General features: G+C 70.7%; 33 protein-coding genes and 3 pseudogenes. 31 read left to right on the forward strand and 5 right to left on the reverse strand.

The genetic code is table 11. The annotated features are described in order from the left end of the window. The first annotated feature begins 301 nt into the window (after positions 1-301). The 3 genes from TU31_RS04850 (at position 302) to TU31_RS04860 (ending at position 6327) form a co-directional block, all read left to right on the forward strand. The gene (locus TU31_RS04850) at positions 302-505 is read left to right on the forward strand and encodes a hypothetical protein (RefSeq protein WP_006602857.1); all 204 of its coding nucleotides are present in this window, start codon (positions 302-304) and stop codon (positions 503-505) included. A 302-nt stretch (positions 506-807) separates the two neighbouring features. Continuing rightward, a complete protein-coding gene (locus TU31_RS04855) occupies positions 808-4605 on the forward strand; it encodes an AAA family ATPase (RefSeq protein ID WP_042149997.1) in 3798 nt (1265 codons plus the stop codon). A gap of 303 nt (positions 4606-4908) precedes the next feature. After that, complete coding sequence (locus TU31_RS04860) at positions 4909-6327, forward strand: sugar porter family MFS transporter (protein ID WP_042149327.1); 1419 nt, start codon at positions 4909-4911, stop codon at positions 6325-6327. Between the two features lie 153 nt (positions 6328-6480). Here the strand turns inward: TU31_RS04860 and TU31_RS04865 are convergent, their stop codons facing one another. Together TU31_RS04865 and TU31_RS04870 are read right to left on the reverse strand one after the other, a co-directional pair. After that, a complete protein-coding gene (locus TU31_RS04865; protein WP_042149329.1) occupies positions 6481-7476 on the reverse strand; it encodes an LLM class flavin-dependent oxidoreductase in 996 nt (331 codons plus the stop codon). Positions 7477-7572: 96 nt separating this feature from the next. After that, on the reverse strand, positions 7573-9054 hold the full coding sequence (locus TU31_RS04870; protein ID WP_042149332.1) for a purine-cytosine permease family protein: 1482 nt from the start codon (positions 9052-9054) through the stop codon (positions 7573-7575). A 439-nt stretch (positions 9055-9493) separates the two neighbouring features. Between TU31_RS04870 and ftsY the strand changes: the two genes are divergently transcribed. Further along, the gene (gene ftsY / locus TU31_RS04875) at positions 9494-10723 is read left to right on the forward strand and encodes a signal recognition particle-docking protein FtsY (protein WP_042149335.1); all 1230 of its coding nucleotides are present in this window, start codon (positions 9494-9496) and stop codon (positions 10721-10723) included. 212 nt (positions 10724-10935) lie between these two features. Here ftsY and TU31_RS04880 read toward each other — a convergent pair whose 3' ends face one another. Beyond that, on the reverse strand, positions 10936-11604 hold the full coding sequence (locus TU31_RS04880) for a bifunctional DNA primase/polymerase (RefSeq protein ID WP_042149337.1): 669 nt from the start codon (positions 11602-11604) through the stop codon (positions 10936-10938). Between the two features lie 477 nt (positions 11605-12081). Here TU31_RS04880 and nsdA point away from each other — a divergent pair, with 477 nt between their 5' ends. Beyond that, positions 12082-13554 carry a transcriptional repressor NsdA gene (gene nsdA, locus TU31_RS04885; RefSeq protein ID WP_042149340.1) on the forward strand — a complete coding sequence of 491 codons (1473 nt, stop codon included), beginning with the start codon at positions 12082-12084 and terminating at the stop codon, positions 13552-13554. Between the two features lie 213 nt (positions 13555-13767). Here the strand turns inward: nsdA and TU31_RS39030 are convergent, their stop codons facing one another. Further along, complete coding sequence (locus TU31_RS39030) at positions 13768-14013, reverse strand: hypothetical protein (RefSeq protein ID WP_181018548.1); 246 nt, start codon at positions 14011-14013, stop codon at positions 13768-13770. Here TU31_RS39030 and TU31_RS04890 point away from each other — a divergent pair. From TU31_RS04890 to ffh, 4 genes are all read left to right on the forward strand, one after another. Further along, positions 13916-15244 carry an ammonium transporter gene (locus TU31_RS04890; protein ID WP_042149343.1) on the forward strand — a complete coding sequence of 443 codons (1329 nt, stop codon included), beginning with the start codon at positions 13916-13918 and terminating at the stop codon, positions 15242-15244. The genes TU31_RS39030 and TU31_RS04890 overlap by 98 nt on opposite strands. Then, positions 15241-15579 carry a P-II family nitrogen regulator gene (locus TU31_RS04895; protein WP_042149346.1) on the forward strand — a complete coding sequence of 113 codons (339 nt, stop codon included), beginning with the start codon at positions 15241-15243 and terminating at the stop codon, positions 15577-15579. The genes TU31_RS04890 and TU31_RS04895 overlap by 4 nt, the downstream gene beginning before the upstream one ends. A gap of 197 nt (positions 15580-15776) precedes the next feature. Further along, positions 15777-18335 carry a [protein-PII] uridylyltransferase gene (locus tag TU31_RS04900; protein ID WP_042149350.1) on the forward strand — a complete coding sequence of 853 codons (2559 nt, stop codon included), beginning with the start codon at positions 15777-15779 and terminating at the stop codon, positions 18333-18335. A 97-nt stretch (positions 18336-18432) separates the two neighbouring features. Next, positions 18433-19989 (forward strand): signal recognition particle protein, encoded by a 1557-nt coding sequence (ffh, locus tag TU31_RS04905; RefSeq protein ID WP_042149353.1) that lies wholly within the window; start codon positions 18433-18435, stop codon positions 19987-19989. A gap of 333 nt (positions 19990-20322) precedes the next feature. On the opposite strand, the gene TU31_RS04910 is transcribed toward ffh, so the two are convergent. Beyond that, the gene (locus TU31_RS04910; RefSeq protein WP_042149357.1) at positions 20323-21186 is read right to left on the reverse strand and encodes a methyltransferase domain-containing protein; all 864 of its coding nucleotides are present in this window, start codon (positions 21184-21186) and stop codon (positions 20323-20325) included. A 533-nt stretch (positions 21187-21719) separates the two neighbouring features. Here TU31_RS04910 and TU31_RS04915 point away from each other — a divergent pair. The 22 genes and pseudogenes from TU31_RS04915 (at position 21720) to TU31_RS05020 (ending at position 40969) form a co-directional block, all read left to right on the forward strand. After that, on the forward strand, positions 21720-22310 hold the full coding sequence (locus TU31_RS04915; protein ID WP_042149360.1) for a hypothetical protein: 591 nt from the start codon (positions 21720-21722) through the stop codon (positions 22308-22310). 156 nt (positions 22311-22466) lie between these two features. Then, positions 22467-22907 (forward strand): 30S ribosomal protein S16, encoded by a 441-nt coding sequence (gene rpsP / locus TU31_RS04920; protein WP_042149363.1) that lies wholly within the window; start codon positions 22467-22469, stop codon positions 22905-22907. A 2-nt stretch (positions 22908-22909) separates the two neighbouring features. Continuing rightward, positions 22910-23149, forward strand: a complete 240-nt coding sequence (locus TU31_RS04925) for an RNA-binding protein (RefSeq protein WP_003980229.1) — start codon at positions 22910-22912, stop codon at positions 23147-23149. A 168-nt stretch (positions 23150-23317) separates the two neighbouring features. Then, on the forward strand, positions 23318-23863 hold the full coding sequence (rimM, locus tag TU31_RS04930; protein WP_042149369.1) for a ribosome maturation factor RimM: 546 nt from the start codon (positions 23318-23320) through the stop codon (positions 23861-23863). Next, entirely contained in the window at positions 23863-24672 is an 810-nt protein-coding gene (trmD, locus tag TU31_RS04935; RefSeq protein WP_042149372.1) for a tRNA (guanosine(37)-N1)-methyltransferase TrmD, read from the forward strand. The genes rimM and trmD overlap by 1 nt, the downstream gene beginning before the upstream one ends. A gap of 132 nt (positions 24673-24804) precedes the next feature. Then, positions 24805-25152 carry a 50S ribosomal protein L19 gene (rplS, locus tag TU31_RS04940; RefSeq protein WP_018087148.1) on the forward strand — a complete coding sequence of 116 codons (348 nt, stop codon included), beginning with the start codon at positions 24805-24807 and terminating at the stop codon, positions 25150-25152. A 96-nt stretch (positions 25153-25248) separates the two neighbouring features. Further along, positions 25249-26013: a signal peptidase I gene (gene lepB, locus TU31_RS04945; RefSeq protein ID WP_042149378.1), complete on the forward strand. Its 765-nt coding sequence runs from the start codon at positions 25249-25251 to the stop codon at positions 26011-26013. Continuing rightward, positions 26006-27124, forward strand: a complete 1119-nt coding sequence (gene lepB, locus TU31_RS04950) for a signal peptidase I (RefSeq protein ID WP_107070610.1) — start codon at positions 26006-26008, stop codon at positions 27122-27124. The genes lepB (TU31_RS04945) and lepB (TU31_RS04950) overlap by 8 nt, the downstream gene beginning before the upstream one ends. Beyond that, positions 27066-28037 (forward strand): signal peptidase I, encoded by a 972-nt coding sequence (lepB, locus tag TU31_RS04955; protein WP_078885567.1) that lies wholly within the window; start codon positions 27066-27068, stop codon positions 28035-28037. The genes lepB (TU31_RS04950) and lepB (TU31_RS04955) overlap by 59 nt, the downstream gene beginning before the upstream one ends. A 54-nt stretch (positions 28038-28091) precedes the next feature. Beyond that, complete coding sequence (lepB, locus tag TU31_RS04960) at positions 28092-28820, forward strand: signal peptidase I (protein WP_042149387.1); 729 nt, start codon at positions 28092-28094, stop codon at positions 28818-28820. 142 nt (positions 28821-28962) lie between these two features. Continuing rightward, complete coding sequence (locus TU31_RS04965) at positions 28963-29439, forward strand: NUDIX hydrolase (protein WP_042149390.1); 477 nt, start codon at positions 28963-28965, stop codon at positions 29437-29439. Between the two features lie 38 nt (positions 29440-29477). After that, positions 29478-29786, forward strand: coding sequence for a DUF2469 domain-containing protein (locus TU31_RS04970; RefSeq protein ID WP_003980220.1), 309 nt, complete (start codon positions 29478-29480; stop codon positions 29784-29786). 551 nt (positions 29787-30337) lie between these two features. Next, positions 30338-30688 (forward strand): annotated as a pseudogene (locus TU31_RS39540) (YraN family protein); the annotation flags it as partial. Then, positions 30688-31662 (forward strand): annotated as a pseudogene (locus tag TU31_RS04980) (YifB family Mg chelatase-like AAA ATPase); the annotation flags it as partial. The pseudogenes TU31_RS39540 and TU31_RS04980, both read left to right, overlap by 1 nt. A gap of 125 nt (positions 31663-31787) precedes the next feature. Beyond that, positions 31788-32987, forward strand: a complete 1200-nt coding sequence (locus TU31_RS04985) for a site-specific integrase (protein WP_245698400.1) — start codon at positions 31788-31790, stop codon at positions 32985-32987. Beyond that, positions 32984-35581, forward strand: a complete 2598-nt coding sequence (locus TU31_RS36170; protein WP_042149394.1) for a tyrosine-type recombinase/integrase — start codon at positions 32984-32986, stop codon at positions 35579-35581. The genes TU31_RS04985 and TU31_RS36170 overlap by 4 nt, the downstream gene beginning before the upstream one ends. Then, positions 35578-36147 carry a DUF6262 family protein gene (locus TU31_RS04995; protein ID WP_042149397.1) on the forward strand — a complete coding sequence of 190 codons (570 nt, stop codon included), beginning with the start codon at positions 35578-35580 and terminating at the stop codon, positions 36145-36147. Before TU31_RS36170 ends, TU31_RS04995 begins: the two co-directional genes overlap by 4 nt. A 510-nt stretch (positions 36148-36657) precedes the next feature. Beyond that, the gene (locus tag TU31_RS05000; RefSeq protein ID WP_042149399.1) at positions 36658-36975 is read left to right on the forward strand and encodes a hypothetical protein; all 318 of its coding nucleotides are present in this window, start codon (positions 36658-36660) and stop codon (positions 36973-36975) included. A gap of 126 nt (positions 36976-37101) precedes the next feature. Next, positions 37102-37797, forward strand: a pseudogene (locus TU31_RS05005) (ATP-binding protein); the annotation flags it as partial. Continuing rightward, entirely contained in the window at positions 37794-39104 is a 1311-nt protein-coding gene (gene dprA, locus TU31_RS05010; protein ID WP_042149404.1) for a DNA-processing protein DprA, read from the forward strand. The pseudogene TU31_RS05005 and the gene dprA, both read left to right, overlap by 4 nt. 361 nt (positions 39105-39465) lie before the next feature. Continuing rightward, positions 39466-40302 carry an RNA polymerase sigma factor WhiG gene (gene whiG, locus TU31_RS05015; protein WP_042149406.1) on the forward strand — a complete coding sequence of 279 codons (837 nt, stop codon included), beginning with the start codon at positions 39466-39468 and terminating at the stop codon, positions 40300-40302. Positions 40303-40429: 127 nt separating this feature from the next. Further along, the gene (locus tag TU31_RS05020) at positions 40430-40969 is read left to right on the forward strand and encodes a TetR/AcrR family transcriptional regulator (RefSeq protein WP_042150008.1); all 540 of its coding nucleotides are present in this window, start codon (positions 40430-40432) and stop codon (positions 40967-40969) included. Positions 40970-41131 lie beyond the last annotated feature (162 nt).

Genomic DNA, 41131 nt, shown 5'->3' on the forward strand with positions numbered 1-41131 from the left:
GCCTGGTGGTTGCCAACTCGGCCGACCCGTGCAAGGCTGCCGCTGTACGGATGATCTCCACGCCCCGGCGGGACCTTTCTGGGGAGTCGGCGCAGTGCCTTCACGGCCGCGCACTCTCAGGTGCCCGAGGATACGGGGTGTGATCGTGTTGACCGTCAAACCGTTTGGTGAGACTCTGGAATCCCCGCGCACCTTAGCTGTTTGGCATTGAGTACACCAGAGAATGACAAGCACCGCGGGTGCGAATCCCTCACGACCCACACCGCTTCGGTCGGTCACTCATTGTGGAGGACCATCCATCATGGCAAAGGCGCTTCTCGGTTACGTCGGCGGCTCCGACCCCCGAGTCCTCTCCGAGATGCGACGGCTTCAGCAGCGCGTCCAAGACCTTGAATCCGAACTTATTCGGATGCAGGCCGAAAACGACATGCTGTCCGCTGCCGCACGTCGCGACGACTCGATGCTCGACATCGACGTACCCCAGGCGGAGCCCGCGCTCACCTGACCCCGACCCCAGGGCCGGTAGGGCTGCTCGCCAGCCGCTTGAGGCACCGCTTTCTTCAAGATCTGCAAGGGACGCTTCGGCGTCCCTTCGTCGTTTCCGGCTTTTCCGTGCTGCGGCTTTTCCTGCGAACCACCTGGTCACTTCAGCCCTGACGGCCCTCCCTTACCGCATGATGTGCCCTGCGCTTTCGGCAGCGAAACCGAAAATGAACGGCGCGGTATACCCGGGGGCCGTACGGGGCCGGGGAGCGGCCCGGAATGTTGGGATCCGCCGCCGGGGAGCGGCCGGTAGAGTCCCACGGCGTGCATCTCAAGAGTCTGACCCTGCGAGGTTTCAAGTCCTTCGCCTCCGCAACGACGCTGCGCTTCGAGCCGGGCATCACCTGCGTCGTGGGCCCCAACGGCTCCGGCAAGTCCAATGTCGTGGACGCGCTGTCCTGGGTCATGGGCGAGCAGGGCGCCAAGTCGCTCCGCGGCGGGAAGATGGAGGACGTGATCTTCGCCGGGACGACCGGGCGGCTGCCGCTCGGCCGCGCCGAGGTCTCGCTCACCATCGACAATTCCGACGGTGCACTGCCGATCGAGTACGCCGAAGTCACCCTCACCCGGATCATGTTCCGCAACGGCGGCAGCGAGTATCAGATCAACGGTGACACCTGCCGGCTGCTGGACATCCAGGAATTGCTCTCCGATTCCGGTATCGGCCGGGAGATGCATGTCATCGTCGGGCAGGGCCAGCTCGACTCCGTACTGCATGCCGACCCGATGGGGCGCCGGGCCTTCATCGAGGAAGCGGCCGGCGTTCTCAAGCACCGCAAGCGCAAGGAGAAGGCGCTGCGGAAGCTGGAGGCGATGAAGGCCAATCTCGCCCGGGTCCAGGATCTGACCGATGAGCTGCGGCGCCAGCTCAAGCCGCTGGGGCGGCAGGCCGCGGTCGCCCGGCGCGCCGCCGTCATCCAGGCGGACCTGCGTGATGCCCGGCTGCGGCTGCTCGCCGACGACCTCGTCACCCTGCGCCGGGCCCTGCGCGCCGAGATCGCGGACGAGGCGGCGCTCAAGGAACGCAAGCAGGCCGCCGAGGACCGGCTGCGCACCGCCCAGCAGCGGGAGGCGGCGCTGGAGGAGGAGGTCCGTACGCTGACGCCGCGGGTGCAGCGTGCGCAGCAGACCTGGTACGAGCTGTCGCAGCTCGCGGAGCGGGTGCGCGGCACGATCTCGCTGGCCGAGGCGCGGGTGAAGAGCGCCACGGCGGCGCCGCCGGAGGAGCGGCACGGGCGGGACCCCGAGGACATGGAGCGGGAAGCGGCCCGGATCCGCGAGCAGGAGGCGGAGTTGACCGCCGCGCTGGAGGCGGCGAGCCGGGCGCTGGAGGACACCGTCGAACACCGTGCCGGACTGGAGCGGCAGTTGGCGGACGAGGAGCGGCGGCTGCGGGACGTGGCCCGTGCCATCGCCGACCGCCGGGAGGGCTTGGCCCGGCTCAGCGGGCAGGTCACCGCCGCCCGGGGGCGGGCCGCCTCGGCGCAGGCCGAGATCGGCCGGCTCGCCGAGGCCAGGGACGCCGCCCGGCGCCGGGCGGACACCGCCCAGGAGGAGTACGAGCAGCTCAGGGCCGAGGTCGACGGGCTGGACGCGGACGAGGAGATCGCGGAGCGGCACGAGGCGGCCCGCCGCGAGCTGGCGGAGACGGAGACCGAGCTGACCGCCGCGCGCGAGGCGCTGACCGCGGCCGAGCGCGAGCGGGCCGCGACCGCCGCCCGGCACGACGCGCTGGCGCTCGGGCTGCGCCGTAAGGACGGCACCGGAGCGCTGCTCGCCGCCGCGGACCGGCTCACCGGACTGCTCGGGCCGGCGGCGGAACTGCTGACCGTCACCCCCGGCTTCGAGGTCCCGGTGGCGGCGGCGCTCGGCGCGGCCGCGGACGCCGTCGCCGTCACCGGCCCGGCCACCGCCGCCGAGGCCATCCGGCTGCTGCGCAAGCAGGACGCGGGCCGGGCGGCGATGGTGCTGGGGGGAACCGGGGGCCGGAGCGGGACGGGACGGGTGCCCGCGCCCGCACGGGCGGTGGAGGCCACGGAGGGCGGGGGAGCCGCGGAGACCGTGGGGGCTGTTGATGGTGCCGAGGAGGCGGTGCGGGGTGGGGGCACAGGTGCCTCCAGGGCTGCCGGGGCTTACGGGGCTGAGCCGGTTCGTGGGGCCGACGGCGTCACCGGAGCGGCCGAGGGGGCCGTGGTCGAGGTCTGTGAGGGTGCGCCCGAGGCGGCCGTGCACCGTGTTCCTGGGCCCCGTGCCGAGCCCGTACCGGCGGCGGAACTGGTCCGGGGGCCCGCGGAATTGACCGCCGCCGTGGCCCGTTTGCTGCGGGATGTCGTGGTGGTCGGGACGCTGGAGGACGCCGAGGACCTGGTGGCCGCCCGGCCGGAGCTGATGGCCGTGACCGCTGAGGGTGATCTGCTCGGGGCGCATTTCGCCCAGGGCGGTTCCGCCGGTGCGCCGAGTCTGCTGGAGGTGCAGGCGTCCGTCGACGACGCGGCGGCCGAGCTGGAGGAACTGGCGGCGCGCTGCGAGAAGCTGGCGGAGGCGCAGCGGGCCGCGGCGGAACGCCGTACGGCGGGTGCCGCGCTGGTCGAGGACCTGGCCGAGCGGTGGCGGGCGGCGGACCGGGAGAAGTCGAAGGTCGCCGGGGACCTCGGCCGGCTCGGCGGGCAGGCGCGGGCGGCCGCGGGTGAGGCCGAGCGCTGCGAGGCGGCGGCCGCCAAGGCCGAGGAGGCGCTGCTGCGGGCCACCGAGGAGGCCGAGGAGCTGGCCGAACGGCTCGCGGTGGCCGAGGAGGACCCGGGCGTCGGCGACGAGGAGCCGGACACCTCCGTACGGGACCGGCTGGCCGCCGACGGCGCCAATGCGCGGCAGACCGAGATGGAGGCCCGGCTCCAGGCGCGGACGCACGAGGAGCGGGTGAAGGCGCTCGCCGGGCGGGCGGACGCGCTGGACCGGGGGGCGCGGGCCGAGCGCGAGGCGCGGGCGCGGGCCGAGCGGCGGCGCGCCCGGCTGCGGCACGAGGCGGCGGTGGCCGGGGCGGTCGCCGCCGGTGCCCGGCAGCTGCTGGCGCATGTCGAGGTGTCGGCCGTACGGGCCGAGGAGGAGCGGGGCGCCGCGGACCGGGCCAAGGCCGAGCGGGAGCAGGCGCTGGTGGCCGAGCGCAACCAGGGCCGGGAGCTGAAGTCCGAGCTGGACAAGCTGACGGACTCGATGCACCGCGGTGAGGTGCTGGGCGCGGAGAAGCGGCTGCGGATCGAGCAGCTGGAGACCAAGGCGCTGGAGGAGCTGGGGGTGGAGCCGGCCGGGCTGATGTCCGAGTACGGCCCCGAGCAGCCGGTACCGCCGTCGCCGCCCGCCGAGGGCGAGGTGCTCCCGGACGATCCGGAGCATCCTCGTCACCAGCCGGTGCCCTATGTACGGGCCGAGCAGGAGAAGCGGCTCAAGGCCGCCGAGCGGGCGTACCAGCAGCTCGGGAAGGTGAACCCGCTGGCGCTGGAGGAGTTCGCGGCGCTGGAGGAGCGGCACAAGTTCCTGAGCGAACAGCTTGAAGACTTGAAGAAGACCCGGGCCGACCTGATGCAGGTGGTCAAGGAGGTCGACGAGCGGGTGGAGCAGGTCTTCACCGAGGCGTACCACGACACCGCGCGGGAGTTCGAGGGCGTCTTCGCACGGCTCTTCCCCGGCGGGGAGGGGCGGCTGGTGCTCACCGATCCGGACGACATGCTGTCGACGGGGGTGGATGTGGAGGCGCGGCCGCCCGGGAAGAAGGTCAAGCGGCTGTCGCTGCTGTCGGGCGGTGAGCGGTCGCTGACCGCGGTGGCGCTGCTGGTGTCGATCTTCAAGGCGCGGCCCAGCCCGTTCTATGTGATGGACGAGGTGGAGGCCGCGCTGGACGACACCAATCTCCAGCGGCTGATCCGGATCATGGAGGAACTCCAGGAGAGCTCCCAGCTGATTGTGATCACGCATCAGAAGCGCACGATGGAGGTCGCGGACGCGCTCTACGGGGTATCGATGCAAGGTGACGGCGTATCGAAGGTCATCAGCCAGCGGCTGCACTGACCGGGGTCGCGCGGGCGGCTCGTGCGGCGGCATGCGGGCCGGTGCCGGCAGGCGGGACGGCCGCCTGCCGCCCCGCTGCTGATCGCCCGGAGTATCCGACACCCCATCAGTTCAGAACTTGAACGAAAGACCACCAGGACGCCCGAGAAACAAATTCATCACGCCCTATTGACTTCGAAACTTGAAGGCATAGTCTCTGCAACGTTGCTTTTACCTTCAAGTGGTGGGTACCCCCAACCTATGCACCACTAGAAGGGCCAGCCCCCTACGCCCGGCAGCGCAGCCGGGCCACTGGAGTTCACGTTGACCAGCACCGCGCAGCCGACGGTCCCGGAAGGCCGCAAGGCCCATCCCGACCATCTCGGCCATGTCATCTTCATCACCGCGGCTGCCGCGATGGGCGGCTTTCTCTTCGGCTATGACAGTTCCGTCATCAATGGTGCCGTCGAGGCGATCCGCAGTCGTTACGACGTCGGATCCGCGGTCCTCGCCCAGGTGATCGCCGTCGCCCTGATCGGCTGTGCGATCGGCGCCGCCACCGCCGGCCGGATCGCGGACCGCATAGGCCGTATCCGGGTGATGCAGATCGCCTCGGTGCTGTTCACCATCAGCGCCGTCGGCTCCGCTCTGCCGTTCTCGCTCTGGGACCTCGCCTTCTGGCGGATCATCGGCGGTTTCGCCATCGGTATGGCCTCGGTCATCGGCCCGGCCTACATCGCCGAGGTCTCGCCGTCCGCCTACCGCGGCCGTCTCGGCTCGTTCCAGCAGGCCGCGATCGTCATCGGTATCGCCGTCTCCCAGCTCGTCAACTGGGGCATCCTCAACCTCGCCGACGGCAACCAGCGCGGCACGCTCGCCGGCCTGGAGGCCTGGCAGTGGATGCTCGGCGTGATGGTCGTCCCGGCCGTCCTCTACGGTCTGCTCTCCTTCGCGATCCCCGAGTCGCCGCGCTACCTGATCTCCGTCGGCAAGGTCTCCCGCGCCAAGGAGGTGCTCGCCGAGGTCGAGGGCCACACCGTGAACCTCGAGACCCGCGTCGTCGAGATCCAGGACGCGATGCGCCGCGAGCACAAGTCCTCGTTCAAGGACCTGCTCGGCAGGAAGATGGGCTTCCTGCCGATCGTCTGGGTCGGTATCGGTCTCTCGGTCTTCCAGCAGCTGGTCGGCATCAACGTCGCGTTCTACTACTCCTCGGCGCTGTGGCAGTCCGTCGGCATCGACCCGAGCGCCTCGTTCTTCTACAGCTTCACGACGTCGATCATCAACATCATCGGCACCGTGATCGCGATGGTCTTCGTCGACAAGATCGGCCGCCGTCCGCTGGCGCTGATCGGCTCGGCCGGTATGGCCGTCTCGCTCGCCCTGGAGGCATGGGCCTTCTCCGCCAAGACCGCGGCCGGCACCCTGCCGCACGTCGAAGGCACCGTGGCGCTGATCGCCGCCCATGTCTTCGTGCTCTTCTTCGCCCTCTCCTGGGGCGTCGTGGTCTGGGTCTTCCTCGGCGAGATGTTCCCGAACAAGATCCGTGCCGCCGCGCTGGGCGTCGCCGCCTCCGCGCAGTGGATCGCCAACTGGGCCATCACGGCCAGCTTCCCGAGCCTGTCCGACTGGAACCTCTCGGGTACGTACATCATCTACGCGGTCTTCGCCCTGCTCTCGATCCCCTTCGTGCTCAAGTTCGTGAAGGAGACGAAGGGCAAGGCGTTGGAGGAGATGGGCTAACCCCCCGCCAGTCCGTCTCCTCAGCACTGGGTACTGCCCCGGGTCATCAGGGACCCCGGGCAGTACCCCTTTTTGTGCCGGGGTTTTCTGTCATCGGCGGCGGGCTGCACCCGGTTCGTCTTCCACCCGGAAGGCTGAACCCGCCGCCGGCGGTCAGTCCTTGAGGCGGGGCAGCACCCGCTCGGCGAACAGATGCAGCGAGCGCCAGCCCTCGTCGACGGGCATCCCGCCGCACAGCGGATGGAGGATCAACGAGCCCCCGGCTCCGGTCCGCCGGGCGAGCCGCAGGCAGTCGTCGGGGGTGACGACGCGGTAGACGCCCTCCTCGCGCAGCGCCCCGACGTCCCGTGCGGACGAGCGCACCGCGGAGCGGCTCCCGGCGGACTGCCAGGACGCGTACATCCGGGCCTCGTGCAGCAGATGGCCGCCGTACTCGGCCCAGGTGCGGTCCGGGTCCTCGGAGAGGTGGAGGAGCGTGGTCCGCTCGGGTGGCTGCATCACCCATCCGTCGGTGCCGTAGGCGGCGCGCTGCCGGTGGTAGTAGGCCTCCAGCTCGGGGAGGTGGGCACTGGGGAAGAAGGGGAGTCCCAGGCGGGCCGCGCGCCGGGCCGCGGCCCGTGAGCTGCCGCCGATCAGCAGCGGCGGATGCGGCCGGGTGTACGGGCGCGGGGTGACTTGGACCGTGCGCCCCTGATAGGTGAACGGTTCCCCGGTCCAGGCGGACAGCAGGGCCTGAAGCACCTCGTCCTGGAGCGTGCCCCGGCCCGGCCAGTCCTTGCCGTGCGCCGCGTACTCCTCGGGGCGGTAGCCGAGGCCGGCGACGGTGATCAGCCGGCCGCCGCTGAGCAGATCGAGCGAGGCGAGGTCCTCGGCCAGCCGCAGCGGATCGTGCAGCGGGGTGATCAGCGCGGAGACGGTGACGCCGATCCGGCGGCTGGCGCCGAAGACGGCGCCCGCGAAGGTGAGCGGGGAGGGCATCCAGCCGTTGGTGGTGGCGTGGTGCTCCTCGGTCTGGACCATGGTGAAGCCGCGGTCGTCGGCGAACGCGGCCATCTCGACGGCGGCCCGGTAGCGCGCGGACAGGGTGTCGGGCGTGGGTGCGGGGTCGACGAGGTTGATCCGCAGGACCGTGACAGGCAGAGCGGGCATCGCAAACGTCCCCTTCGCCGGGGTGGTTGGCGAAGGGGACGTTAGCTGACGCTGCGTCAGATCACTAGAGGCGGAGTCCGGTCCACGGGGCCCGGGTCAGCCCACCTCGACCGACTGCCGGGCCTCGGCCGCCTCGTCCGGGCCGGCCGCCGGGGTGGACTCCTTCGGCGCCGGCAGTACCGCGAAGACCAGCGCGGCGATCGCGATGGTGGCCGCCCAGCCCAGGCCGTTCTCGCCGATCCAGGTGGTGGCCAGCGGGCCGGTGAACCACTGGACCTTGGTGAAGCACAGGCCCGCCACGAGCGCCACGCCCCAGGCGGTCATGGCCTGCCAGCAGAAGCCGCCGACGTACCAGTAGCGGCTGGTGCGGCCGGTGTCCATCAGGCTGTCGGCGTCATAGCGCACCGCCAGCTTGCGCCGCCGGGCCATGTCGATGCCGTAGACGCCGATCCAGGCGGAGAAGGAGACCGCGAGCAGCGTCAGGAAGGCGATGAACTGGCCGATGAAGTCCTTGGCCACCAGCATCATGAACAGACCGCCGACCAGGCTGATGACGGCGTTGATGCTGACCGCGAGGGCACGGGGCAGCTTGACGCCCATGGTCTGGGCGGTGAAGCCCGCGGAGTACATCGACAGGCTGTTGATCAGCACCATCCCGACCAGCGCGGTGATCAGGTACGGCACCGCGAGCCAGGACGGCAGGATGCTGCCGAGGAACGACATCGGGTCGGTGTTCTGGCCGGCCAGCTTCGGGCTGGAGACGGCCATCACGCCGCCCATCAGCACCATCGGCAGCAGCACCAGGGCCGCGCCGGAGACGGTGGCGCCGACGATCTTCTTGCCGGACGCGGAGTGCGGCAGGTACCGCGCGAAGTCGGGGCCGGTCGGCACCCAGCTGATCCCGCCGGCCGCGATGGTGCCGATGCCCGCGATCACCATGGCGGTGGTGCCGGCCTTCTTGGCGAAGACGGCGTCCCAGTCCATCGTGGCGACCAGGTAGACCAGCACCATGATGCTGAACAGGCCGAACAGATACGTCGAGTACTTGTTGCAGACGTTGAGCGCCTTACGGCCCAGACCGCTCACCAGGTACGTGACGGCCACGAAGGCGAGCAGGGTGACGACGACCAGGACGTTGTTGCTCTCGATGCCGAGCAGCAGATGCAGCACGGTCAGCACCGCATAGGCGCCGGTGACCGCGTTGATCGTCTCCCAGCCGAAGCGGGCGACCCACAGGATCGCGCCGGGGAAGTAGTTGCCGCGGACGCCGAAGGCGGCCCGGGAGAGCATCGCGCCGGGGGCGCCGCCCCACTTACCCGAGACCGACAGCACGCCCACCATGCCGAACGCGACGGCCGCGGCGATCGCGGCGACCAGCAGGACCTGCCAGAAGTTCAGCCCGTTGTTGACCACGAGCGAGGCGCCCATGGTGAGCAACAACACGCTGATGTTGGCGGCCACCCAGGTCGGGAAGAGCTCGCGGACGCGGCCCTGGCGTTCGTTGTCGGGGACGGGCTCGATGCCTCGGGTTTCGACGGCGCCTTCGGTTGCGGGAGCGGAAGCGGACGTGGTGCCCATTGGTGCAGGTATCTCCGTGCGGGGATCTGGACGCACCCCCACGGGGGAGGAGGTGCAGGCAGCAGCTGTGATGCCTGGCCAGAATTGATTGCCAGGACTCTACGCGCGTTGCGCGGCCGTCGACCATCGTACTTTGATCCAACTTGTGCCGGTACGCGCTGTTGGACCCCACGACGAGGACGAGTGTCGCCGAACCTCGTCGAAGGGTCCAGTCGGGCCCCTCCGGACCTCGTCCGGAGGGGCGGGTCAGGGCGCTCGCCCGCCTCCCCGGGGTCCACCCGGCCGTACGGCCCGGCCTCGTGCTGCCGTCCCGGAGCGGCACCCGGAGCGCGCCCCGGCCGGGCGCCGCGGGGCCGGGGTACCGCTTTCCGGACACCGCCCCTCCAGGTTCGGCGCGTGCAGTCCCCACGGGCGGAGCGTGGCTGATACTGGAGGGGTTATGGACATCGTCATCCTTGCTGTAGTCATCGCCGTGGTCGTGCTCGGCGCGATCAGCGGGCTCGTCATCAGCGGCCGCAAGAAGAAGCAGCTGCCGCCGTCCCCGCCGGCCGCCCCGAAGCCCTCCGTTACCGCGCCCCCTGCCGAACCGCATGTCGGCGAGGAGGCCGAGACCCCCCGCGACGAAGAGCGTCGCACCATCGAAGAAGTCACGCTGCCCACCGCCGAGGCCCCCGCGGCCGAGGCACCGGCCGCCGAGCCCGAGGCGCCCGCGGCGCCCGCCATCGAGGTCCCCGAGCCCACCGCCGGCCGGCTGGTCCGGCTGCGCGCCCGGCTCTCCCGCTCCCAGAACACCCTGGGCAAGGGCCTGCTGACCCTGCTCTCCCGTGAACACCTCGACGAGGAGACCTGGGAGGAGATCGAGGACACCCTGCTGACCGCCGACGTCGGCGTCGCACCCACCCAGGAGCTGGTCGAACGGCTGCGGGAGCGGGTCAAGGTCCTCGGCACCCGCACCCCCGAGGACCTGCGCGCGCTGCTGCGCGAGGAGCTGCTCACCCTCATCGGCACGGACGCCGACCGCACCGTGCACACCGCCAACGGCATCGGCAACGGCGGCGACGAGATCCCCGGCGTCGTGCTGGTGGTCGGCGTCAACGGCACCGGCAAGACCACCACCACCGGCAAGCTCGCCCGGGTCCTGGTCGCCGACGGCAAGTCCGTGGTCCTCGGCGCCGCCGACACCTTCCGCGCCGCGGCCGCCGACCAGCTCCAGACCTGGGGCGAGCGGGTCGGGGCCCGTACGGTCCGCGGACCCGAGGGCGGCGACCCCGCCTCCATCGCCTTCGACGCGGTGAAGGAAGGCATCGCCGAGGCCGCCGATGTCGTCCTGATCGACACCGCGGGCCGGCTGCACACCAAGACCGGTCTGATGGACGAGCTCGGCAAGGTCAAGCGGGTCGTCGAGAAGCACGGCCCGGTCGGCGAGGTGCTGCTCGTCCTGGACGCCACCACCGGCCAGAACGGCCTGGTCCAGGCCCGGGTCTTCGCCGAGGTCGTGGACATCACCGGCGTGGTGCTCACCAAGCTCGACGGCACCGCCAAGGGCGGCATCATCGTCGCCGTCCAGCGCGAACTGGGTGTCCCGGTCAAGCTCGTCGGCCTGGGCGAGGGAGCCGACGACCTGGCGCCCTTCGAGCCGGAGGCTTTCGTCGACGCCCTGATCGACTGACGCCGCCAGGGCACCCGCCCGGACCGTCACCGGCCCCCGGACCCGCAGACCGCGGGTACCGGGGGCCGACGCTTGTCCGCAGGGCGCCCGCCCCGCCGCGTGACGGCCGGCCCCGCACCGCCTGGCGCGGCGCCCGGCCCCCGCCGGTCCGGACGGCTCCGGCGGACGACGGCCGTGCCGGGCGGCCGGCGAGCTCGGACCGGCCGGGGACCTCAGACCGCCGAGCGGTTGCAGGCGTACGCCAGGGTGCCCACCATCAGCCGCGCCTGCGGCGGCCGGCCGGCGGTGTCCAGGGTCGGCGGGCGCAGCCAGCGCACCGGACCGTGGCCACCGAGGTCGGAGGGGGGCGCGGTGAGATGGTCGCCGGGTCCCAGGGAGCGCAGGTCCAGCGAGGCGTCGTCCCAGCCCATCCGGTACAGCAGATCGGGGAGCTGCCCGGCCGCCCCGGGAGCGACGAAGAACAGCGCCCGGCCCGTCGGGGCCACCGCGACCGGGCCCAGCGGCAGACCCATCCGCTCCAGCCGCGCCAGCGCGTTGCGGCCCGCCGCCTCCGGCACGTCGAGGAGATCGAACGACCGGCCCACCGGGAGGAGGATGGCGGCGCCCGGTGTCTCGGCCCACGCCGCGGCGGCCTTCTCCCAGCCGGCACCGGCCGTCAGCTCCTCGCCGAAGGCCAGCGGATGAGCACCGGGGGAGGGGCAGTCGGCGGCCCCGCACGAGCAGTCCGTACGGCCGCTGCCCGCGCGGACCGCCCGGGCGCCGGGGACGACGTCCCAGCCCCACAGCCCGGTGTACTCCGCCACCGCCGAGATCTCGGTCGAGCGGGCGCGGCGCCGGGAGCTGGAACGCATCTCTCGGATGCCGCCGATCGTGAAGCCCATGCCCCCTCCAACGGGTGGTGCGTGCCAGTGGTTACGAGTCGGCGGGTTGACGGTCCGGCGCCGCCGGGGTCCCGTCGGCGCCCGTGGTGCGGTGGTGTGCCGGGTGGTGTGGTGCGCCGTGTGAGCCCTGGTGTGCTTCGCTCCGCCCGGCGTTCTTCGGCCTGTGTCAAGTCAATCGCGAGAGCTGGGCGGGGAGTTCATTCGAAGGGGTGGCGAATGGTGGCGTTTCCGCGATCGCCCTCGCGGCGGGCGTGATCGTAGGATTACTTTCGGTGCGCGAACCCCGGAGAGGCACCCTTCGCACGGGTATGCCGGTGGCAACGCACAGGTCGAGCACAGGCCAAAAGGTGTGGCCGGAAACCGTGATCGGGTAGATGTACCCCGGACAGGCGTCGTAACGGGCGGCGTCCTGTGGGCAGTTCGCGGGCACGCACCAGGCACCAGGCACCAACGCAGCTATCGGGATGGGGGCTTCCAGTGGGCGGCAACGGCGGCACGGGCGGCACCGACGCCGTCAAGCAACCCAACGCACAGTTGGGTTCGTGGTTCATGCGCAGCGGCTGGTCCAAGGGCGAACTGGCCCGGCAGGTCAACCGCCGGGCCCGCCAGATGGGCGCCCACCACATCAGCACCGACACCTCGCGGGTGCGCCGCTGGCTCGACGGTGAGCAGCCACGCGAGCCCATCCCGCGGATCCTGTCCGAGCTGTTCTCCGAACGCTTCGGGTGTGTGGTCGGCATCGAGGAGCTGGGCCTGCGCTCCGCGCACCAGTCCCCGTCCGTCTCCGGCGTGGACCTGCCCTGGGCCGGGGCCCAGACGGTCGGCCTCATCAGCGAGTTCTCCCGCAGTGACCTGATGCTGGCGCGCCGCGGCTTCCTCGGCACCTCCCTCGCGCTCGCCGCCGGACCCAGCCTCATCGAGCCGATGCAGCGCTGGCTGGTCCCGGTGCCCGCGGGCCAGGGCGGCACGGAGGAAGCCGACCGTGCCCGCCGGCCCGCGCGGCTGTCCGGGCCGGAGCTGGATCTGCTGGAGTCGACGACCGCGATGTTCCGCCAGTGGGACGCGCAGTGCGGCGGCGGGCTGCGGCGCAAGGCGGTGGTCGGCCAGCTTCACGAGGTCACCGACCTCCTCCAGGAGCCGCAGCCGGAGCCGGTGGCCAAGCGGCTGTTCAAGGTCGCCGCCGAACTCGCCGAACTCGCCGGCTGGATGAGCTACGACATCGGCCTCCAGCCCACCGCGCAGAAGTACTTCGTGCTCGCGCTGCACGCCTCCAAGGAGGCCGGCGACCGGCCGCTGGGCTCGTACATCCTCTCCGGCATGAGCCGGCAGATGATCCACCTCGGCCGGCCCGACGACGCCCTGGAGCTGATCCACCTCGCCCAGTACGGCAGCCGGGAGACCGCCACCCCGCGCACCCAGGCCATGTTGTATGCGATGGAGGCCCGCGCCTACGCCGGGATGGGCCAGCCCAGCAAGGTCAAGCGGGCCGTCCGGATGGCCGAGGACACCTTCTCCGACGTCCTGCCCGGCGAGCCCGAGCCGGACTGGATCCGCTTCTTCTCCGAGGCCGAGCTGAACGCCGAGAACGCCCACTCCTACCGCGACCTCGCCTATGTCGCCGGCCGCAGCCCCACCTACGCCTCGCTCGCCGAGCCCGTCATGCGGCGCGCCGTGGAGCTCTTCGGCAAGGACCCCGAGCACCAGCGTTCGTATGCGCTCAACCTGATCGGGATGGCCACCGTGCATCTGCTCCAGAAGGAGCCCGAGGCCTGCGCGGCGATGGCGCAGCAGGCGATCCCGTTCGCCCGGCAGGTCCGCTCCGAACGGGTCAACACCCGGCTGCGCAAGACCGTCGACAACGCGGCGCGGGAATTCGGCGGCGTCGCCGAGGTGATCCGGCTCAGCGACGAGCTCACCCGCCAGCTGCCCGAGACCGCGGAGGCCGTCTGACGGCAACCCACCCCTGAACTCCGGCCGCGGCCACCGCCCCGTACAGCCCGACTCGGCTCCCCCATGCCAGGTCACGCGGGCGGCAGCCGCGGCCGGGCTCGTCTTTTGCGCCTAAGCCGGCGCCGCTCTCGCGGAGGTGGCTGGGCGCCGTGGGGGTTGCTCAATTGGTGGTTTCGATGGGTTGAACGGGTGATGTCGTGCTGATCTGGCAGTTCACCGGGGCGTAACACGGTGGGCGTCTTCGTCACTGCGGTGAAACACCCGCAAGGTTTGGCCGAAACCACGCTGCGACAACCTCATCGCGAAGTCGGCCCACCAGAAACACGCCCGCACGGGCCGCATCGACGACGAGGAGACGCCGATGCCCCCAGGCATCCTGACGCTCGCAGCAGACAAAGTGACACTCAGCCCGGCCAACACCGGGTTCATACTGATCTGCTCCGCATTGGTGATGGTCATGACCCCCGGTCTCGCCTTCTTCTACGGCGGTATGGTCCGGGTCAAAAGCGTGCTCAACATGCTGATGATGAGCTTCATCAGCCTGGGCATCGTGACGATCCTGTGGGTCCTGTACGGCTTCGGGCTCGCCTTCGGCACCGACCAGGGCGGCTTCATCGGCTGGGACGGAAACTTCGCCGGGCTCAGCGGCATCGGCCTGACGGAGCTGTGGGGCGCCACCACCATCCCGGTCTATGTCTTCGCGGTCTTCCAGCTGATGTTCGCGATCATCACGCCGGCCCTGATCAGCGGTGCGCTCGCCGACCGGGTGAAATTCACCGCCTGGGCGCTGTTCATCGCGCTGTGGGTCACCGTCGTCTACTTCCCCGTCGCCCACTGGGTCTGGGGCGAGGGCGGCTGGCTGTTCGAGCTGAAGGTCATCGACTTCGCGGGCGGTACGGCCGTCCACATCAACGCCGGTGCCGCGGCGCTCGGCGTGCTCCTCGTCGTCGGCAAGCGCATCGGCTTCAAGAAGGACCCGATGCGGCCGCACAGCCTCCCCCTGGTGATGCTCGGCGCCGGTCTGCTGTGGTTCGGCTGGTTCGGCTTCAACGCCGGCTCCTGGCTCGGCAACGACGACGGCATCGGTGCGGTCGCCTTCGTCAACACCCAGGTCGCCACCGCCGCCGCGATGCTCGGCTGGCTGGCGTACGAAAAGCTCCGGCACGGCTCGTTCACCACGCTCGGCGCGGCCTCCGGCGCGGTCGCCGGACTCGTCGCGATCACCCCGGCCTGCGGCGCGGTCAGCCCGCTGGGCGCCATCGCGGTCGGTGTGATCGCCGGTGTGCTGTGCGCCATGGCCGTCAACCTGAAGTACAAGTTCGGCTACGACGACTCCCTCGACGTCATCGGCGTCCACCTCGTCGGCGGTGTCGCCGGCTCGCTGCTGGTCGGCCTGTTCGCCACCGGCGGGGTGCAGAGCGAGGCCAAGGGCCTGTTCTACGGCGGCGGCTTCGAACAGCTCGGCCGGCAGGCCGTCGGTGTGTTCAGCGTGCTGCTCTACTCCCTGGTCGTCTCGTACGTCCTTGCCAAGGCGATCGACCTGGTGATGGGCTTCCGGATCGGTGAGGACGAGGAGGTCGCCGGCATCGACCAGGCCGCGCACGCGGAGACCGCATACGACTTCACCGGCGCGGGCGGTGGCACGGTCGGCCGACTCGGCGAGGCCCTGACAAAGAAGGTGAACGCGTGAAGCTCATCACGGCAGTAATCAAGCCGCACCGGCTGGACGAGGTGAAGGACGCCCTCCAGGCATTCGGTGTGCACGGCCTGACGATCACCGAGGCCAGCGGATACGGCAGGCAGCGCGGGCACACGGAGGTGTACCGCGGCGCCGAGTACACCGTCGACCTGGTCCCGAAGATCCGCATCGAGGTGCTGGTCGAGGACGCCGACGCCGAGGAACTGACCGACGTCATCGTCAAGGCGGCCCGCACCGGCAAGATCGGCGACGGGAAGGTGTGGAGCGTCCCCGTCGACGACGCGGTACGGGTGCGGACCGGGGAGCGGGGGCCGGACGCACTGTGAGACCACGGCCGGGCTCCGGCTCCGGCCCCGGGCGGCTCTCCGCCGCCGGGGACCGCGGCCGGGCCCGGCCGCCCGGGCGGCCGGTGGCCGACCGGACCGCGGCAGCACAGACTGATCGTGCGGGCCCAGCCGGTACGGGGGCGGCCGCACGGGCGACGGGGACGGCGGGGGACCACCACGACCAAGGAGCGCGCGCGTTGACGGACAGCGTCGAGGACACGGCAGGACCGGCCGGAGCGCAGAGCACGGGGAACGAACCCACGACCGCCCCGGAAGGGGGTTATGCCGCGGCCCGGCTGCGCCTCCTCCAGGACGAGACCTCCACCGGACCCGACCGCCGCGCCGCCCTCGCCCGGCTCACCGACGACTGGCTGGCCGGCCTGCTGGCCCGGCACGGCACCGCCGCCGGCCTGTCCGGCACCGCCCTGGTCGCCGTCGGCGGCTACGGCCGCGGCGAGCTCTCCCCGCGCAGCGATCTCGACCTGCTCCTGCTGCACGACGGCCGCGCCGACGCGGGCGCCCTCGCCGCGCTCGCCGACCGGCTCTGGTACCCCGTCTGGGACCTCGGCCTCGCCCTCGACCACTCCGTACGTACCCCCGCCCAGGCCCGTAAAGCGGCCCGCGAGGACCTCAAGGTGCAGCTGGGCCTGCTCGACGCCCGCCACCTGGCCGGCGACCCCGACCTGACCGCCACGGTGCGCACCGCCGCCTACGCAGACTGGCGCGAGAGCGCCCCCAAGCGGCTCCCGGAACTCCAGGAGCTGTGCCAGGAGCGCGCGGAGCGGCAGGGCGAACTCCAATACCTCCTCGAACCCGACCTCAAGGAGGCCCGGGGCGGGCTGCGGGACGCCACCGCGCTCCGGGCCGTCGCCGCCTCCTGGCTCGCCGACGCGCCGCGTGGCGGCCTGGAAGCCGCCCGCACCCATCTCCTCGACGCCCGCGACGCGCTCCACCTGACCACCGGCCGCGCCACCGACCGGCTCTCCCTCCAGGACCAGGACCAGGTCGCCACCGCCCTCGGCATGCTGGACGCGGACGCCCTGCTGCGGCAGACCTACGAATCCGCCCGCACCATCTCCTACGCGGCCGATGTCACCTGGCGCGAGGTCGGCCGGGTCCTGCGCGCCCGCTCCCTCAAGCCCACCCTGCGCGGGCTGCTGCACGGCCGCACCGCGGGCAAGGGCGAGCGTTCCCCGCTCGCCGAGGGCGTCGTCGAACTCGACGGCGAGGCGGTACTGGCCCGCACCGCACGCCCCGAGCGGGACCCGGTGCTGGTGCTGCGCGCCGCGGCCGCCGCCGCCCAGGCCGGGCTGCCGCTGGCCACCCACGCGATCCGCCGCTGCGCCACGGCCACCGCCACCAAGCCGCTGCCCGAGCCCTGGCCCGCCGAGGCCCGCGAACAACTGGTGACGCTCCTGGGCGCCGGTACGCACACCGTGCCCGTATGGGAGGCCCTGGAAGCCGAAGGCATCATCACGCGGCTGCTGCCCGACTGGGAGCGCGTCCGCTGCCGCCCCCAGCGCAACCCCGTCCACACCTGGACCGTCGACCGCCACCTGGTCGAGACCGCCGTACGGGCCGCCGCCCTGACCCGCCGGGTGCACCGTCCCGACCTGCTGCTGGTCGCCGCCCTGCTGCACGACATCGGCAAGGGCTGGCCCGGCGACCACTCGGTGGCCGGCGAGACCATCGCCCGCGACGTGGCGGCCCGGCTCGGCTTCAACGCCCGGGACACCACGGTGATCGCCACCCTCGTACGGCACCATCTGCTGCTCATCGAGACCGCCACCCGGCGCGATCTCGACGACCCGGCAACCGTCGGCGCGGTCGCCGAGGCGGTCGGCAGCACCCGCACCCTGGAGCTGCTGCACGCCCTGACCGAGGCCGACGCCCTGGCCACCGGGCCCGCCGCCTGGAGTACCTGGCGCGGCGGCCTCGTCGCCGACCTGGTCAAACGGGTCGCCGCGCGGCTCGCGGGGGAGCCCGACACCGAGCTGCGCGGCGTCGGTGAGCCGACCGCGGAACAGGAGCGGCTGGCGATCGAGGCCCGGCGCACCGGTGGCCCGGTCCTGTCCCTGCACACGCGCGCCGAGGCCCCCACCGAGGCCGACACCGGCCCGGAAACCCCGGCACCCGCCCAGGAACCGGTCGGGGTGGAACTGCTCATCGCCGTCCCCGCCCGCCCGTCGCCCGCCCGCCGCGCCTCAACGAGCCCTGCGGGCGCCCCTCCGATGGGCGTGCTGTCCGCCGCGGCCGGGGTGCTGGCCCTGCACCGGCTCACCGTCCGCGCCGCCGACCTGCTCCTCCTCGACCCCATCGACGAAGGCCCCGTCCTGGTACTGAGCTGGCGGGTGGCCGCCGAATACGGCTCGCTGCCGCAGGCCGACCGGCTGCGCGCCGACCTGATTCGCGCCCTGGACGGCACCCTCGACATCCCCGCCCGCCTCGCCGAGCGGGAGCGCGCCTATGCCCGCCGCTCCCGGGCCGTGCTCGCCCCGCCACCCCGGGTCACCGTCGCCCCCGGCAGCTCCGACACCGCGACCGTCATCGAGGTCCGGGCCCAGGACGCCCACGGCCTGCTGCACCGCATCGGCCGCGCCCTGGAGGCAGCCGGCGTCGCCGTCCGCAGCGCCCACATCAGCACCCTGGGCGCCAACGCCGTGGATGCGTTTTACGTCACCGGGGCGGACGGGGCACCCCTTGCGGACGCCGCGGCGCACGAGGTGGCGGCGGCCGTGCAGCGCGCCCTTCAGTAGCGGCCGGGAATACAGGGCCGGAACGGTTTGCTTGCGGAGGCCGATACCCTAGAAGCCGACTGGACCCCGCCCCCGACCCCGAGGATCGACGACCGCCGTGTTCGATACGCTTTCCGACCGCTTGGCGAGTACTTTCAAAAACCTCCGGGGCAAGGGCCGCCTGAGCGAGGCGGACATCGACGCCACGGCGCGCGAGATCCGGATCGCGCTGCTCGAGGCCGATGTCGCCCTGCCCGTCGTCCGCGCCTTCATCAAGCAGGTCAAGGAGCGGGCCACCGGCTCCGAGGTCTCCCAGGCGCTGAACCCCGCCCAGCAGGTCATCAAGATCGTCAACGAGGAGCTCATCGGCATCCTCGGCGGCGAGACCCGCCGGCTGCGGCTCGCCAAGACCGCGCCGACCGTGATCATGCTGGCCGGTCTCCAGGGTGCCGGTAAGACCACCCTCGCCGGAAAGCTCGGCCGCTGGCTCAAGGGCCAGGGCCACGCCCCGATGCTGGTCGCCTGTGACCTCCAGCGCCCCAACGCCGTCAACCAGCTCTCCGTCGTCGCCGAGCGCGCCGGCGTGGCGATCTTCGCGCCCGAGCCGGGCAACGGCGTCGGCGACCCGGTCCAGGTCGCGAAGGACTCGATCGAGTACGCCCGCGGCAAGCAGCACGACATCGTCATCGTCGACACCGCCGGCCGGCTGGGTATCGACCAGGAGCTGATGCAGCAGGCCGCGGACATCCGTGACGCCGTCAGCCCCGACGAGGTCCTCTTCGTCGTCGACGCGATGATCGGTCAGGACGCGGTCAACACCGCCGAGGCGTTCCGCGACGGCGTCGGCTTCGACGGTGTGGTGCTCTCCAAGCTCGACGGTGACGCCCGCGGTGGTGCCGCGCTGTCCATCGCGCATGTCACCGGCAAGCAGATCATGTTCGCCTCCAACGGCGAGAAGCTGGACGACTTCGATGCGTTCCACCCGGACCGCATGGCGTCCCGCATCCTCGGCATGGGCGACATGCTCTCGCTCATCGAGAAGGCCGAGCAGACCTTCAGCCAGGCCGAGGCCGAGAAGATGGCGGCCAAGCTGGCGAAGGGCCCCAAGGAGTTCACCCTCGACGACTTCCTGGCCCAGATGGAGCAGGTCCGCAAGATGGGCTCCATCTCCAAGCTGCTCGGCATGCTGCCCGGCATGGGACAGATGAAGGACCAGATCAACAACCTCGACGAGCGCGAGGTCGACCGCACCGCCGCCATCATCAAGTCCATGACCCCGGCCGAGCGCCAGGAGCCGACGATCATCAACGGCTCGCGCCGGGCCCGTATCGCCAAGGGTTCCGGTGTCGACGTCAGCGCGGTCAAGGGCCTGGTGGAGCGGTTCTTCGACGCCCGCAAGATGATGTCGAAGATGGCCCAGGGCGGCGGCATGCCCGGGATGCCCGGCATGCCGGGGATGCCTGGCATGGGCGGCGGCGCGCGCAAGAAGAAGCAGGTCAAGCAGGCCAAGGGCAAGCGCAAGAGCGGTAACCCGATGAAGCGCAAGGCCGAGGAAGAGGCAGCGGCCGCACGCCGCGAGGCCGCCCAGGCCGGCAACCCGCTGGGCCTGCCGCAGGGCGGTCAGGACCCGCAGAACTTCGAACTCCCCGAGGAATTCAAGAAGTTCATGGGCTGACCCGGTTCACGGGCTGCCCCCCAGCTCTCCACAGCACACGAGCCCCTGGCCCTCACGGAGGTCGCCGGGGGCTCCTGCTTACCGGAACTGGCCCTCTGCACCCGCCACCCCCGCAGACCGAGCCTCTACACCCGCCCACCCCCCGAAGGGCCCCGGGCGGCGGGGAAAATCCAGGGCCCCGGGCGGCGGGGAAAATCCAGGGCTCCGGGCGGCGGGGAAAATCCAGGGCCTTGGGGGCGCAGGGAAAATCCAGGCTCCCCGGGCCGCAGGGGAAGCTGGAACCCCGCCCCACCAGCCGCCCCACCAACCGACCCGGACCCACCAACCGCCCCGCTACCGCGTCCGCGCGATCAGATAGCGGAACACATTCGGCATCCACACCGTCCCGTCCGCCCGCTGATACGGATGCAGCGCCTCCGCGAGTTCCTTCTCCACCTGGCGTTGCTCGGCCACCTCCAGCGCCGCGTCGAACAGCCCCGTCGACAACAGCCCCCGTACCGCGCTCGCCAGATCCGCGTACCCGAACGGGCAGGCCACCCGCCCCGAACCGTCCGGCCGCAGCCCGGCCCGGTCCGCCAGGTCCTCCAGGTCGTCCCGCCCGCTGGGCCGCCACCCACGGGAGCCGATGTGGTCGCCGGGGGGATCGGCCAGCCGCTGCGCCACCCGCAGCACCCCGGCCGTGGCACACCGCTCCACCGGGCCCCAGCCGCCGAGCACCACCGCGCTGCCGCGCTCCGCCAGCCCGGCCGCCGCGGTGAGCGACGCCGTCAGCCCCTCGACCGTGCTCACACAGCCCACCGGGTGGAACGCCGTGACCACGTTGAACGCGGCGTCCCCGGGCGCCGCGGCCTCCAGACCGCCGCTGACCACGCGGGTGTGCTCCGGCATGCCGTCCGGCGTGAGCCGCTCACGCGCCAGCTCCAGCCGGGACTCGTCCGCGTCCACCCCGCTGACCTGCGCGCCGCGCGCCGCCGCGAGCAGCAGCGCCAGCCCGGACCCGCAGCCCAGCCCGAGCAGGCGGGTGCCGGGACCGACCCCCAGACGGTCGTACGCGGCCTCGTACAGCGGCACCAGCATCCGCTCCTGGATCTCGGCCCAGTCGCGGGTGCGCGCCCGCGACCGGGCCGGAGCGGGCGGGTCGTCGCAGCGCGTGGATCCGGAGTGCGGAAGCTGGTGCCGCACGAGCGTCGGTGACATCGATAGCGCCCCTATTCGCCGAGAACCCGAAGCTGTTCCGTACCGATCGCCCCCGTGTTCGCGCGTTGTGCGCCCCCGCGATCCAGACAACTGCGCATTCGCCCAAGCGTCCAGGGGATGCGCCGGGGTTGTCTCCCGCGCGCCCCCATGTGCGCCGGGCCCGCTCCCTGGAGCGCCGTTCCAGCGTGCCCCGGCCGGCGCCGTTCCGCCACGGCAGCGCCCGCCGCCCGGTTCTCCGGACGCCCGCGTCCGACGGGCCTACGGTGGGGTTCGAGCCGGTGCGGCCGGGCACAGGTACGCCCCGTACCATCGCCGCCATGATCGTTGCCTCGGCATACGACCGGATACGATCGGCTACGCCATGCGGCGTACGCGGGGATACGTACCGGCTTGCGGGCCGCTGGGCGCCTTCTGCGCAGATCTACGCACCCCGCCCTCGGCACGACTCATGACCGGAAACTGACTGGTACGTGCAAATTATTTGAGATGCCCCGGAATCGGAACACTCGGCGACCCCGGCTCGTTGTCACGACGTGAGCACGACACCGCCTGTCCTCGCCGCCGAACTGGCGCTCGCCTGGGCCGATATTCAACGGCACCACCCCGAGCTGCCGGATCTGGCCGCGCCCGAGTCCCTGATCGGGGAGTCCTCGTCCGCCTGTGGCGCGGAACTCTCCTTCGAACGGCTGCTCCATGAGGCAGTCCATGGCATCGCCGCCGCCCGCGGCGTCCGCGACACCTCCCGCGCAGGCCGCTACCACAACCGCCGATTCCTGGCGATCGCCGAGGAGTTGGGCCTGGATCACCTCGACGAGCCGCACCCCAGCAGCGGCTTCTCCCTGGTCACGCTCAACCCCGAAGCCAGAAGGCGCTACCGCTCCACCATCGAACGGCTCAGCAGAGCCCTCAAGGCACACACCGCCGCCACCGCCACCGACACCACCCGCAGCTTCCGGGGCCCGGCCGCCCGGCACGGCTCCTCCGGAGGCGGCGTCCGCGTCAAGGCCGTCTGCGACTGTGGGCGCAATGTCCGCGTCGTGCCGTCCGTGCTCGCCCAGGCGCCGATCGTCTGCGGCGGCTGCGGGAAGCCCTTCCGGATCCCCGAGGTGGCCGCGGTCGGCTGACCCGAGGGTGTGTGGCACAATGGCTAGCTGTACTCGACAGTCGCATAGGACCCCTCTCTCCTCCGGCTGACGCGTCCATCGGGCACCCCGAGTACCGCAACCCCACGTGGCATCCCGTTGTGCCCCACCACGTCAAGACCAGGAGACACCACTCCCGTGGCAGTCAAGATCAAGCTGAAGCGTCTGGGCAAGATCCGTTCGCCTCACTACCGCATCGTCGTTGCCGACTCCCGTACCCGCCGTGACGGCCGGGCCATCGAGGAGATCGGCCTGTACCACCCGGTGCAGAACCCCTCGCGCATCGAGGTCGACTCCGAGCGTGTCCAGTACTGGCTGGGTGTCGGCGCGCAGCCGACCGAGCCCGTCATGGCCATCCTCAAGGTCACCGGCGACTGGCAGAAGTTCAAGGGCCTGCCCGCCCCGGCGCCGATGAAGGTTGCCGAGCCGAAGGCCGACAAGCGCGCCCTCTTCGAGGCCGCCGCCAAGGCTTCCGGCGACGAGCCGAAGGGTGAGGCCATCACCCCGAAGGCGAAGAAGGCTGACAAGAAGGCGGACGAGGCTGCGGCCGAGTCCACCTCCGAGTCGACCGAGGCCTGAGCATGCTCGAGGAAGCCCTCGAGCACCTCGTCAAGGGCATCGTCGACAACCCCGATGATGTGCAGGTAGCCTCGCGCACCCTGCGCCGCGGGCGCGTGCTCGAGGTCCGGGTCCACCCCGACGACCTCGGCAAGGTGATCGGCCGTAATGGCCGGACCGCCCGCGCGCTGCGGACCGTCGTGGGCGCCATCGGCGGCCGTGGCATCCGCGTCGACCTCGTCGACGTGGACCAGGTCCGCTGACAAGTTGAACACCGGCTCGGGCCGGGGAGGGCCCTCGGGCCGTCCCCGGCCTGAGTTCGTTGGTGAGCGTGGATCCACCCTCGTCACCCCCCATCGAGAAACCACGACGGCCCTCGCCGCCTCCGCGGAAGCGGCGGCGGTTCAGCCGCAACAACGGGAGAGAACAGCGTGCAGTTGGTAGTGGCGCGGATCGGCCGCGCCCACGGCATCAAGGGCGAGGTCACGGTAGAGGTGCGTACCGACGAGCCCGAGCTGCGGCTCGGCCCGGGCGCAGTCCTCGCCACCGACCCCTCCTCCGTCGGACCGCTGACCATCGCGACCGGCCGGGTGCACAGCGGCCGGCTGCTGCTGCGCTTCGAGGGCGTTGCGGACCGCACGGCCGCCGAGGCGCTGCGCAACACCCTGCTGATCGCGGAGGTCGACCCCGAGGAAGTCCCCGAGGACCCCGAGGAGTTCTACGACCACCAGCTGATCGACCTCGATGTCGTCACCCGCGACGGCACCGCCGTCGGCCGGATCTCCGAGGTCTCCCACCTGCCCTATCAGGACCTGCTGATCGTCCAGCGGCCGGACGGCAGCGAGGTCATGATCCCGTTCGTCGCCGAAATCGTCCCGGAGATCGACCTGGAGGAGCAGCGCGCGGTCATCGACCCGCCGCCCGGCCTCCTCGACGAAAGCCAGGCCGAGATCGCCAGCAGCCGCGAGGACAGCTGATGCGGCTCGACGTCGTCACGATCTTCCCCGAGTACCTGGAGCCGCTGAACGTCTCCCTCGTCGGCAAGGCCCGGGCCCGCGGACAGCTCGATGTGCGCATCCACGACCTGCGCGAATGGGCGCACGACAAGCACAACACCGTCGACGACACGCCCTACGGCGGCGGCCCCGGCATGGTCATGAAGCCCGAGCCGTGGGGCGAGGCGCTCGACGAGATCCTCGCGTCCGGTGACGGGGAACCGGTGATCGTCGTCCCCACCCCCAGCGGCGCCCCCTTCACCCAGCAACTCGCCGTCGAACTCTCCGCCAAGCCCTGGCTGGTGTTCACCCCGGCCCGCTACGAAGGCATCGACCGCCGCGTCATCGAGGAGTACGGCGACCGCGTCGACGTCCGCGAGGTCTCCATCGGCGACTACGTCCTGGCCGGCGGCGAGGCCCCGGTCCTGGTCATGGTCGAGGCGGTGGCCCGGCTGCTGCCCGGTGTCCTCGGCAACGCCGCCTCCCACCAGGACGACTCCTTCGCCCCCGGCGCGATGGCCGACCTCCTGGAAGGGCCCGTCTACACCAAGCCTCCCGAGTGGCGCGGCCGCGGTATCCCCGACGTCCTGGTCAGCGGCCACCACGGCAAGATCGCCCGCTGGCGCCGGGACGAGGCGTTCCGCCGGACCGACCGCAACCGCCCCGATCTGATCGAGCGCGCCGACCCCGCCGCGTTCGACAAACACGACCGCGCGATACTCGCCGCCCTCGGCTGGTCGGAGGGCGAGGACGGCCGATTTGGGCGGACGAGCGAGGCCGTGGAAGAATAGGCCGCTGCTGTGTGCGTCCGGCGCGCGCCCCTGCCACAGGGGGAACGACGCCCGCCCGACGGAACGGCATCCGAAACATCCTTCCCATATCCCGTTGATGACCTGTGGCATCAGCGAAGAAAGCAGTAGGTCATGCACCTTCTCGACTCCGTCGACGCCGCGTCGAAGCGCAGCGACATCCCGGCCTTCCGCCCGGGTGACACCGTCAACGTCCACGTCCGCGTCATCGAGGGCAACCGCTCCCGTGTGCAGCAGTTCAAGGGCGTTGTCATCCGCCGTCAGGGCGCCGGCGTCCGCGAGACCTTCACGGTCCGCAAGGTCAGCTTCTCCGTCGGCGTCGAGCGCACCTTCCCGGTGCACACCCCGATCGTCGAGAAGATCGAGGTCGTGACCCGCGGTGACGTCCGTCGCGCCAAGCTGTACTTCCTCCGTGAGCTCCGCGGCAAGGCCGCGAAGATCAAGGAGAAGCGCGACAACTGAGCCGGGCCGCCCCGGAGCACGATTTTTTGTGCCGGGGCAACGCAAACCGACGCTCGCGTACGGTGTCCGGATCCAGCCGGATAGGCTCAGGGCCCGATGGACACCGACGCACAGCTCACGGAGCGCGACCCCTCTCCCACCCCCGACCAGGGGCCGGAGCAGGGGTCGCGCTTCGCGCGTTTCCGCGCCCGTGCGGCCGGTCTGCGCCACCGGCCGGTCACCCTGCTCGCGCTCTGTCTGGCCTTTGTACTGCTGCTCAGCACGTTCATCGCGCAGCCCTTTCTGATTCCCAGCTCCTCCATGGAGAACACTCTGCGGATCGGGGACCGAGTGCTGGTCAACAAGCTGGCGTACCGTTTCGGCAGCGCACCGGCGCGCGGCGACGTGGTGGTCTTCGACGGCACCGGGTCCTTCGTTCACAGGGAACAGGGGGAGAATCCCGTCACGGGGCTGCTGCGCGGAGCCGGCGCGGCGCTGGGCCTGGCCCGTCCCGCCGAGACCGACTACGTCAAGCGTGTGATCGGCATCGGCGGCGACCATGTGACCTGCTGCGACAAACGGGGACGGATCGAAGTGAACGGTGAGCCCGTGAGCGAGGCGTATCTCCACCCCGGGGACGCGCCGTCCTCGGTGGATTTCGACATCGTGGTGCCGGAGGGCAGGCTGTGGGTCATGGGGGACCACCGCACCAGATCCAGTGATTCCCGCGACCACCTCGGTCAGCCGGGCGGCGGCACGGTCCCCCTCGACAAGGTCATCGGCCGTGCGGACCTGATCACCTGGCCGATGAGCCGCTGGCGCACCTTCGACACCCCAGGGACCTTCGACCGGATACCCGCCGCGGCAGGTCCGCATGGGTAAGCGCGGACGCCCCCGCCACGGGAGCCAGGGCGACGGCCCGCCGAAGCGGAGCCGGGCGCGGGGTGCCGACCGAACGGGGCCGGGCGACGCGGCGTACGGCGATTCCGGTGCGCGCGGCGTCCCGCAGGAGACGGTGGGGCACGGCGGACGGCGGTCCGCCCGGGTCGCGACCGGTGGGCGCGCCGAGCGGCGGCGCCAGGCGCGGCGCATCAAGCGGCGCAGACAGCGCTCCTACCTGAAGGAAATCCCGATCCTGGTCGGCGTGGCGCTGGCCATCGCCCTCGTCCTGAAGACCTTCCTCGTCCAGGCATTCGTCATCCCGTCCGGCTCCATGGAGCAGACGATCAAGATCGGCGACCGGGTGCTGGTCGACAAGCTGACGCCGTGGTTCGGCTCCAAGCCGGAGCGCGGTGACGTCGTCGTCTTCAAGGACCCCGGGGGCTGGCTCAAGGGCGAGCAGATCAAGCCCGATGCCGACGGGGGCGCCTTCCAGCCGGTCAAGGACGCCATGACCTTCATCGGCCTGCTGCCGTCGGCCGATGAACAGGACCTGATCAAGCGGGTCGTGGCGGTCGGCGGCGACACCGTCAAATGCTGCGACAAGCAGGGCCGGGTCACCGTCAACGGCGCACCGCTGACCGAGCCGTATGTCCATCCGGGCAACCCGCCCTCCACGCTGAAGTTCACGGTGGCCGTCCCCACCGGACGGATCTTCGTGATGGGCGACCACCGCTCGGACTCCGCGGATTCGCGCTTCCACCTGGACGAGCCGTACCGTGGCACGGTCTCGGAGGACAACGTCGTGGGCCGGGCCGTGGTGATCGCCTGGCCGTTCAGCCACTGGCGGCGCCTCGAAGAGCCCGACACCTTTGCGACGGTGCGCGACGCGCCGGGCGCCAAGGCGTCCTCGGCAGGTACGCCGCATAAGGTGTCATCCGAGAGTTTGTCCGTACTCCCGACCCCTGCGGAACTCCCGCTCGTTATGGGAGTGGTGGGCCTGCACCGGTTGACGGGCGGGCGAGTGCGTGGAGTGAGGAGCAGATGTGGGGGACTTGGCGGTCGGCGCGCGGTCCGGAACCGAAGAGCCCGAAGAGCCGGCAGGGCGTGGTGAGGCCGCGGGACCGGCGACGAGTTCCGTGCATCAGTCACCAGCACAGTCAGGGGCGCAGCCGCAGCGTTCGGCCCCGGCCGACGAATCGGACACTTCCGATCCGTTGGACAGGTCGTCGGGCGAGGAGGTGAGCGGCGGCATGACGAAGGCCAAGAAGCCGCGCGCCTTCTGGAAGGAGCTGCCGATCCTCATCGGCATCGCTCTGCTCCTGGCACTGCTGATCAAGACGTTCCTGGTACAGGCGTTCTCGATCCCGTCCGACTCGATGCAGGACACCCTCCAGCGCGGGGACCGGGTCCTGGTCGACAAGCTGACGCCGTGGTTCGGCTCCAAGCCGCAGCGCGGCGAGGTCGTGGTCTTCCACGATCCGGGCGGCTGGCTGAACGAGACGCCGACCCCCGAGCCCAACCCCGTCCAGAAGGTCCTCAGCTTCATCGGGCTGATGCCTTCGGCCGAGGAGAAGGACCTGATCAAGCGGGTCATCGCGGTCGGCGGCGACACCGTCGAGTGCCACGGCACCGGCCCGGTCAAGGTCAACGGCAAGGCCCTCAAGGAAGACTCGTACATCTTCCCCGGCGTCACCCCCTGCGGTGACCGCGCGTTCGGCCCGATCCACGTCCCCAAGGGCCGGATCTGGGTGATGGGCGACCACCGTGACGACTCCCTCGACTCCCGCTATCACCAGAACCTCAAGGGCAATGGCACGGTCTCGGAGGAGGAGGTCGTCGGCCGGGCGTTCACCATCGCATGGCCGATCAACCGCTGGTCGACCCTGCCGGTGCCGGAGACCTTCGACCAGCCCGGGATCAACAAGGCAATGGGGGCGGCTCCGGCCGCCCTGGGGCTGGTCGGCGCGGTGCCGATCGTGATGTGGCGCCGCCGGAGGCTGACCGGAGCGCGTAACCCCAGGTAAGGTGCCGTCCCGGATCTTCGACGCGGGCCGGTTCCGCGGGGTGGGAGCGCTGGGATGAGCAGCAGTACCGAACACAGGACCGACGGCCGCGGCCGGACGACGGGCAGCGTGCTGTCCGGTCTGGCCGTGGCCGTCGGCTGTGTGCTGTTCCTGGGCGGCTTCGTATGGGGGGCCCTGACATACCGGCCCTATACGGTGCCGACCGATTCGATGTCGCCCACGATCGCGGCCGGCGCCCGGGTCCTGGCCGAGCGGGTGGACGGCTCCGAGATACGGCGCGGCGACATCGTCGTCTTCAAGGACGACGTCTGGGGCGACCTTCCGATGGTCAAGCGCGTCGTCGGCATCGGCGGAGACAAGGTCGCCTGCTGCACCAAGCAGGGCCGGCTGACCGTCAACGCAAAGCCCGTCGAGGAACCGTATCTCCAGGGCAGCGGGCCCGCCTCTCCCGTTGGCTTCAAGGCCAAGGTCCCCGCCGGCCAGCTCTTCCTGCTCGGCGACCATCGCAACGATTCCCTCGACTCCCGTGTCCACCTCACCGACGGCGACCACGGCTCGGTGCCGCGCAGCGCCGTCAACGCCCGGGTCGACGCGCGCGCCTGGCCCCTCGGCAGTGTCGGCGTGATGCAGCGCCCGGCCGGCTTCGCCGCCTTCCCCGGCGGTATCTCGCAGCCCGGCCCGGTGCAGCCCATCACGCTCGCGGTGGTCGCCGGTGCGGTCCTCATCCTTGGCGGTGCGGCCTACGGGCCCCTCGCCCGGCGCCGGGCGCGTAAGCGTGGCTGAGGTGCGGGGGCGGGGCGCCGAGGAACCTACGGGGAGTGGGGCGGCGGACGGCGGTGCGGCCGGCGGTGACGAGTCGGCCGGGCGCCGTGCGGCGGCCGAGGGGCCAGCCGATGCGGCCCCTGACGCGCAGGAGGCGACCGCTGTGCGTCAGGTCTCCCGCGTTGTGCTGCTCGACCCCGACGACCGGATCCTGCTGCTCCACGGCTTCGAACCGGACCGCCCCACCGAAACCTGGTGGTTCACCCCTGGCGGTGGCCTCGAAGGCACGGAGAGCCGCGAAGAGGCCGCCCGCCGCGAGCTCGCCGAGGAGACCGGCCTCACCGACGTGGTCCTCGGCCCCGTCCTGTGGAAGCGCCACTGCGCTTTTCCGTTCGACGGGCGCCGCTGGGAGCAGGATGAGTGGTACTACCTGGGAAGAACCGACCGGACTGCCACCCACACCGGCGGACAGACGGACCTGGAGCGACGCAGCGTCTCGGGACTGAGGTGGTGGACTTGGGAGGAACTGTCCGCATCCCGTGAGACGGTGTATCCGACCAGACTCGTCGAGCTGCTGCGCACGCTGCTCGACGATGGGCCCCCCGATGCGCCGGTGCTCCTGGAGACCGAGCGGGTCTGACGCACAATGGGGGGACGCACGGCTGAAGGGGATCTGCCATGAGCGCCGAGGACCTCGAGAAGTACGAGACCGAGATGGAGCTGAAGCTCTACCGGGAGTACCGCGACGTCGTCGGGCTGTTCAAATATGTGATCGAGACCGAGCGTCGCTTCTACCTCACCAATGATTACGAGATGCAGGTGCACTCGGTCCAGGGTGAAGTCTTTTTCGAGGTGTCGATGGCCGACGCCTGGGTCTGGGACATGTACCGCCCGGCCCGCTTCGTCAAGCAGGTGAGGGTACTCACGTTCAAGGACGTGAATATCGAGGAGCTCAACAAGAGCGATCTGGATCTTCCGGGGAGCTGAGCCGGCCGGAGAGGCCGGGCCCCGGGGCGGCCCACCGTCATCCGGACGGGTGAGCGGGTTATCCACAACCGGCTCACTGTCCACCAAGATCCAAAAGATCGGGTCGGGGGCGTCACAGTCGGTGCCGGAGGTGGTACCGCATGAACGCCATGCAGGCCGGCCGGCAGGCCGGGAAGAACGCACCGGTCACGGAGACGCCATCGAGGACGCGCTCCGCGAGGGACCGGAACGCGGCACGGGGGGCGAGCGCGGCGAGCGGCGGGGGCGAGGTCCTCCGGGGGCGCTCGACGAGCGGGCAGGGCGAAGAGCTCGGGTCGCGTTCGAGGAGCGGACCGGATGAGGCGCGCAGCGGCGCGGGGCCGGTCGGCGAAGAAGTGCACAGCACGGGTTCGGGGCAGGCAGCGGCGCTTACGCCGGCCAGTGGCCGCAAGGGCGGAGCGCCGCCCCCGGGGCGTAAGCCCCCCGCGGCGGCCGGGCGGACCACCGCCGGGCCACCCGCCGCCGACCCGAGAGACACCGGCCCCACGGCGGCCAAACCGCCCGACACCCGGCGCCGCGCCCTCGGCCGCTACGGCGAGGACCTGGCAGCCCGGCGGCTCATCGAGGCCGGGATGCGGATCCTGGACCGGAACTGGCGCTGCCGCGACGGAGAGATCGACATCGTCGCTGCCGACGGCGACGCCCTGGTGGTCTGCGAAGTGAAAACCCGCCGCGCCGGCTGGTACGAACACCCCATGGCGGCCGTACGCCCCGAGAAGACCGCCCGGCTGCGACTGCTGGCGGAACGCTGGCTGGAGCGACACGGCGGCCCGCCGCCCGGAGGCGTGCGCATTGACGTCATCGGCGTACTGCTGCCGGCCCGCGGCGCCCCGGTCGTCCAGCACGCACGAGGGGTGGCCTGATGGGATTCGCCCGCACCTGCTCCGTCGCCCTGGTAGGCGTCGAAGGTGTCGTCGTCGAAGTCCAGGCCGACCTGGAACCCGGCGTCGCCGCCTTCACCCTCGTCGGACTCCCCGACAAGAGCCTCATCGAGTCCAGGGAACGGGTGCGCGCCGCCGTGGTGAACTCCGGCGCCGAATGGCCGCAGAAGAAGCTCACCGTCGGCCTCAGCCCGGCCTCCGTACCCAAAGGCGGCAGCGGCTTCGACCTGGCCGTGGCCTGCGCGGTCCTCGGTGCCGCCGAGCGCCTGGACCCCCGCGAACTCACCGACCTGATGATGATCGGCGAACTGGGCCTGGACGGCCGCGTCCGCCCCGTACGCGGAGTACTCCCCGCCGTATTAGCCGCCGCCGACGCCGGATACCGCCAGGTCGTCGTCCCGGAACAGACCGTGGCCGAGGCGTCCCTCGTCCCCGGCATTTCGGTCCTCGGCGTGCGCAGCCTGCGCCAGCTCATCGCCGTCCTCGCCGACGAACCGGTGCCCGAGGAGGAAGACCCCCGGCAAGAAGGCCGCCCCGACGCCTCGCTCGCCGGGCTGGTCGTGCCCGGAACCAGCGTCGGCGCGGGCCTGCCACCCGGGGACCACACCCCCGATCTCGCGGACGTCGCAGGCCAGCACAGTGCCCGCCGCGCCCTGGAAGTGGCCGCCGCCGGACGCCACCACATCTTCTTCAAGGGCCCGCCCGGCGCCGGCAAGACCATGCTCGCCGAACGCCTCCCCGGGCTGCTGCCACCCCTGTCGCCCGAGGAATCCCTGGAGGTCACCGCCGTCCACTCGGTAGCCGGCACCCTCCCGCCGGGGCAGCCGCTCGTCCACCGGCCGCCCTACTGCGCCCCGCACCACTCCGCGACCATGGCGTCCCTCGTCGGCGGCGGCACCGGACTACCCCGACCCGGCGCCGTCTCCCTCGCCCACCACGGTGTGCTGTTCGTGGACTTTTCCAACCGTTCGTTGAGTGTCCGTCTCACTCGTTTGGGCCCTTCCTGCGGCCATCCCGTTCCGATTAACCGACTGCCTCCGTTCCCTTCATCACGTGGAAGGGAACGGGTGGGGAGGCAGAGGTGGCGCGAAGCCGGGTGGTGCTCGGGGATCTGAGGGTCCAGGTACTGAAGCGATCGGGCGGCGGGCAGTCGTACACGATCGTCTGGCCGGACGGCTCGGTCGACGAGGAAGCAGATGGATATCTCAGGCCGTTCGAGGGGTCGGGGTCGCAGAAGACCTACGCCTACTCCCTGGTGGATCACTTGCGGTGGCGGGCCCGGGAGGGGCTGACCACAGACACCGTGAGGCTGCTGGACCTGCACCGCTACATGGGGGCGGTGGGGGCGAAGGTGCCGATGCCGTACGGGCAGCCGTGGAGGGTGCCGCCGCAGCGTCCGTACGGTGACTCAGCCCTCCAGGTCGCGGCCGCGTGCCTTAAAGGCTTCTACCTCCATCAGTGCGCCCTGAGGGGCGGCGTGAACGACGAGCTGAGGGACGCACTCTCGATCGGACGTCTGCCGACCAAGTCGGACCGGAGCCGGGCCTTCCTGGGCCACGTGAAGACGTCGATGCCCGCCAACCCGCTGGCGCCGAAGCGAAGGACTCGCCGCCGGCACCCGAAGATGCTGCCGGACGGGGCCAAGCCGGAGTTGCGGGAGGCGGTGAACACCGCCCGTGACGAGATGGTGGTGACCTGGCTGTCCGACACGAGCTTAAGGATCGGCGGTCTGACGGGACTGCACCTGGTCGACCTGCATCTGCGGGAAGACGCGCCGTGCGGCGAATGCCGGGAGCCGCATCTGCACGTCTGCCACCGGTGGGGCAACGCCAACCGGGCGGCAGCGAAGATCAAGCCTGACTGGCGGCTGGTCGACGGCACGGTCACCGGCGGGGAGATCTACCGAGCCAGCCCCGCGATGATCAGCAGCTACTTCAAGTACATGACGACGGAGTACGCGAAGTACGCGACGGGGCACGGCATGCTGCTGATTCAGCTGTCCGGGCCGAACCGCGGCCAGCCCTGGACTGCCGATGCGGCCCGCGGCATGCTCCGACGGGCCGGTCGCCGGGCTGACCTGCCCGGCAGGATCACTCCCAAGGCATTCCGGCATCAGTTCACTAACGACGTCCTAGACGCCTCCGGCGGGGAGCCGTTGGTCGCCAAGGCGACCGGCAACTGGGCGTCCATGCAGATGGTTGACGAGGTCTATGGTCACCCGGACCTGCACTCCCCGCAGTTCACAGCAGCCCTGAAGACGGTCTGGGGTGAACAGGAGTGATCAGGCTGCAGGTGGTGCCGCTCGGAACGGGCGAGGCGACGCGCACGACGGGCGACCGGCTGGAGATCCTCACCGCGCTGATGGCGGCGCCGACCTTCGAGACGATCTTCCGCACCGATGTCATCACGGTGCCCGGCGACCATCCGGTTCACGGGTGGGTCTGCCGTCTGCCGGGCTGTGAATGCCCCCAGGACAGGGGCTACGACTACTGCCAAGTCCACTACAGGCAGTGGAGGGAGATGCGGGCGGAGGGGAAAGCCATCACCGAGTTTCTCCGTGTCGCCGAGCCTTTGAAGCCTCGGGCCTTGCCCTCCCCACCGCCCTGTCTGATCTGCCCAGAGGTTCCCGCGTCAGCCCGCAACGGCTTGTGCTACCTGCACACACGGCGCTGGATCGCCGCCAGGGGCCATCACCGCAAGGCGAACGGCGTCACGCTGGACTTCGATGCCTGGGTCGCCGACCAGCAACCCTTCGTCGGCTTCGGGCCGTGTCGGATCGGCCCCTGCCCCGAACTCGCGGACAATCCGCTCGGGCTCTGCCGGCGGCACACCACCCGATACCAGCGGGACAACAGGCCCGGCCAGGCCCAGGCCGCTTACAAACAGTCGCGATGGCAGCAGCCTGCTACGGCACGTGCGGTCATTCCGGTCATCTACGGCGACAGGACTGCGTTCGACCGTTGGTGCCGTGAGACTTCGCCGATTCACCGGACCGACGGCAAGGTCTCGCTGGTCGGCCTGCGTCCGCTGGTGAAGGCCGAGATTCAGTGGACGCTGTTCCATCACGGGCATACGAACACTGAGGGCAGGTTCTGGTGGCTCGGGCTGGTCCAGCATCTGGCCGACCACTGCCGCCTCAAGGAGGTGAACTCGCTGGTCGACCTTGACCTCAGCGGGTTTACCAGACCGCTACAGCAGCTCGTGACGACGATGCTGCACTACCTCCGGCTGGTCTACTTCTCACGCCAGGACACCAAGGACGCCGGGTTCATCGAGATCGAGCACTTCGGCGTCCTTCTCCCCGAAAGCAGCAGTTACTTCGACCTGGCGGGTGTCTCCCAACGCTGGCTCCGCGATCTGCTCTGGGACGACATCGCCGCCAGGCTCACCGCGGACCCGCCTCGCAGCCGTGCAGTGTTCGACCAACGTCGCCGGGGCTGCCTGGAGCTGTCCGCCTACCTTGAAGCACAGGCACCGCAAGGCGGCCACGACCCCACCTTGTTGAACGAGACTCACATGACCGGCTTCGTCGCCGATCAGCGACACCGAGCCGAGCACAACCTCCCCTCCCTGGCCGTCCACGTTCGCAAACGCAGTGCCCAAAGCCGCCCCACCGCTGCGACCAAGGGCACCCTGGCCACCAATTTCAACGGCGTCCGGCGTGTCCTTCGCGGTGCCATGGACACCGGTGCAGACGAGCGCATCGGGCTCGACCGCTCCTTCATCGTCGCCGCCCCCTACGGGAAGGGCACCAGGGGGCGCCGCAATCCCTTCCCCGACGACGTCGCCCGCGCACTCGCGAACAAGGACAACCTGCGCGACCTGCAGGCCCTCGATGCCGACGACCGCGGGCTCCGGGATATCTGGGAGGCACTGGTCCTCACCGGACGCCGCTGCAGCGAGGTCCTGGAGGCCCGCCTGGAGTGCATCGGACGCCTCAAAGGGGTCGCGATGTTTTGGCATGATCAAACCAAGATCGGTAACTTCGACGAAGGGATCCGCATCCCCGACTGGCTCTACGGACGGATCGAAGAACGCCAGGCAAAGACGGTCGCTCGCTTCTTCCAGCGACACGGCCGGCCGCCCAGCCCTACTGAACGGCGCGAGGTCGCCTTGTTCCCTCGCAGAGCCACCAACCGCTACATGCTCAAGAGCGTCAGCTACGGCTGGTTCAGCGAATCCTTCCGGGAGTGGGTGAAGACCCTCGACATCCGGCACTGCGTTCCCCACCAGGCTCGGCACTCTCTGGCCACCAACCTGCTCAAAGCCGGCGCGAACCTCACCCACGTCAAGCGATACCTCGGGCAGGTCTCCGAGGCGATGGCCGAGCACTACGTCCACATCGCCAACACCGACCCCCGCCTCAACGACGCACTTCAGGCCGTCTGGGTCGGCGGACCTGGATCGTCAGAGCCCGGCATCCTGCTATCCACGGGCGAGCCGCTCACTCGCCAGCAAGCCGAAGCCCTGGCCATCGACCTGAGCCGCCGGTCAACACCAGCTGACGGCGGCTTCTGCACCTTCCAGCCCGTCGTCAACGGCGACGCCTGCCCCTGGAACCTGAACTGTCACAGCTGCGACAAGTTCGTCATGTCCGGCGCGGACCTCGTCTACTGGCATCGCAAACGCCAGCAATGGCGGATGCTCGCAGAACAAAGCCCCGACAGCGCCACGGCCGACTACCTCCACGAAGTCTTCGAGCCCACCGCCCGCGCGATCGCCGGCCTGGAAAGAGCCTTGGAAGCCGTCGGCCTTCTCGACGAAGCCCTCGCCCTCGACCTGCGACGGCCACAGGACTACTTCGGACGCGTTTGGAGCACGGCCTTCCGAGCCCAAGACCTCGTCGACCAACAAAACGAAGCCGATGCCGCATGACCGCGTCCACCGCAGCCGCCATCGCCGCCCGCCGACAGCAGACCCAGGACAAGCTCGCCCAGGTCGAGAAAGCCATCGGCCAGCTTCGGCGCGAGCGCGGCCGCCCCACCGTCAAAGCCATCGCCGAACGTGCTGGCGTGTCGTCCACGTTCCTCTATGAGAACGCCGACGCCCGCACCCTGGTGAAGAACGCGGTCGCCGACAGTCGCAGTCGGCACGACCGCCTCGGGAAGGAAAAGTACGACCGCGTCGAGGCCACCTGGCGCGAGCGGGCGCTGAACGCGGAGGCCGCCCTCACTCGCACCCAGGAGGAAGTCTTCGCTCACCGCCAGCAGCTCGGGGTACTGATGGGACGGATTCGTGACTTCGATCAGATGGTCCCAGGCGAGTCCGTCCAGGCATTGAATGTCGAGAACACCACCCTCAATCGCCGCGTCCAGCAGCTCACCCGAGAACACCGCAGCCTGCAGGAACGACTCGAAGGCGCCCGGTCAAACCTCCGCTTCGCGGAGAAGCGCATCGCCGACCTCGAAGCTCAGATTCTCGAAGCGAAGGCAGACTCGTGATCCTGGAATCACTCCATGAGGGTGGAGCTGAGGAAGACGAGCGCTTACCTCGCCATCCTCACCCGGGCGGCGTCACACGGATGGCCTGCTCTTTGCGGAGCCGCAATACTGACCGAACGAAATTATTTGGATAATTCTGGCCTTCCGGTCGCCATTCCGTCCTGCAGGAGGTCTGCAATGCTTCCGGCCCCGGACCTCAGGGAGATCGAAAGTCGTCTCAAGAATGTGCACTTGGACCCTTGGGGTCCGGATGGGGTCCGCTACATCTGTGTGCTCTTTTGGGATTACCGAGGCTATCGGCACCTCACCAATCACGTTGGATGGAACGTTTGGCAACGGTGGCACCAGTCAAGTGGTGAGTTCTGGGACCTCTTCCTCGCAGGGTGCTATTGCTGGGGGCCCCGTGACTACTACGGGGACGAGGGGCTATTACTTACCCCCGACAGAGGAGACCGCAACCATCCTCCGTTCCGCTGGAGTCCAAGGCAGTCAGAATGCCTCGCCCGCGAGATGGCCGACAGGGCGGGCAGCGCCGGAGCCCCGCCATGGAACTTTTCCGGGCCGCTGGAGCTAGTCGTCGTTGGGGCCCGACGCGCTGGGCAAGATGTCGACATCGACTGGGCCGGCCTCCGCTTCGCGACGATCTCGGCCAACTGGCTAAGCGCAGCTGTCAGCGACTACACGGAAGCACACGTCCACTGGGATCAAGACCTTGTGCTTGACCAACTTCCATCGCCGGGTGATTTTCAGGACGACTTGTCCCGCGAGCTCAAGCGCGATCTGATCAAGCACATCGGGCTCATCAAACTCCTCTTCCACCACTGGTGAGAGCGTGCAGCTCAACGCTTCCGGGCGTGCATGCCAGGCCATGGGCCACTGAACCACCGTCGGGGAAACGTCCGTGACGCATTGATCCAGCTCAGAGCCCATCCGGACAATCCATGGGTCGGTAAAGTGGACGAGGCCGCGGAGTGCAGCCCACGAGTCCTGGACGCACTGCGCCAGCCACTGGAGTCCGGTCATGTCGTCGTCGCCCGCGCCGCGGGCATGATGCGCATGCCCGCCCGCATCCTTCTCGCCCTCGCTGCCAACCCATGCCCCTGCGGACGGCACGGCACCACCAGCGGCGGCTGCGAATGCCGGCCGTCGTCCATCCGCCGCTACCGGGCCCGGCTCTCCGGCCCCCTGATGGACCGAGTGGACCTGCGGATCGCCGTCGAGCCGGTCGCCCGCGCCGAACTGATCGCACTCGGCCGCGGCACGGAAACCACCGCCGCCGTGGCCGAACGCGTCCGGACCGCCCGGGAACGCGCCGCGGCCCGCTTCGCCGGAACCCCGTGGCACACCAACAGCGAGGTACCCGGACACGAGCTGCGCACCCGCTGGCAGGTCCACCCCGGCGCGCTGGCCCAGGCGGAACGCGACCTCGAATGCGGCCTCCTCACCGCCCGTGGCCTCGACCGCGTCCTCCGCGTCGCGTGGACGGCCGCCGACCTGGCCGGCCGCGACCGCCCCACCAAGGAGGACGTCAACTGGGCGCTGGAACTCCGCACCGGCGTACGCCGCGGCGCGCTGACGACGGCCGCCGGCGGCGGAAAGCACCAAGAGACCGCGACCGCCCGGTCGCCGCACAAGCAGGGGCAACCATGAACGGCATCGACGCATGGGGCTTCGCCACCGACGAGCCGGAGTCAGCGGGCAAGCACCGGGACCGCGCCCTCGACCCCACGGCCGGACCGGACCATGCCGCACCCACGACGACCGAGCCGAGCCCCGCGACCACCGGCCCATGGCGTGCAGCCGGCGAGGCACCCGACCCGCAGCGCACGGCCCGCGCAGCCCTCACCCGCATCCTCGAACCGGGCGATGAAACCGCCGGCCGCTGGCTGCGCGAGATGGGCCCGGAGGCCCTGTGGCAGACCCTGTCCGACGACGACGCGGCCCCACCCCCGGGCGCAAGCCCGGCCAAGGTCGCGGGACTGCGGCTGCGCGCCGCCCGCGCACGCCCCACCGCGGACCTCGACGCCGTCACCGCACTCGGCGGCCGGTTCATCTGCCCCGGGGACGACGAATGGCCCGGCCAGCTCGACGACCTCGGCGACGCCCGGCCCATCGGCCTGTGGGTGCGCGGGACGGCCAACCTCCGACTGTGGGCACTGCGCTCGGTTGCCGTCGTCGGCGCCCGAGCCTGCACCGAATACGGCGCCCACCTCGCCACCACCCTCGGCGCCGGACTCGCCGACCGCGGCTGGACCGTCGTCTCCGGAGCCGCTTACGGCGTGGACGGCGCCGCCCACCGCGGCGCACTCGCCGCGGACGGCGCGACCACCGCTGTCATGGCCTCCGGAGTCGACCACTCCTACCCGCGCGGCCACACCGAGTTGATCGGCCGCATCGCCCAACAGGGCCTGGTGGTCGCCGAGTTACCGCCAGGCGACCACCCCACCCGCAGCCGCTTCATCCAGCGCAACCGTGTGATCGCCGCGCTCACCAGAGGCACCGTTGTCGTAGAGGCCGAACTCCGCAGCGGCTCACTCGTCACCGCCCGGCGGGCACAGACCCTCGGGCGCTTCACGATGGGCATGCCGGGCCCGGTCACCAGCGGCCTGTCCGCCGGTGTGCATCAACTCCTGCGCGGCGAAGCCACGGTGGTCACCGACGCCGACGAGGTCATCGAGCTCGTCGGCAGCATCGGTGACCTCGCCCCCGAACGGGAAGGCCGGACCCGCATCCGAGACCTTCTGGACCCCGTCGCAACCCTCGTACTGGAGGCGCTGCCGGCGCGCGACAGCGCGGACACCGGCCATCTGGCCCAGGAAGCCGGCGTGCCCCGCGATGTCACCCGCGCCAAACTCTTCGAGCTGCTGTCCCTCGGATTCGTTCAAAAGTGCGGTGATCGCTGGGAGTTGGCGCGACGCGCCGAGACGACCGGGCGTTCCCGGCGAGGCGGTACTTGACCTGGGGCGAACGGGTGAAAGGGTGAGGGGAATGACCGCAGAATCCAGGTTTGCCGTGCTTCGTGGCACGGGTCCGACCCGTGGGGAGACGGCAATGTGGCGCACGGGACGCACGAGGCCCCGCCCGTCATGCCATCGCGTCCGCCCGCACGGCCCTCCGGAAGCCCGCGCCCGGCATCGTGTCCGGATGTCGCCACGCCGTACGAGGTAACTCTGGGGTGCGGGCAGCGGAACGTATCTGCGCACCCCCGAACCTGCCTTCCTCGCGCACCGCGACACTGTGGTCACGCTACGCTCACAGGAAATTCAACCCTCATGCATCCATCCACCCGCGTCTCGGCAGAACGGCTCAAGGCGACGAATGCCCCAGCACACCTCCGGGTCTGACCGTGCGGCTGTACCACCCGCCGCACGCGGCAGCGTGCGCCCCGCTCCGCCCAGCTCACTCGACGAGCTGTGGCGCGCCTACAAGGCGTCAGGCGACGGCAGGCTGCGGGAGCAGCTGATCCTGCACTACTCCCCGCTGGTCAAGTACGTCGCCGGCCGCGTCAGTGTCGGCCTGCCCCCCAATGTCGAACAGGCCGACTTCGTCTCCTCCGGGGTCTTCGGACTGATCGACGCCATCGAGAAGTTCGAGCCCGAACGCTCCATCAAGTTCGAGACCTACGCCATCACCCGCATCCGCGGCGCAATGATCGACGAGCTCCGGGCGCTCGACTGGATTCCGCGCTCCGTACGGCAGAAGGCCCGCGCCGTCGAACGCGCCTACGCCACCCTCGAAGCGCAACTGCGCCGTACCCCCTCCGAGGCGGAAGTCGCCGAGGAGATGGGCATCGCTCTGGAGGAACTCCACGGAGTGTTCAGCCAGCTGTCCCTGGCGAATGTCGTGGCGCTGGAGGAGCTGCTGCACGTCGGCGGCGAAGGGGGTGAACGGCTGAGCCTGATGGACACCCTGGAGGACACGGCCGCTGAGAACCCGGTCGAGATCGCCGAGGACCGTGAGCTGCGGCGCCTGCTCGCGCGTGCCATCAACACCCTTCCCGAACGTGAGAAGACCGTGGTCACGCTCTACTACTACGAAGGCCTCACGCTCGCCGAGATCGGCAATGTCCTCGGCGTCACGGAGAGCAGAGTCAGCCAGATCCATACCAAATCCGTACTCCAGCTCAGGGCGAAGCTCGCCGACGTCGGGCGCTGAGTCACACGTTGCGGGCGCCAGGTCTTCCCACGCGGTCTCGCCATGCGGAGTGCCACGGCGGGCGTGCCATCCGTAGAGTGGGGACGTGCCCAGGATTCGAGCGGCCTCCGTGGCCGAGCACCGGTCGATGCAGCGCGGCGCCCTCTTGGACGCCGCCCGCTCCCTGCTGTCCGAAGGCGGAACGGAAGCGCTGACCTTCCCCGCCCTCGCCGAGCGCACGGGCCTCGCGCGCTCCTCCGTATACGAGTACTTCCGCTCGCGCGCCGCCGTAGTCGAAGAGCTTTGTGCCGTCGACTTCCCGGTCTGGGCCGCCGAGGTCGAAGCGGCGATGCAGCGCGTCGACACGCCCGAGGACAAGATCGAGGCGTATGTGCGCCGGCAACTCGCGCTGGTCGGCGACCGGCGCCACCGTGCCGTTGTGGCCATTTCGGCCGGCGAACTGGACGCGGGCGCGCGCGAGAAGATCCGCGCGGCGCACGGCGGACTCATCGCCATGATCGTCGAGGCGCTCGCCGCCCTGGGCCACGAACAGCCCCGGCTCGCGGCCATGCTCCTCCAGGGTGTCGTCGACGCCGCGGTCCGCCGCATCGAACTGGGCGCCGCGGAGGACCCGGACGAGATCACGGAGGCGGCGGTGGCGATGGCTCTCCGCGGGGTTCGCGGCTGACTTCGGGGGCTTCCCCCCCCGGGCCCCCGGCCCACCCACCCACCACCTCCACCACCACACTCGTTGGCCCCGCAGCCCGCAGCCCGCAGCCCGCAGCCCGCAGCCCGCAGCCCGCAGCCCGCAGCCCGCAGCCCGCAGCCCGCAGCCCGCAGCCCGCAGCCC

Origin of the sequence: Streptomyces lydicamycinicus (genome assembly GCF_000829715.2) — a bacterium.
Lineage (GTDB): Bacteria > Actinomycetota > Actinomycetes > Streptomycetales > Streptomycetaceae > Streptomyces > Streptomyces lydicamycinicus.

Coding starts and splice junctions, on each gene's coding strand:
- TU31_RS04850 (WP_006602857.1), top strand. CDS start 302: ATGGCAAAGGCGCTTCTCGGTTACGTCGGCGGCTCCGACCCCCGAGTC.
- TU31_RS04865 (WP_042149329.1), bottom strand. CDS start 7,476: ATGCCCGCTCTGCCTGTCACGGTCCTGCGGATCAACCTCGTCGACCCC.
- TU31_RS04870 (WP_042149332.1), bottom strand. CDS start 9,054: ATGGGCACCACGTCCGCTTCCGCTCCCGCAACCGAAGGCGCCGTCGAA.
- ftsY (WP_042149335.1), top strand. CDS start 9,494: ATGGACATCGTCATCCTTGCTGTAGTCATCGCCGTGGTCGTGCTCGGC.
- TU31_RS04880 (WP_042149337.1), bottom strand. CDS start 11,604: ATGGGCTTCACGATCGGCGGCATCCGAGAGATGCGTTCCAGCTCCCGG.
- TU31_RS04890 (WP_042149343.1), top strand. CDS start 13,916: ATGCCCCCAGGCATCCTGACGCTCGCAGCAGACAAAGTGACACTCAGC.
- TU31_RS39030 (WP_181018548.1), bottom strand. CDS start 14,013: ATGACCATCACCAATGCGGAGCAGATCAGTATGAACCCGGTGTTGGCC.
- TU31_RS04910 (WP_042149357.1), bottom strand. CDS start 21,186: ATGTCACCGACGCTCGTGCGGCACCAGCTTCCGCACTCCGGATCCACG.
- TU31_RS04925 (WP_003980229.1), top strand. CDS start 22,910: ATGCTCGAGGAAGCCCTCGAGCACCTCGTCAAGGGCATCGTCGACAAC.
- trmD (WP_042149372.1), top strand. CDS start 23,863: ATGCGGCTCGACGTCGTCACGATCTTCCCCGAGTACCTGGAGCCGCTG.
- rplS (WP_018087148.1), top strand. CDS start 24,805: ATGCACCTTCTCGACTCCGTCGACGCCGCGTCGAAGCGCAGCGACATC.
- lepB (WP_042149378.1), top strand. CDS start 25,249: ATGGACACCGACGCACAGCTCACGGAGCGCGACCCCTCTCCCACCCCC.
- lepB (WP_107070610.1), top strand. CDS start 26,006: ATGGGTAAGCGCGGACGCCCCCGCCACGGGAGCCAGGGCGACGGCCCG.
- lepB (WP_042149387.1), top strand. CDS start 28,092: ATGAGCAGCAGTACCGAACACAGGACCGACGGCCGCGGCCGGACGACG.
- TU31_RS04970 (WP_003980220.1), top strand. CDS start 29,478: ATGAGCGCCGAGGACCTCGAGAAGTACGAGACCGAGATGGAGCTGAAG.
- TU31_RS04995 (WP_042149397.1), top strand. CDS start 35,578: ATGACCGCGTCCACCGCAGCCGCCATCGCCGCCCGCCGACAGCAGACC.
- TU31_RS05000 (WP_042149399.1), top strand. CDS start 36,658: ATGGCCGACAGGGCGGGCAGCGCCGGAGCCCCGCCATGGAACTTTTCC.
- dprA (WP_042149404.1), top strand. CDS start 37,794: ATGAACGGCATCGACGCATGGGGCTTCGCCACCGACGAGCCGGAGTCA.
- whiG (WP_042149406.1), top strand. CDS start 39,466: ATGCCCCAGCACACCTCCGGGTCTGACCGTGCGGCTGTACCACCCGCC.
- TU31_RS05020 (WP_042150008.1), top strand. CDS start 40,430: ATGCAGCGCGGCGCCCTCTTGGACGCCGCCCGCTCCCTGCTGTCCGAA.